Raw genomic sequence first — 57,671 nt, 5'->3', positions numbered from 1 at the left:
TGCACCTGCACTTCGTCGCTCGCGCACAAGACGAGTCCGGTCACGCCGTCGGCGATGAGTTGCGCGACGATGCGCTCGGTGCGGCCTGGTGTATAGCCGATCAGGAGCGTGTGCCCACTCGCCCGTACGGCTTCCATCCCCTGCATCCGCCGTCCCTTCGCCTGTTCGAGCCTGGAAGCGAGCTTGGTGAACACCGTGGTGAGCGTCGCGATCCCGCCGATGATGACATAGGCCCCGACGAAATGCCCCGCGGTAGTCTCCGGCGAAAAGTCGCCGTAGCCGACCGTCGCGGCCGTGACCACGAAGTACCACCAGTAGTTCCCGGGCTGGACGAGCTCACTGCCCGCGGGTTCGGCCAGCACCATCAGCGGCCAGCTGGTCGCGAAGACGAAGATGACCACGACGACAGGAAGCATCCAGCCCTGCTGCAACACCCAGCGGGCCAGCAGCCGCGCCAAGACGAACGACACCCCGCCTCCTCACCGGCCGCGCTCCACCCGACCGCGGATCCCGATACCAGACCACACCGTTCCCATCGGCGCAACGGACGTTACCGGACCGCTACGGCGGATATCACCAGGTGGAAGTATGTGTCTGCAAAGGACTGTCCAAGGGCGACCGGCTGTCGTCGAGCGCGCCGGCCACGGCCGAATGGTCACCGGCCGGAACGGAACCCCCTCGACATCGACCACGGGCGCCACAGATCGGCTGGTTGTCGATCGGAGGTCCGAGACGCGGTCAGGCCCATCCTTGCCAGGTGGTCAGGACCGGGCGCGGTCACGCTCGGCCTCGGCCGGGTTGCCGCCGGCTCGACCGGCGCCGTGTCGATCCAGGCGGGCGGCAGCGGGTGGATAGACCACGCGGAGCAACGCCCCCGTCATCGCGGTGGTCACCAGGGCCATGACGACCATGAGGGAATAGAGGTTCGCGTCCAGCACGCCGATCTGCACCCCGACGTTCAGCAGGATCAGTTCGGTGAGACCGCGAGTGTTGAGCAGAATGGACATCACGGCCGAATGACGTCGCCGGACGCCGCAGATCCGCGCCCCGACATAGCCGCCGATTCCCTTGCCACCGACGGCGGCGAGCAGGATCAGCCCGAACTCACCAAGCCCGGCTAGGTCCATAGTGGATAGATTGACGCCGATCCCCGCGCTGGCGAAGAAAACCGGGATGAGCAAGGTCTCGGTGCCCCGTTCCACCTTGGGCAGGACGCGCTCGCGCAGGAACGCCGCGCCCCCCTCAGGCATGGCGACGCCGAACATGAACGCGCCGAAGATCAGGTGCAGTCCCATCCAGTCGGTGGCCAGCGAACACGCTGTCGCACCGGCCGCCAGGAACACGAACAGGAGACATCCGGGCAGGATTCCGTCCATGGGGTGCCGTCGCAGCCATCGCTTCGTCAGCGGGCGCACCACCGTGAGAAGTACGACGACCAGTGGCACCACGAGCAGGACCCGCGTGGGATCGGTGCCCGCTCCGGCGATCGCCGCCACCACCGCCAGCAGCGACCAGATCAGGACGTCGTCGAGTGCCGCGCAGGCCAGGGCGAGCCCGCCGATGGGCGTGTCGAGCAGGTCACGGTCGCGGAGGATCCTGGCCAGCACCGGAAACGCGGTGCAGGCGAGCGCGGCCCCCATGAACAGGGTGAACACCAGGCCGCCACCGTCGGCGTGGCGGTCGGCGAGCACCGACGCCAGCAGTACACCGGCGAGGAACGGCACCACGACGGCGCTGATCGAGATGGTCGACATGATGCGGCCGTGCCCGCGCAACAGTCCGCGATCGACGTGCAGGCCGACGAAGACCATGAACACGCAGATGCCCACGTCGGCCAGTACCGTCATCGCCGGGCGCACTTCGGGCGGGAACAGGGCTCTGGTCACCGCTCCGTCGGCCAGAGTGGGACCGAGCAGGATCCCGCCCAAGATCTCCCCGATCACAGGTGGCTGGCCGAGCCGCCGGGCGAGGACGCCGAGCAGCCGCGCCGTCGTCAAGATCGTCACGAGCGCGACGGCCAGCGCCACGAAACCCGGGGCGGTCACCGTTCCCCGCGGGCACCACGAGTGCCGCGCCGTTCCTCACGCACGGGCGCTCCACTGACCGGTCAACGCGAGAATCCGGTCCACCAGCTCGGCGGGCGTCGACCGGTGCGGAAAAAGGGTGAGCTCCGGGTCGGCGGGTGTCTCGTAAGGAGCGTCGATCCCGGTGAATCCGATGATCTCGCGTGCCCGTGCACGGGCATAGAGTCCCTTCGGGTCACGCTGTTCGCACACCCACAGCGGGGTGTCCAGGAAGACTTCGGCGAAGGGCAGCCCGTCGGCCTCGTGCAGCCGCCGGGCGCGGTCCCGGTCGGCCTGGTAGGGGCTGATCAGGGAGACGATGGCGACCAGGCCGGCGTCGGCGAACAGCCGTGCGACCTCGGCGACCCGGCGCACGTTCTCGGCCCGGTCGGCGGCGCCGAACCCGAGATCCCCGGTGAGACCGTGGCGCAGGTTGTCTCCGTCGAGGCGATAGGCGGCCTGGCCCCGGGTGACGAGCCGTCGTTCCAGCTCGGCGGCGACGGTGGACTTCCCGGAGGCGGACAGGCCGGTCAGCCACACGGTTCCCCCGGTGCCCGCCCGGTCCTCCCGGCTCACCGTCGAGGGATGCCACCGGATGTCCGTCGTGCTGCCGACGCCCTCCTGGATCATCCCGGCGGCGACGGTGTTGCCGGTGCTCTCGTCGACGAGGATGAAGCTGCCCGTGTCGCGATTGCTCCGGTAGGCGTCGAAGTCCAACGGCTTCCGTGTCCGGATGGCGACCCGGCCGATGTCGTTGAGCACGAGGCCGGTCGCGGTGGTGTCGTGGTCCAGCGTGTCGATGTCCAGCCGGTAGTCCACCTCCCTCACCTCGGCACGGACCGAGCGGGTCGTATGCCGCAGCCGGTAGCGCGACCCCGGGGTCAGCTCGCCGTCGTCGGTCAGCCAGCAGACCAGTGCGTCGAGATCGTGTCCGGTCGCAGGCCGGTCGCGCGGCCCGCACAGCAGATCACCGCGGCCGACGTCCAGTTCGTCGGACAGGCGCACGGCGACGGCATGCGGCGGGAAGGCGGTGGCCAGCTCGGTCCCGCCCGGACCGTGAAGGCTCTCGACGGTGGTGCTCAAGCCGGAGGGCTGGACGACGATCTCGTCACCGGGACGCAGGACTCCCCCGGCCATGGTCCCGGTGTAGCTGCGGCGGCCGTCGGCGTCCCGGATCACGTACTGCACGGGAAGACGCACATCGGCCAGGTTGCGGTCGGAGGCGATGTGCACCTCCTCCAGGTGCTGGAGCAGCGGCACGCCCTCGTACCACGGCATCTCCGTACCGCGGTGGACGACGTTGTCCCCGCGCAGGGCGGAGACGGGGATGACGGTCAGGTCTGGGATTTCGAGCCGCTCGGCCATGCGCAGGAACTCGTCGCGGACCTCCTCGAAGCGTTTCCGGGACCAATCGACGAGGTCCATCTTGTTCACGCACAGCACCAGATGACCGACGCCGAGCAGACCGGCGATCAGCGCGTGCCGCCGGGATTGCGCGAGGACACCGTGTCGCGCGTCGACCAGGGTCAGCGCCAGGTCCGCCGTCGAGGTACCGGTCACCATGTTGCGGGTGTACTGCACGTGTCCCGGCGTATCCGCGATGATGAACTTGCGCTTGTCCGTGACGAAGTACCGGTAGGCGACGTCGATCGTGATCCCCTGTTCGCGTTCCGCGCGCAGGCCGTCGGTGAGCGCGGCGAGGTCCGGTCCGGTGTCCGTTCCGATCGCGGCGAGCTGGTCCTCCAAGACCGCCTTCGAGTCCAGGAGAAGCCTTCCGATCAAGGTGGACTTCCCGTCGTCGACGCTGCCCGCGGTGGCGATTCTCAACAAGGGAGCCATCAGAAATACCCCTCCCGTTTGCGGTCCTCCATGCCTGCCGCCGATATCCGGTCGTCCGCGCGGGTGGCACCGCGTTCGGTCACGGTGCTGGCCGCCACTTCGGCGACGACTTCCGCGGGGGTCGCGGCCACCGACTCGACGCATCCGGTGCAGGTCGCGTCGCCGATGGTGCGGAACCGGACGTACGCCTCGAACGGCTCCTCGCCCGGTAGGGGACGCACGAATTCGTTGTGTGCCATCAACATCCCGTCGCGTTCGAGCACGCTGCGCCGGTGTGCGTAGTACAGGCCGGGCAGTGCGATCCGCTGCTGGTCGATGTACTGCCAGATGTCGAGTTCGGTCCAGTTGGACAGCGGGAATATCCGGATGTGCTCCCCCGGACCGTGCTGCCCGTTGTACTGGCGCCACAGTTCCGGGCGCTGCGCACGCGGATCCCATTGTCCGTATCGGTCCCGGACGCTGAACACCCGTTCTTTCGCGCGGGACTTCTCCTCGTCCCTGCGCGCTCCACCGAACACCGCGTCGAAGCGGTGCTCGGTGATCGAGCGAAGCAGCGTGACCGTCTGCAAACGATTCCTGCTCGCTCGCGGCCCGGTTTCCTCCACGGCCCGGCCGGCGTCGATGTCGTCCTGCACTCGCGCGACCAGAAGGCGCACTCCGAACCGTTCGACCGTCCGGTCGCGGAAAGCGAGGACCTCGGCGAAGTTGTGGCCGGTGTCCACGTGCAGCACCGGGAACGGGACCGGCCCCGGCCAGAAGGCGCGTGCGGCGAGGTGCAGCAGTACCACCGAGTCTTTGCCGCCGGAGAACAACAGCACCGGCCGCTCGAGTGTCGCCACCACCTCCCGGAGGATGTGCACGGACTCGGATTCGAGGTACTGCAGGTAAGTCAGCTCATGGGTTTCGGACGTCACGGGATGACCCTCCGGTGCTCGCTCGATCGCGTCGGCGCGGTGACTTCACCGACGCCGTCAGGTACGGGGCAGCAGCGCACCACCGTTGACGTGCACGATCTGTCCGGTGATGAACCCCGCTTCGGGAGCGGCGAGGTGGCAGACCGTCGCGGCGACCTCGCCGGGGCTCGCCCCGCGGTTCATCGGTGACTGCCGCGCACGGCCGTCGTGGAATTCCTGGGACATGCGCTCGCCGTAGAATTCCGTGTCCGTCACGTACCCCGGGGCGACGACGTTGACGGTGACCTGGTCGCGGGCCAGCCGGACGGCGAGCTCGGTCGACCACGGGTACAGCGCGGCCTTCGCCCCGCCGTAAGTGGCCGGCCCCCGCTCCGCCGCGACCGACCCCACCGTGACGATCCTGCCGCCGGGCCTGCGCAGCAAAGGAAGAAGTGCCTGGGTGAGCAGGACGGCGGGAAGCACGTTGGCGCGCAGGTTCGAGTGCCAGGCTTCGGGCAGTGCGTCCAGTTCCTGCACCCGTTGTGGATCGACGTTGCCACCGGCGTTGTTCACCAGGACGTCGACGACGCGGCCGCCGACCGCGGCCAGCACCGCGCGCGCTCCCCCGGGCTCGCTCAGGTCGGCCGTCACCGGGACGACGTGCGGCCCCAGCTGCTCCGCGACGGCCGCGAGCCTGTCCGCGCGACGCCCGACGATGACGACCTCGCCGATGCCGCGGTGCTCGCCGATCCGCGCGGCGACGGCACGGCCGATCCCGGTCGCAGCGCCGGAGACGACCGCGACGCCGCCCTTCGCCGCGGCCGTCACGAGATGACGGCCCGCGCGCGTTCCACGACCCGCATCGTCAGCTCGGGTGACTCCCCGAGGTAACTCACCGGCTCGAACAGACGCTCCTGTTCGGCGTCGGTGAACCGCTCGGTGATCGCCGGATCCTCGGCCGCGAGTTTCCGGACAGGGATGCCGTCGGTCTGGGCCCGCTGGGTGAGCTTGTAGACGTATTCGTGCGCCTGCTGTTTGCCGATGTGCTCACCGAGGGCGAACATGAGCCGTTCCGACATCACCTGGCCGGTCACCGTCTCCACGTTGGCGCCGAGCCTGTCGGGGTGCACGATCAGCCCGGTGACGACCTCGGTCGCGATCTCCACCGCGGCGAGGCAGTAGTGCGACACGTCCGGGACGCACGCCCACTCCAGTCGCAGCGAGCGCGCGTCGCGCTCGTGGTCGCCCACCATCGCGGTCAGCGCGAGCCCCGACTGCGCCGCGGCGAGCCTGGCCAGGACCACGATCTGTTCACATCGCTCCGGATTGCGCTTGTGCGGCATGGTGCTGCTGCCCACCTTGCCGTCGCGCCATGCTTCCTCGACCTCACCGAACTCCGGACGGGACAACGTGCGGATCTCGTCGGCGATCCTGGCCAGCGTGCCGGTGATCATCGCCAGCGTGCTGACGAATTCGGTCACGCGGTCGCGGGCGACGTGCCACCCGAGTTCGGGGACGACGAGCCCCAGCCGCTTGGCGAACCGTTCCAGCGTCGCCCGGCCGTGTCCGCCGAAGCTCGCCATCGTCCCGGCGCCGCCGAACAGTTGCGCGGTCGGGGTGTGCGCACGGAGGTGGACGAGCCGGTCACGCTGACGGAGCAGTTCGTCGAGCCAGCCCGCCACCTTGAGCCCGAAGGACATCGGCAGGGCGGGCTGCGCGTGCGTGCGGGCGAGCCCGATCGTCCTGGCGTGCAGTTCGGCCGTGTGGGTCAGGCTGCGGATGATCCGGTCGAGCGCGGGCGCCAGGGTGTCGAGTACGTCGCGGACTTCCAACGACTGACCGGTGTCCTGGATGTCCTGGGTCGTAGCGCCGTAATGGATGAACTGTCCCGCGGTGTCCCCGCATGCGGTCTCCAGCGCACGGAGCAGGCCGATGAGCGAGTGCCCGGAGCGTGCGGTCTCGACCCGGACCTGGTCGAGGTCGATGTGATCGAGGTCGGCGACGGCGGCGATCCGCTCGGCGACGTCCGCCGGAATCACCCCGAGCTCTGCCTGGCTCAACGCCAGCGCCGCCTCGATGTCGAGCCAGCGTTGTTTGCGGCAGACATCGCAGAAGATCCCCCTGCTGGCCGCGGTGGCGTATCGGTCACCGTAGAACTGCGAGTCCGTGATGTGACCGCGTTCGTGACGACAGTCTTCTGACATGGCAAACCTCCGGTTCAGCGAGCGGTGGGCACGAAGTCCCGCAGATAAGGACAGCCGCCGTACGGCAGCGCGTCCGGGTCGGCGGTGCCTGTTGCGGCCAGCCGCAACGCGGCTTCGCGGGAACCGACCTTCCCGCGGCGCGATTCCTCGGTTATGTCGGCGAGGAGATCGCTCATCAGACGGGCGAGCGCGTCGAGTACCTGTCTCGGAGCCGGACACTCGCGCGGACCGAACAGTGCTTCCATCGACGCGGACCCGCCGATTCCGCCGATGAAGTCCGGGATGACCACCACGCCCCGCCGCTCCAGGTTCCGCTCGACGCGTTCGGTGAGCCCGCAGTTCGCGCCGACCGTCACCGCCGGGACGGCGACACGCGCGGCCTGCGCGTGGCTCATGGCGTCCGCCGGGCCGGCGAGGATGAGCAGGTCGGCGGGAACGGTGAACAACTCGGCAGGGCGGCCGCCGGACGGCATCGCGGGAACGGGGGTTCCGGCGGGACGGCCGAGCATGGCGGGAACGTCGAGACCGGCGGGCGTGGCGACGGTGCCGTGTTCGTCGCCGATCGCCACCACGCGGGCGCCGTACTCGTACAGGGCACAGGCGGCGCCGCGGGCGAGATTCCCGAAGCCCTGCAACGCCACGGTGAGCGGCCCGGTGCACCGGGCCGCCTTGGCCGCGCCGATACCGGCGTAGGCCAGGGCGTGTCCCGCCCGGCGCGCGGAAACAGGGAGCCCGTCGACAGGCGCTTCGAGCACCGCCATCCGATGCGCGAACTGGTCGGCATCGAGCCGCTGGGCGGTCTTGATCGCGTACTTGATCGACGACAGGCCGACCGCCGCCGCGTGCCGGTTGAGCTCCACCCACCCGGTCCCCATATCCGGCCCCATGCTGTAGCGAGTGGCCAGCTCGTCACGGAGGAACGCGAAGAACCGCCTGAGTATCGCGTCCTTGTCCGGCGAGGACGGGTCGAGGTCGAGCCCGCATTTGGCTCCGGCGACGTTGAGGCCGAGCACTCGTTGCTTGACTGCCATCCGTTCGGCGAGCGTGCTCAGCGTCCGCGCGTCGATCCCGGCCCGCACCCGGCATCCGCCCGCCGCGAGTCTCCGCCGGGCCCCGCGGTATGCGAGGTAGCCCTTGGTGCCGTGGACGGGGTCCACGAACTCGATCACGTTCTTCGTCACAGTGCGCTCCCTGTCCGCGGGTGATCCGGCGCGAGCGCGCTCGCGACGTCGGCGGCGGTGAGGATCGCCGCCGGGACACCGTCCCTCAGCACCACGCACGCGCCGTGTTCGGCGATGAAGGCCGCCGTGGTGTCGAGTTCCTGCCCCCAGCCGACCCGGGGCAGGGAGGTGACGACGACGTGGTCGGCGACCGGGGCGTCCCATCGGGCGCGCCCGGACGCGATGCGCACCGCGATGTCGTGTTCGGCGACGAATCCCGCGATCTCCGGGAGCCGCACCGGCGCGGCGGCGGAACTGACCGCCAGATAACCGATGCGGGTGTCCCGCATGCGTTGCCAAGCGGACGCGAGGCTCTCCTCCGGGGCTATCACGGGCAGGCCGGGCCCGAGGACCGCGGCGGCCACCGGCACCCCCTCGGCGGGGGCGGTGAACCCGTGCACGGCCAGCCAGTCCTCGTCGAAGATCGTGTTCAGGTACCCACGGCCCGAATCGGGGATCAGGACGACGATGACCGCGTCGGGACCCGAACGCTCGGCGACCCGTAACGCCGCGGCGACGGCCATTCCGCCCGAGCCGCCGGTGAGGATCCCCTCCTCCCTGGCGAGGCGCCGGGTCAGCGCGATGGCCTCCGCGTCGCCGACGGTGACGATCTCGTCCGGGACGTCCGGGTCGAAGGCCGCCGGGAGACTCGGCTGGCCGACGCCTTCCAGGTAGTACGGGCGCAACTCGTCGCCGTTGTACACCGAACCGTCCGGGTCGACGCCGACGACACGGACCGTGCCACCGGACACCTCGTGCAGATAGCGGCCGGTCCCGGTGACCGTGCCGCCGGTTCCGAGCCCGGCCACGAAATGCGTGACCCGCCCCGTCGTCTGCTCCCAGATCTCCGGTCCGGTCACGGTGTAGTGGGCCTCGGGGTTGGCGGGGTTGTTGTACTGATCGACGCAGTAGGCGCCGGGGGTCTCCGCGGCCAGCCGGGCGGCCACGTTCCGGTAGAACCGGGGGTCGGTCATGGACACGGTCGCCGGGCAGACCACCACCTCGGCCCCGTAAGCCCGCAGCGCGGCGATCTTGTTGTGCGAGACCTTGTCCGGGCAGGTGAACACGCACCGGTAGCCCCGCTGCGCGGCGACCATGGCCAGCCCGATCCCGGTGTTGCCGGACGTGGGCTCGACGATGGTCCCACCGGGACGCAGCAGGCCGTCTCGTTCGGCCGCCGTGATCATGCCGACCGCGATCCGGTCCTTGGCCGAGCCCCCGGGATTGAACTGCTCCAGTTTGGCCAGCACCAGCGCGCCGGAACGGGCGGCGACCGTTCTCAGCCGTACCAGGGGCGTCGATCCGATCAGGTCGAGCATCGAGTCGTGGAATCGCATGGCTGCCTTCTCCGAGGGTGCGGGTTGACGTCGGCTCGGGGAACGGGTCATCGCGGAACGGCCGCCGGGGTGAGGTACTCGCGACTGGTGCGCACCGCGACGAGCGACGGTCCGGGATGTTCGAGCGCCTTGGCCAGGCAGGTGCGTACCTCGGCGGGAGTGTCGGCGGAAAGCCCGAGCGCGCCGTGTGCCTGGGCGAGCAGCCGGAAGTCGGGATTGGCCAGGTCCGTGGCGATCTCCCGGTCCGGGTAACGCCGCCGCTGGTGCAGCCGGATGGTGCCGAGCGACGCGTTGTCCGACACGACGAACACCACCGGGAGACGACGTTCGCAGATGGTGGCGAGCTCTGCGCCGTTCATGCCGAACCCGCCGTCGCCGATGATCACGACGGTGGGCACCGCAGGGTCCCGCGCGGCCACCGCCAGTGCTGCGCCGGGTCCGAAACCCATGGCGCTGGAATCGATGCCCACCAGCCTGCCGTTGCCGGCGAACCGCAGGTATCGGTACGTCCAGCCGGTGAAGGTGCCGGAATCGACGACGACCGTGACGGCGCCCCCGGTCAGCTCGTCGAGCGCCGCGGCGATGTCCCCGGCCGTGACCACCTCCGGGTCCGACGGCGGATTCCAGCGGGCTCTCTCCTCCTCGATCCGGTGCAGCCGCAGGCACCATTCGTCGCGGCGCGGGCGCTGGACGTCGGTGTCGGCGAACTGCGCGAGGAAGTCCACCGGATCCATCGCGAACCCGGCGGTGACTTGGTGGTATCTGCCGATCCGGGCGGCGTCCGGATGGACGTGGACCAGTGGCTGGCCGGGCTCGGGGCCGCGGGGGAACCGCAGCTGCCTGGTCGTCGTCTGGCCGAGCCGGGTCCCGATCGCGAGGACGAGGTCGGCGCGGTCGAACTCGGCTAGTTGCCCGGGTCCGGTGGCGTTGTGCAGATGACCGGCGTAGCAGGCATGCCGGTTGTCCAGCAGATGCTGGTTCTTGTTGCTGGTGAGCACCGCGACCTCGTGCCGCTCGGCGAACTCGCGGAGCAGGGTACGCCCCCGCGGAGTGTCCAATGTGGATCCGGCCAGGAGCAGCGGACGCCGAGCCGAGCCGAGCATGCCGCGTACCGTGTCGAGCTCACGACCGTCGGCCACCACACGGCCGAGCACGCCCCGTGTCGCGGGGCCGTCCGCACCGTCCCTGTCGAACACGTCCTCCGGTACGAATACCACGACCGGCCCCGGCGTCCCCGATTCCGCGACCCGGAACGCCCGCCGCACGGTCTCCCCGGTCGACGAGGGATCGTGCAGAGTCCACACAGCTTTCGCGCGGTCGCCGAGAGGACGACCGGACTGGAACGTCTCGCGATCGAGATCCGGCAGGGGAACGTCCCCGACGAAGAGCACGAGCGGGGTGGCGTCCTCGGCGGCGGCATGTACCGCGATCGCCGCGTTGGCGGCGCCCGGGGCGCGACTGACCAGGCACACCCCGGCGCGGCGGGTGAGCTTGGCGTCCGCCAGCGCCGCGAACCCGGCCGAGCCCTCGTGACGGCAGCCCACCACGTCGATCTCGGCACAGTCGTACAGCGCGTCCAGCAACGGGAGGTAGCTCTCCCCGGCCACGCAGAAGACACGGTCCACGTCGTGGGCGCGGAGGCTGCGCAGCATGGTGTCGGCGACGGTCGTGACAGCGGGCATCAGACGGTTTCCATGGCGGCAGGCGGCAGGTACTCCGCCGTCACCTTGTCCGGTGGATAGATGATCGCCGACTCGTCGAACCCCTGGTCGCGCTTCTGATACTGCAGCAACACCAGTTCCGGACAGCAGTGGTGCCAATGGGCGGGCCCGCGCTCGTAGCGGATCGGCCCTCGCCAAGTCGGGAACTCCATCGCCTCCAGCGCGTCGATGAGGTCTTCCCGCTCGGCGGACCGTGCCGCACGACTCGCGGCCGCGATGATGGTGACGTCGGTGAAATGGGTCAACGCGGTGTCGGGCGGGAAGTCCCCGTACCGCTCCCGGTACCGTTCGGTGAACCAACGTCCGATGTCGGTCATCCCCGGCCACGACGGGCGGTACTGCATCGCGGGCCACATCGTGCCGACCCCACTGTCCCCTGTGGAGCGCCAGAAGTCTTTGGACCGCAAGGGATAACTGAAAGGGACCATCAACGGCGTACCGGGCAGAAGGCCTGCTTCCGCCGCTGCGCCGAAGATCTGGTAGTTGGTCCGGATGACACCGCCATTGATCAGCAGGTCCGGTCCGTAGTCCCGGATTCTACCGAGCAGGGCGGGGAAGTCCGTCGTGCCGTCCTGTTCGAAGTCGAACCGGCAGAACTCCATGTCGTGTTCGGTGCTGCCATAGCTTTCCAGACTGTTACCCGTGTGCAGACCGAACGCGGTGTCCGCGCACACCATCCCCACTTTGCGGATGCCCAGCTCCGCCGCGAAGTCCAGCATCAGCGGCACCCGGTCCTCCACACTGAAGTAGGACCGGAAGACGTTGCGCCGCTTCTGCGCCGTGATCTCGCTGTATCCGTTCTCGACGAAGATCGGCACGTCGTACTTCGTGGCGATGTCGACCACCCAGGGCGTGGTCCGCAGGTGCCACTGCCCCATCGCGGCCACGACCTCGTCCACCAGTGCGAGCTTGGCCATCTGGCCTGCCGCGGAACGGAACATGCCTTCCGTCCGGGCGGTCGCCTGGTCGTCGTAGAGGACCAGTTCGATCTGCCGGTTGTCACGCGCGCCACCGTGCTCGCGCACGTACTCCACCCCGAGACAGGCGCCGCGAGTGACCAGTTCCCCGGCCGTCGCGTCTCCCGGCTCGCTCAGTGGTGTGATGATGCCGATCCGCAGCGGATCCGTACCCGCGTCCTTGTTCACATCACGCACGAGCGCTTGTGCACGTTCCAGGTGAGTAGGCTCCGGCACCCTGTTGCTCCCCTTCTGTCAGGCTTCCTTCGGGACGGCGAATTCCTCGATGTAGCCAGAGAATCGTCCGGCCAAGGCACCGGCCGACAGCCCGAACCGTTCCGCGCGGTAGGAGTGCCCGCCGGAAGTGCGGTTCGCGGCCAGATAGCGGTCCATGCGCGCACGCACGTCCTTGGTGAGCGGAAGATCCGCGGCCTCGCAGATACGGGTGACGACCTTCATGGGATCGCCGATCAGATCCGCGTAGCGCACATCCAGCAACGGCTGCCGGAACGGCCCGTCCTCCCGGCGAAGACCGTCCAGGACGGGCGCGACCCGGTTCAGCCAGTAGTCCCCGATCTCACGGTCGTCCACGTCCGCGGAGCTGGCCCCACGCACGGCGGACGTCAGGCTGCAGACACTCGCCACCGCCACCGCCGGGGACCGGTGCAGGCGGATGACCAGCGCGTCCGGGTACACCTTGGCGAGGTCGTCCAGATACCACAGGTGAGACGGCCCTTTCAGGAGAATCCGGTCGCCGGGCACGCGGTCCAGCAGGACCGACAGCTGGGTGCGGTGATACCGGTACACCGGGACCATCGACCGGCCGTCCAGCCATTCCGAGTACCGGGGAACGTGGTATCTCAGCGCGAAAATCGGGTCGTGGAAAGTGTTGGCCGTCAACCGATGACACTCTTCGGGCAGCCCGGCACGCAACGGATGGATGCGCTCGAACTCCGGCGCCAGCCGGTGGTACTCCGCGACGTAGGCCTCGCACTGCGCGATCAGGTCATCCGGCGGATCGCGCCGGGCGGGCGCCATCATTTCCCACAGTGCCGGCGCACGAAGCAGAGGGTGTTGCGCGAGCAAGTGCTGCAGGAAGGTGGTTCCCGTACGCAGGAGCCCGGTGATGACGACCGGCCGGATCCGTCTCCGTTCCAGCTCCGGTTTCTCCGCGACCCGGCGAGCCGTCTCGATACGTTCGACGAGCGAGCGCACAAGTGACTTCCTCGCTCTACTGTGTCCCGCGGGACTCAGTCGTCCTTCTTCATCGAGCGAACGCACGAGCTGTTCCAGCGCCGTCGAATGCGGGAGTTCGGCTTCGTCATCACCGGAGACACGCCGCGCGGAATTCGCCAGACCCACTGGATCCAATGATTCCCGCTTGACCGAGACGTCCTGGTTCGACTTCACGCGACCTCCCCGCTCACGGTACGAAGAAATGACGACAGCGTTCACCGGTGCGACTGTGGCAATTCAGTCGACTATGCTGTTTCGGCCGACTGAAGAGGGTTCATCGGCGCATGACAGGCACTCGCTCCACAGTGAAGGCATGAACGAATCACGCCTTCCATTCCCGTGTCATCCGGAACCCCCAGAAGATCCATTGCCTGCGAGTGTAGCAGACAACGGTGCTATTTCGTGAAATTCTGACGCCATCACACCTTGAGCCGAACGAACAAGATCAATATGATGATTTCGCAGTCACGACGTCCGATCACCATTGATTCTATTGCGCTCAACGCAGGCTTGCCATTCCGGAGGAAGCCATGATCGCAATGAGTCATAATCACACCCTCGGCGCATTGGCAAAAAGGTGAACACGGCAAAGCGGGAGCCAGCGACGAACACACTCGGCGATCGGATTTATTTCAGCCGCTCGCGCGCAATGTCGATGACGGGATTCCACCATGACGAGCCACTCGCCACATTAAGAGCAAGCGACAGAAAGATGCCCGAGCCAAAGCCTTTGCCGTAACGGCGAGAACATCAGAGCGACAGCTCTGAACTCATCTTCCGCGCAACTCGAGCGCGACCGCGCCCAGCACCAAAGAGCCGCCGACGAAAGCGCCGATCCACAGCGGTTCGTCAAGCACGGTCGCACCGATCGCGGCGCCGACAAGCGGCGTGATGTAGGCATAGGTACTCACCAGCGGCGCCGGTGCGCTCTCCAGCAGGCGCGTGTAAAGCATGAAGCCGACAAGCGAATCGAAAACGAGGAGGAAGACCGCCGCACCCGCCGACGTCCAGCTGATATCCGCCCAGCGACCCGGATCGAGCTGACCGAGTGCCAGCGCGACCAGCAACAACACCGTCCCACCGGCCAGCAATTGAACCGCACTCGCGACGACTCGATCGAGCGGACGCTCGACATTGGCCGTCAGAAGACTTCCCGCCGCCCACAGGATCGGTGCGACACAGAACGCCGCCACCGCCCAGGGAGCGCCGCCGATGGCACTGCCCGGTGCCGTCAGCACGACGATCACGATCCCACCGAAGCCTGCCACGAGGCGGATCCAGGACGCGATTGTCGACCGGACCCCGGTCAAACCGCTGAGAAGCACCACCCACAGCGGGATCGCCGCGGCGAGGATCGCACCGAGGCTGGCGGTCACCGCGGTCAGCGCCACGGTGGCGAGCCCCTGCCCGCCCACCAGCAACAGCACCCCGGCGATTGTCAGCGTCCGCACTTGCCGGCGCGTGGGCCGCGGACGCTTGCGTGCCACACCGGCGAGCACGATCCCGGCCAGCAGGAAGACCAGCGCCGCTCCGCCGACCGGCGGGATCGTGTCGACCATCAGCTTCATCGCCGGGATCGCCGAACCCCAGCACACGTAGAGCGCGAGCAGCAGAAGCACGGTCCGATCGGAAGGCACTGCCGCCCTCCGATCGCCGCCCGGACGCCGGGTCGTTCTGCCGGTGATCATCGTGGGATCCTCGTACTCTCTCGATCCGCATCGCCCGCTCGCGCGCGCGACGTCAGGTCATCTCCACCAGCAAGAGGGCGTATTTCACGGACGGTTCCTCGTAGGATTCCATGATACGCATTCCCACCGCATCCAGCAGTTCGTCGAGTTCGTCCTCCTTGAACTTGTGCGAAGTGTCGACGGTGACACGCTCGTCCGCCTTGATCACACCGCGCAGATTCAACTCGGAAAGAGTGAACGTGACGTCCACCTTCGGCCATATCTGCGCTTCCATACGGCAGGCGTCCGTGTTGTAGTTCAGCCTGCTCTGGAAGACGGACGGGTCGAAGTCGCCACCGAAAAGCCGGTTCAAGCAGGCCAGCCTGTTGGTCAGGAAGTGGTGCCACAGGTCGTGACCGGGAGGGTCGTTGTACGCGGTTTCGAGAGCCGGACGCGACTTGTCGAAATCGACGCCGACCATCAGGACGTCGCCGCGGCTGCCTGCCGACCTTATTCCGGTCAGCAGTTCGTGCCGCTTCTGTTCACTCATATTGCCCAGCGAACTGCCCATGAACATGAACAACCGAGATGCTTCAGGCCGCTGCTCCACGACCTTCAAGCCACTGTGGTAGTCGCCGGCCACCGGCCAGACCTCGAGGCCGTCGATGGAACCGGCGAGCCGGGCGGACGTCCTCATCAACATTTCTTCCGAAACGTCGATCGGCACGTACCTCAGCGACTCGGACGGCATGGAAGACATTCGGCGCAGCAGCAATTCGGATTTCGTGGCGGTACCACAACCCAGTTCGACTATCTCGTCTCGTTTCACGAGACCGCAGATCGAGTCGATGTTGCCCGCCAGCAACTCCCACTCGGTGCGATACGGGTAGTAGGTTTCCAGATCACAGATCCGCGCGTACAGGTCGGAGCCTCGCTCGTCATACCCGTACACGGTGGGGATCACGCGCGGAGCTTCCGAAAGGCCCGCTATCAGCTCCTGAATCTCGCTCGTGGCATCGTCGACGCGCACGTCGATCAGATCGTTCACCGCACCCATTCCGCCATCCAATACGTAGATTTTCAAGAACGGACAAGCTTTGTCGATCTCACCGGAGAGCAGCACGGGCCGGCGCCGTCGAACGCCGCATGCCCGCGTCAGCGGGCCGAAGCCAGGCCCGCGGCAGCTATATGCGCGTTTTCGATCGCTTGCCTTCCCGCCACCGAGGCGGCTCGCGCCTGCTCGACCCAAAGCTGCATCGTGGCCAGGGCTTGTGCGGGCTCTCCCGCAAAGGGACCGTCGGCCACTTCGAGCGCGTCCGCCCCGGCTCGTCGCTCCAGTTCCCGGACAAGGACTTCGAGCATTCCGTCGATGGCGCCGAGCGTGTGCCCCAGAAGCCCCAGTTCCTCGACGAGCATCGCCGTGGCGACCCCGTTCGCCGGCATAGCCGCAGCCCGGCGCGTCGCCGTGCGGGCCACCCTGAGCAAATCCCCGTGGTTGCACTGATCCAGAGACTCGGTGCGAAACGGCATAGTCACGGCTCGACCTGTCGCTTCACGGAGCAAGAGCTCTGAAATCGGCAGGTACCCGACCTGTTCACCTCCCCACGACAGTATACTGCCATCGGCGACAACATGCTGTCAACGCGAAAGACAAGGTGACGTGACGGTGAGCGGAGCAGTGGAGGCGTACCGGCTGCTGATCGCCGACGTGTACGAACTGGCCGGGCTGAGCCGCAGGATCGGTGAGCGTGAGGCCGCCGGCGAAGGAACCACCGTCGCGCGCTGGCACGTCCTGAGCGTGGTGTCGGAGACACCGTCCGCCGTGCCGGAAATCGCGCGTCGGCTCGGACAGGTACGCCAGGGTGTGCAGCGCGTTGTCGACGACCTCGTCGAGTCGGGACACCTGACTCGGCATCCGAACCCGGGTAACCCCCGGTCGCCCAAGGTCGGCGTCACGCCGGCAGGTCACGCCCTGCTCGAGAAACTCTGGGAAGTCAGCGAACGCTCACGTCAGCGGGTCACCTCGACTGCCGACCTCGACGAGCACACGCTCCAGGAGACGCGCGGCGTCCTGCGCCGGTTGACGCTTTCCCTGAAGGAACTCGAAAGCCTCCAGAACGATGGCCGGACCACCGGACCGTCGTGAGTCATGCCCATACGTTCCGGATGACAGCGTGACCACGCGTCTGGTGCTCGAACACGTCACCAGCCGCTGGGGCACACTCGTCCTGATCGCACTGCTGGATCGCCCGTACCGCTTCAACGAGCTGCGATGGCAGATCGGCAAGGTCAGCGAGAAGATGCTCGCCCAGACACTCCAAACGCTGGAACGTGACGGACTGGTTCACCGCGACGCCAAGCCGGTGATCCCGCCCAGGGCGGACTACTCCGTCACCGAACTCGGCAAGGAAGCCGCGGACCAGGTGAACGGCTTCGCTCACTGGACGGAGCGCCGGATGACGGCCGTGCAGAAGGCGCGAGCGGATTACGTCGCGGCGATTCGTCGAAGCCGTCCGCGTTCGAGCCTGCCGCCGCTAGGGTACGTGCATGGCGGAGTTACCGGTCGGCTCAGTCTTGGTCCGCACTTGGTTCGGTGACGACCGTGCCTGGGATTCTCTGGTCCACGAGGTACGGACACCCAGCGATGAGGAATTCCAGGCGAGTGTCGCAGTGGTGAACGATCCAGCTTTCGCGGGTTTGAGCGCCGAAGCGTTGAAGGCAAAGCAGACGGCTGGAACGATCGTTTCGTTCCTCGCGGACAAGACGACCCTCACGAACGCCGAACATCCCATCCTTGCCGTCTGGGTTCTTCCGCTCCGGGGCGTTGATCATCAGCCGTTCCGGGTGGTGTCCGCCGAGCTGCCGAGCGTGGAGAACAACATCAACCTGGGAAACATGGACTGGGAGGACTTCACGGGTTCGGTGAGCGCCGACGGTGTGTTCCGTGGATTCTGACACCGAGGTGGCGATCACCCGTGTCGACGACTCCGTGTTCGAGGGCACGGGAACCGGGTCGAGCGAGTGCTACACCTGGGTCATCCAGTTCATCCGTCTCGACTGGCGAGGACTGCTGGACCAGCTGGAATCCCTGCCCTGACCCGATCCGTACTCCGTCCAGGCCCTCGTCCCGGGCGATCATCGGAGCAGCACCCCAACGGCCGTCCCGAGCGCGAGGCTCCGCCGGTCGAACGGGGTCGTCATGACCCGGTACCGGCGACCTCCGCCGTGCGGACGGTGAGCGGAGTGCCTTGCATACACGTTGTCGGCGTTCCGGGCCGGAGCGAGCCCCGCACGACGGCCTCCACGCCCGGCTTCAGCTCGGGCACCGGACGCACCAGGAGATACTCGCGGTCAGGTGCGGCGAGTACCAGGCACCCGGGTTCCACGCCGTTTCGCACGGTGCCTCGTACGGTCACTTCCGTTCCCGAAGGCGCAGGCGCTGTGGGTGTTGCCGACACTCCGCCGGGCGGCACCGGAGAGGGCCGGTCCGAAGGCGCACATCCGGTGGCCACGGCCAAGACCACGGCCATCGCCACCACACCGATACGCATTTTTCCTCCTCTGGAAGAGATCGCGGACTCCGCGGGATCAGAGTCCGGTCGTCGCACACCGTCGAGGGGAAGTCGAGGTGTCGTTGCACCGCCCAGATGTCGTCGTGGCGCTCCGGAGGCAGGATCCCGTGCCGGATCGCCCACTGCCACCCATCCGATGGGCACGACCGTGTCGGCGGCGAGCACCGTGTTCGCGTGCACCACGGCGTTGTCGCGCACTTCGACGTGCCCGCCCAAGCGCGCCCCGGGGAAAACCGCGCAACCGGTGGCCGGGAAACAACCGTCGTCGCCGATCCGCGCCGGATACGCGGCCCGTCCCCGCACGAGGGCGTTCTCCCTCACCACCCAGCGCCTGCCGACGCGGACCTCACCGTCCTCCGCCGTGAGCACGGCCCCGAAGAGCACTCTCGCGTCCGCCCCGACCCGCACATTCCCGCACAGCACTGCGGTCGGCGCCACGTAGGCGCTCTGATGGGCCTCCGGGCGACGCCCTCGATGTTCGTACAGCGGCATCGTCGCCTCTTCCTGGTCGCACTTCGAACGTGACGCGTACCCGGCCAGGACGAGCGGGAAACACGGCCGTCACCCCGATCGGCGGTTTGTCCGCCGAGGTGCCGGGTAGCCGACAAGTTCGGAGAACCGACGCGGAGGTGAACGAGCATGACGATCCGGACCACCACACGCCAGACCGCGCAGGACCCCGCACGGACACAGGAAGGGGCCGTCGGATCCACCGGCTCCTCCGAGGTCTCGATCGGGCTTGTCCTGCTGGCGGATGTGTACTTGATCTTGTCACCCTGGGTGATCGAGTTCACCGGCACCTTCGGCATGGCCGCGACCAACATGATCAGCGGTATCGTGCTGGCGCTCTTCGCCGCCGGATGCGCCCGCTCCGTCGGCCTGCGCACCGTGGCCTGGGTGATTCCGGTCCTCGGCGTCTGGGTGATCGCCTCGCCATGGGTGATTTCCCGGGGCCGTGGCCTGGTGCCGCTCGACTATCCGGGTATGCCGGAACTGAACACGGCGACCTGGCTGAGCAACGTGATCGCCGGCGTGACCGTGCTGGTCGCCGGAATCGCGCTCGCGCTGTCGGCGCGGCGACGCCCGACCCACCGGTGACGACGGCAAGCACGCATATCCGAAAGCGGATCGGGTACCCCGAAGCCATGGTCCCCGCTGATTCGAATCGGAAAGGGACAGGAAGGAAGCCATCATGGGCCGGCTCGTCCGCGATCTCATGACCACCGACCCGGTCGCCCTGCCCGCCGACACACCGGTCCGCCGGGCGGCGCAAGCGATGCGCGACAAGGACATCGGCGACGTCCTCGTCCTCGACGGAGACCGGCTCGCCGGGATCGTCACCGACCGCGACATCGTCATCCGTGCCGTCGCCGGCCAGGACGACCTCGCCGATTGCCGCCTCCGGGACGTATGCAGCTCACAGGTCGTCACCGTCTCCCCCGACGAGGACGCCGACACCGCCATCTCCCGGATGGCCGGCAACGCGGTGAGACGCATCCCCGTCGTCGACAACGGCCGCCCGGTCGGCGTGTTGTCCCTCGGCGACGCCGCAATGGAATACGACCCGAACTCCGTGCTCAGCGAAATCAGCGCCGCCGAAGGCAACCGGTGACACCCGGCTTCGCCGAGTCAGCCCGTTCACCGCCCCGGGCTTCCCGCGTCCGCGACGCGGTTCGTCCTGTCTCGCGAACCGCGGAGTACCTGGTGCCCGCTCACACCGCCTGCACGCCTGCGCACAGGCCGCCGTACACGCCTCGAGGGTGTAGCGGATGGTGGCGTACCCTGTGTGCCGGGACAACAGACGTCCGGTGGTGTCGCGGAGATCGGCGCTCCTTCCGGCGATTCGCAGGCACTGGTCTTCAGGTGCCCCTGGCCGCTGAGGGCGGTCTGACGTCTCAGTGGCGGCCGCGGAGTCGATACGCCACCGCGAAACCCAAGGCGACCCCACCGAAAACGTCGGTCGGCCAATGAACATGCGTCCTGACCCGGCCGTAGCAGACCACGAACGCGAGCGGAGCGACGGCCACGCCTGCCTTCGGCGAGCGAAGGGCGACCGCGGTGGTGAACGCGGCAGCCGTCACCGCGTGCTTCGACGGGAACGAGGACGAAGTCGGCCGTTCCGGCAGGGATTCGCGGGCGGGCAGGCGACGCGTGGCGGGACGAGGACGGCGGATCAGCGCGCTGAGCAGATGCCCGCTCAACATGCCCGCACCGGCGGCCACCAGCCCGCATACCCCGGCCCGGCGGGAAGATCCCCGGCGCACCGCGAGCAATCCCGCGACGACGAACCACAGCAGGCCCCCTCGCGCCGCGGTCGTCGTCGCGACCACGACCGGATGCGCCCGCGAGGTCGGCAGGCCATGGTCGTCCAGTTTCCGTAGCGCTTCTTCACCTACCGGCCACATCGGTTGTGGACACCTCCTGCCGATGACTTACCCCGAATGGGCGAAGATCATTCGGGGTAAGTCCTAAGGCAGAGACGCCCGTTTGCTGTCGAGATCGGCGAGCAGGTCACCGTATTCGACGGCGCGGTCGCGCACGTCGTCCGCGGTGAACACCAGCTGTGTCGCGCGGCGGCAGGCGCGGACCTCGTCCCAGTTCACCGGGGTCGAGTCGGTGGGACGGTCGCGGCCGCGCAGCGAGTACGGCGCCACCGTGGTCTTGGCGGGGTTGTTCTGGGACCGGTCGATGAACACCCGCCCGGCCCGCTGGGCTTTGGCCATCACGGCGGTCACCCGGTCCGGTGTCTCGCGGGCCAGGCGCTGGGCGAGTTTCTTGGCGTAGGCCGACGGGGGCCGCGGGGTCGTCTGTGGTGATGGCGCAGTAGAGCTGCATGCCTTTCGAACCAGATGTCTTCGCCAGCGGGGAAAGTCCGTCTTCGGCCAGTGCGTCGTGCAGTCGTTCCGCGACGCGACAGCAGTGCACGATCGAGGTTCCCGGACCGGGGTCGAGATCGAACACCAGCCGGTCCGGCGGACGGCGGCCGAGCGCCGCGCCGTTCCGCCGAACTGAGACCGTGCCGGCTACCGATCAACTATGGAGGTCCTTGTGCGAGGGCAAGGACCATCACGCGGTCGGGCGCCCCGAGTGTCCGCCCGCACTCGATCTTCACGCCGCCGCCGCGGCCCGGCGCGATCACGCCGGTAACAGGACCGGGCCAACCGGCTCGTATCGAGAATGTTCGTCAGCGGATTCCTCGCCACGATTCCGCCGGTGAGGCACGTCAGTGTCACCTCAAGACGTACTCCGGTACAAGCGAGCCGCGAGATCGGCCAGCGTGCGGTGGCAGGTCTTACCGGTGCGGCCCAGCGGAAGTTCGGGAAGGGTGACCAGGAACTCCGGCAACTTGCGCACGGCGAGGCCTTGGGCGGTGAGGAACGCCGCGAGTTCGGGCAGCGTCGGCGTGTGGCCGTTCCGGGTCGCCACACAGGCGCAGAGCCGTTCGCCCAGTTCGGTGTCCGGTACCGCGACACAGGCGACCTCCCTGATCGCGGGATGGTCGCCGAGCGTGCGCTCCACCTCCGCCGGGCTGATCGTGTACCCACCGCGGATCACCACGCGTTTGCTCCTGCCGGTGACGTGGAGCCCGCCGCGCTCGTCGAAACGGCCGTTGTCGCCGGTTCGCACCCAGCCACCGTCCGGCCGGTATGCGGCGTCCAGCTCCGGCGCGGCGACGTGGCACAGCGGTGTCATCGGGCCTCGGGCGTGGATTTCGCCGTCGGTGATCCGGATCTCGCACACCGCGGGATCCGGTACGCCCACACCGTTCTCCGGTCGCGTCGTATGACAGTTGACACCGTCCGACGAGCCGTAGACGTCGATCATCTCGACGCCGAACCGTTCACGGCACGCGGCCAACGTCGACGGAGGCAACATGTCGCCGCTCGACACGATGGCCGCGAGCCCGGCGGTGTCCACGGTCGCGGGATGGTCGGCCATGCGCCGCCACATCGCGGGTACGGCGAACACGTGGGTCGGGCGGTGCTCGGTGATCAGGCGCAGCGCCGCGCCCGCCTCGAACCGGCGCGTCGAGATCAGCGTGCCACCGAGGCGGCACAGCGTCACCGGCGCCCCGAACGAGCCGAATCCCGACGTCGGCGAGACCAGGACGAGATCGCGGGGAACCTCCGTCCCGCCGTGGACGGCACGGAGGTAGTTCGCCCGTCCGCCGGCGAAGGCGTTGTGCGAGTAAGCGACCATCTTCGGCGCCGACTCCGAACCGGAGGACACCAGAATCCGTGCCGGGGCCTCCGGATTCGGACGGACGATACGCGTCGCACGGCTGGATTCACCCACCACCCGCCCGTTCTCGACGACGAACCGCACACGCGCGCGTTCGAGGAGATCGCCCGAGCCCGGCGGCAACGGCAGCACGACGGCGCCGAGCGCGAACACGGCCAGTTCCGCGACCACCGCCGCTCGTCCGGCTGGTTCCCGCACCCCGACGATGTCGGTCGAGCCGCATCCGGCGGCAGCCAATCGGGCTGCCAGCTCGCGTACGGCGGCGTCCAAGCGCGCGTAATCGAGCGATCCCTCGTCGTCGATCACCGCCGTGCGAAGCGGATGTTCGCGCACCCGGTCGCCGAAGAGCGAGTACAGATCCCTGTCCGGGCAGTGTCCACATCGGACCCATTCGCGGCGGAGCCCGGCCGGCACGAGGTCGCGCAGCACCACCCCGGTCGCGGACACCCAAGTCATGACGTGAATTCCCACGGCGACGCGACGAGTACGCAGTCATCGTGGATCAGCGCGCGGGAAAACCGGGGGTCCGCGGCGAGCGCGGCGAGGTCGTCACACACCGGCACGCTCACCGGACGGGCGCAGCGCCGCCGGGCGCCCGCGTTGAGCCTGCTCGCCGCGGACAGGAGCGACGAGTCGGCCCGCGTGGCGCCGCGGGCCAGGGCCGTCACGATGCCGTGCGCGCAGACGACCCCGCCGAACACGTCGACGATCGTCATCAGCGTCGGCGGAACGCCCGCGTAGGCCTGCACGACGAAATCCGTGCCCACCGGCGGTTCCGGCCCCAGCTCGGCACCCCACCCCGACGCGTGCGCGTACAGGATTCCGGGCCGGGCACGCGCCAGGTCGAGTGCGCTCAACGCCCACTGCCCTGCCTTTCCGGGCGCCCAGTTGTGCAGGAAGACGTCGGCGCCGACGGCGAGGTCGAGCAAATGGCCTCTGCCGTCCCGGGTGCTCAAGTCGATCTCGATGACTTCCTTGCCGTCGTTGAGCGCACGGAACCTGGCCGACGCGTCGCCGGCGATCGGCGGGACCCACCGCAGCGGGTCGCCACCCGGCGGCTCGATCCGCAGCACCGTGGCACCGAGCAGCCGCAGCAGGTGACCGGCCAGCGGGCCCTGTACCCGGCGGCATGATTCGAGGACCACCAAACCGGACAACGGGAGCGGCACCGACGGCCGGGCCTGCCGGTGCCCGCGGCCCAGCCCGCTCACCGCGAAGGCGGGCAGCCGGTCGAGCCTCCGATCCGCCACCCTCACCAGCGTCATCCCGGTACGGACCGCGATCCGCTCCGCCTCCGCGACCGGCCGTGCCGCGAGAGCTTTCACCAGCCCCGGTGGCAGCGGGCAGGTCGCGGTGGCGAACCGGAGCAGGAACGGCCGCCAGGCATTCGAGATCACCCGCCCGTCGATGCCGAGTGTCCTCCAGAACCGTTGCCACACCGCCGGATCGAGTGTCTCGATCTCGTACGCGACACCGTCGGACGAACGGAACGGCGGCCCGCCGGGGAAGAAGTCCTCGGCATGGTCGTCTTCGGCCGTCGCCGCGGCCAGATACTGGGAGACGGCCAGCAAAGCCGCCTGCGCCATCGAGGTGGACACGCCGCGCAGCGGGATCCCGCGATCACGAGCGAGCCCCAATGCGACGCCGCCCAACTCGGCGAGTTCGGCCGCGAGGATGGACGCGTAGTCCAGTCCGAGCGGGGTCGGTTCGCCGAAGCGCCGGCCATGTACGTGCATGATCCCGCAGGCGGCCTGCACGTCGAGCTCACCGGCCAGCGGCAGGTCGATCGGACCCGCGACGGTCACGGTGTCCACCTCGGTGATCATGCGGGGCGCCTCCCGTGCACGGAGTACAGCACACACGACGAGGCCCGGAACCTCGGATCCGCCATGACCGAACGCACCTCGGCGAGTTCCTCGTCGGTCATCCCCGCGGCGATCAGCCGGTCCCGCAGATGATGGGTGTGGTGGATCAGCAGCCGCAGGCCGGGCGATCCCGCCCGCCACGGGAAGACCAGCGGTACCGGGTCGACGTCGACCAGGCCCGCGTCGGCCATCGACGCGGCGACCCTGCGGCCCCACGTGCCGTCTCCGCCCGCGGTCCTGAACGTCTTTTCCTTGGCCGCCAGGAAAGCCTCGTAGACACCCGCCGCACGGGCGTCGGGTGCGAGCAGCACCGGACCGTAGGAGATGTCGAACTCGTCGATCTGCATCCAGCCACCCGGCTTCAGTGCCTGCGCCAGCTTCCGGAGGACGGCCTCCCGCTCCGGCAGATGCTGCAGGACCAGCCGGGCGTGGACGAGGTCGAACTCGCCACCCGGCAACGGATCGTGGACGACGTCGTGCCGGAGGACGGTCAGCCCCGGCCCGGTTCCGATGTGGTCGGGTTTGATGTCGGTCGCCAGCACCGATCCGGTCGGTGCCACCCTGGCGGCGAGCCACCGCGCGACGCCGCTGCCGCCCGCGCCGACTTCGAGGCAGGACCAGCCCTCCCGCACGCCGGTCCGCTCCAGCCGCGCGAAGGTGGCCGGGTCGTACGCCTCGGAGAGGCACCGATGCTGCTCGGTCGCGTGGTCACTGTGGTTGTCGAAGACGTAGGCCGTCGTCACGTCCACCTTCCCGATCCGTTCGTGGCGGCCGTCCCGGTCAGCCGCTCCAGCAGTTCCAGCCGCCGCACCTTCCCGGTGCCGGTGCGCGGTACCTCGTCCCACGTGAGCGTCACCGGCTCCCCCATCGGCGGCAGATCGGCCACGGCCGCCCGCCACCGCGCCGGCTCCAGTCCGGTGTCGGTCACGACGACCGGGATCGGCGCCCGTCCCGCCGCGGAAAGCACGACGCATTCGGCGATGGCCGGAAGCCGGTCCTCGATCGCGTCCTCCACCGAGAGACAGCTCAGCCCGGGGACGCTGTCGACCTCCCGGTCCAGCAACGTCACCGCGCCGGTCCGGCTCACCACGCCGAGATCGCCGGTGTTCCACCACGATCCGTGTGCCTTGTCCTCCCAGCGGTCCTGTTCGCCCACGTAGGCCACACAGCGAGCACGGGTGCGTGCCAGGAGGAGTCCCGGAGTGCCGCGCGGGACCGGTTCGGCGGTCTCCGGGTCGACGACCCGCAGTCTGGCGAGGCCGGGCAGTGGCCTGCCGATGTCCCGCGTCGCCCGCACGGAGCGCCTGGTGAAGAACCGGAACGAGAGGGGGCCGGTCTCCGATTGACCCCAGCCTTCCATCCACAGTGGACGTTTGCGGCGGGTGGCGTTCAGCATCGTCCTGATCACCGGTGGGTGCACGGCGTCGTAGGTGCTGACGAACCGCCGGACCCGGCGAAACGGGTTCTCCGGCGAGTGCGCGAGTGGCCGCCAGCGCACGAACGTCGACGGGAGGGCTTCGATGACCGTCGGCCGATGCCGTCCGAACACCCGCTCCGCCGCGGTGGGCTCGCTCAGGATCACGATCTCCTGTGGCGCGAGGCACAGCGCCGACGCCGTCCAACAGAAGGTCCGGCCGTGCGCGTAGGCGCTGGCGTTGCCCAGCACGTCGTCGCGCCGGACGCCGAGGACAGGCCAGCGGACCGCCTCCGGCCGGGCCAGCCGGTCGATGATCGTCCGCGTCGTGTGGACCACCAGTTTCGGTGTCCCGGTCGTCCCCGACGTATGGCAGATGAGCAGCGGTTCGTCGGCGTTCCTTCGGTTCGGCTCCGGCGATGGGGCGGCGGCGAAACCGTCGATGGGCAAGACCCGGTCTCCGCGCAGGGAAGGCCGATCGGTGACCACGACCGCGGCGTCCAGCCGTTTCAGCAGCACTTCCAGCGTGTCGTCCGGCAGGTGACCGGACAGCTTCGCCGCGACGGCACCGATCCGCACCGCGGCACACGCCAGCAGGTCGTAGTCCCAGTGGTTCCGCTTGACGATGGCGACCCGGTCCCCCGGCCGCACACCGGCTTCGGAGAGCCATCCCGCCACGTCCCGCACCAGCTCGGCGAGCCCGGCGACCGGGTACACGGTTCCGCGCTCGGGCGCGATGTCGAAGGGCCGGTCGAGGCGCACCGTCGTCCGCGTATGCGCGCATTCGTCGAACAACTTTCCCATGTCGTGCGGTTTCATCCGGCTCGTTCCTCCTTCACGGGGCACGCGATCCGATCGGTCAAGCGCCGCGCGGCCCGCACGCCGGAGCGGACGGCCGCTTCGCTGCACGGGCTCAGGAAAACCCAGTCGCCCGCGTAGTCGACAGCGCTCCGGCCGAGGCCTGCCTCGAAGGAAGCACGCAAGGCGAGCGCGCGGGGCGTCACCTCGGGCGCAGCGTGCCGCACCCGCCGGACCAGTGCGCGGCGGGTCGCCGCCCGCAGGCCGGGGACGAGACGCTCGGCCGCGCCGGTCAAGCGGGTCACCGCGTCCTCGTCGGTGGCGGTCAGCAGCTCCGGCACCGCGTCCGGATGGGCCATGACCGTGACCAGGCCGCGGCCCGCGGGCGCGCGGCCAGGGTGCTTCAGGTGGTCGAAGATGATCGTGGCCACCGTGCCGTTCTCCGCCGTCGGCACGATCAAGGCGTAGTCGGGACCGCCGAGCGGACGATCGAGCAGCAGATGGGCCTTGACCACCGGCGTGAACGAGCAGGCGGCGAGGAAAGCCGACCCGTGCCGCGGATTCAGCTCGGCCGCGGCAGGGGCGGGCACGGCCAGCACCACGGCTTTCGCGCTGATTTCGCGCGTACCACCGATGATCCGCGCCACGGAGCCGTCGTCGACGACCTGATCGACACGAAAGCCGGTGCTGACGTCGACCCTCTCGGCGAGGGCGCGGGCGAAGGTGTCCATTCCGTCGCGGTACGCCCGCCACGTCGGCGGCGGGCCGACCGAGGTGAGCAGGGCGAGCAAGGGCGCGGCCGCCGAACGCGCCGGATCCCAGCCGAAGAACCCGGAGACGACCGGTTGCAGCAGGTAGTCCAGCAGATCCCGGTGGTGGGGCGCGGCGAACTCGGCGACGGTGCGCCCGCCCAGCCGGGAGACCTCCGGCCGCTCGGTGTCGAACTCACCCCGCATCGCCCGTACCCCGGCCAGCCGTGCCCGGAGGGACAACCCCGCTCCGGTGAGCAGCCCCCTCGTCTCCGCGACGCCGGACCTGGGTCTGCCCCGCCACATCGCGATGCCGCGGCCGATCCGGGGAGCGGCGGCGTCGTCGATGCCCAGCTCCGCCAGCAGCCGCCAGGTCTCGCGATAGCCCTGCTCGGCCATCTGTTCGGCGCAGGTGTCGATCAGGAAGCCGTCCTCGCGCAGCGTCGTCATCCGGCCACCGACCACGTCGGCCGCTTCGAACACCCGTACTTCGCGCCCGGACTTGCCGAGCTGGTACGCGGTGGTGAGCCCGGCGACGCCGGCGCCGACCACCGCCACCTCGACATCGGTCACGCGATCACCACCAGGTTCACCACGACCAGGCTCAGCACGGTGATCCGGTGGATGCGGATGCCGAGCAGCCGGGCCCGCATGATGTCGCCCAGCGCGAACCCGAGCCAGAGTTGCCAGACCCGCGACACGAGGGTCGGGAGCAACGCGAGGGGGAACCACCACGGGCCACCGAGCGCGGGCACGGCGAAGATCAGGGCGAACTCCGCGGCCGACACGGCGATCACGAAGAACATGTTGCCTCGCGGCGAGGTCAGCGCCGCGACCGTCGGCCTGCCGACCCGCCGGTCACCGTCGACGTCGTTGGTGTTGGAGTACACGCCGAACAGCAGCGGCCCCAGCCCGAAGAGCAACGCCTGGGCGAGCGCGAAACCGGTGAACTCGCCGGACGCGAGGCCGTACGGCGCCAGTACGAGCGCCCAGCCGAGCGCGGCGATGAAGAACTCCTGGAAGCCATGGTAGCTGAGCTTCACGCCCCAGGAGTACTGCAGCGAGAAGAAATAGGTGACCACGATCAGCACGACAGTCCACACAGGACGGTGCGGCGCGATCGCGATGGCCGTCAGCCAGAGCAGGGCGCCGACGACGGCCGTCGCCCACGCGAACCGCAGCACCTGGCCCTCGTCCAGGGTTCCCGCCACCAGCGGTTTGCGGTACCGCTTGCGCTGGGGGTCGTCCGGTGAGTAGTTCGTGATGTCGCTGCCGTCCCGGTATCCCGTGAGATCGTCGAGGGCGACCATCGCCGCGATCACGAAGACCTCGCCGAGCAGGAACACGCCGACAGAGGCCAGGACTCCGCTGTCGAACCTCACCGCCGGCGCGAGCAGCGTCCACACCACGACCACGCCGAGGTAGTAGTCGACGATGTCGAGTTTCGCGAGCCGGAAATACGCCTTGCCGCGAGTGGCGGCCAGTGTCGTCATCGCCGGTCGTCCAACGCGATCAACGCGGCGAAGGACCGGTCACCGCCGTAATGCAGGTCGTGCCGTTCGAGCAGGCGGGAGCCCGGGAGCAGGGCCAGGTACTCCTCGACGGTCCGCAACCGCGAGAACCTGCCGACAGGGATGTCCGCTTCCTCGTATTCCACGAGAACGAGGTGACGGGCCGCCGCGGCGATCGCCCGGCACGCTTCGACGATCTCGTCGTCGTCCAGTACATGCATCAGCACCCAGACGCAGACGGCGACGTCGAACCGCTTGTCCTGCCACGGCAGCCGCTGGACCGTCGTCCGCACGAATTCCACAGTGGACAGATGTGCGCAGTTCTCCCTTGCCAGCGCGAGCATGCGCGGGGTCATGTCGATCGCCGTCACCGTACGGGCCCGCGCCGCGATCGCCGGGGTGATCCGGCCCATCCCGCAGCCGATCTCCAGCGCGGCCCCGACATCGCCCAGTGAACGCAGAAGGCCGGTGACGAGCCGGATGGTGCGGGTGGTCGTCTCGGCCGCGAGTTCGGCGGGCTGCGAAGCGCGCATGACGCGGGACAGCCCGGCGCGTTCCGCACGCCTGTGCCACTCCTCGGCGACCTCGCTCGGTGCGGGCGTCCGGGTGATCTGCTGCATCACGACTCCTTCGCGAACTCGCACACCGCGTCCGCGATGCGTTCCACCTGTTCGTCCGTCAGATGGGGGTAGATGGGTATGGCGAGAGTGCGCCGCGCGGCCAGGTCCGCCGCGGGCCAGGTGTCCGACGGGCGGGTGTACCGCGCGAACGCGGGTTGCCGCGGCAGCGGGGCCGGGTAGTAGACGTGCGAGCCGATCCCCCGCGCCGCCAGATGGGCACGGAGTTCGTCCCTGCGCTCGGCGAGCAGCGAATAGACGTAGTAGCACCGCCCGTCCTTCGCCGGGGGCGGCGCCAGCACCCCGCAGCCCGCCAGGTCGGCGAAGCGCTCGGTGTAGTACTCCCCGATCCGTGCCCGGCGTGCGAGCCGCCCGGGAAGACCCGGGAACCGGTACAGCTGGAACGCGGCCATGATCTCGTCGAACCGGCTGTTGTAGCCGACCCGGTGGTACAGGAACCGGTTCTTGCCGTCCTGGCCGTGATTGCGCAGCATCCGCACCGCCGAGGCGAGTTCCGGATCGTCGGTCACGACCATGCCGCCCTCACCCGGCATACCGAACGTCTTCACCTGGACGAACGAGTACACACCCGCGTCGCCCCATCTCCCGGCGGGCGTGCCCGCGAGGGTTCCTCCTTGCGCGACCGCGGAATCCTCCAGCAGCCGCACGCCCGCGCCGGACGCGATCCGGCGCAGCGCGGGCATGTCCGCCATGACCGAGAACATATGCGCCGGCATGATCACTTTGGTCCGCGCGGCGACCAGCCGGGCGACCGCTTCGGGATCGACGACCATGGACCACGGGTCGATGTCGGCGAACACCGGCGTCGCGCCGAGCGAGGCGGGCGCGGCCGCGAGCGGTGCGCAGCCGAACGCGGGCACGATCACCTCGTCGCCGTCGCCGACGCCCATCGCGCGCAGCACCAGCGTCAGCGCCGAAGTTCCGCTGCCGCAAGCGATCGCGTCCGCCGCGCCGACCGAGTCACGGATCGCCGCTTCGAAACGGGCCGTCTGGTCGCCGAGGATGAACTTCTGCTCCGCCGCGAGGCCGACGCGGCGGACGATGTCCAGCAGTTCGGCACGGTCCTCGTCGAAGAGATCGGGCGGGAAGAACGGCAGTGTCATCCACGCCGCCCGCGGTAGAACGCGCGGATCGAGTCGCAGACACGGTCACAGTCCCCGGTGGACATGTCCGGATACAGCGGCAGCGCGAGGGTACGACGACAGGCGTTCTCGGCGTTCGGGAAATCGCCCTTCCGGTGGCCGAGCCCGGCGAAGCAGGGTTGCAGAGGCAGCGGCGACGGGTAATAGACCTCGGTCCGCACACCGTCGGCCGACAGATGCGCCGCCAAGTCGTCGCGCGACTCGACCTCCACCACGTAGACGTAGAACACGCTGTCCGGACGCGCCGACGGTAGCTTGCGCACCCCCTCGACGTCCGCGAGCGCCGCCGTGTACCGGGCGGCCAGTTCCGCGCGGCGAACGATGTCGAGATCCAGCCTGGTGAGCTTCGCGAGGAGGACGGCGGCCTGGATGTCGTCCATCTTGCTGTTCACGCCGGGCAGGCCGGTCGCCGTGGCGATGGCGGGGAAATCGGCGATCGTGCCGCCGAACCGGCCGTGGTGGCGGAGCGCGTCGGCGGTCTCGGCGATCCGCCGGTCGTCGGTGAGGACCGCGCCCGCGTCACCGAGCGCGCCCAGCGTCTTGGTCGGGAAGAACGACAGCACCCCGCCCGCCCCGAAAAGCCCGGCGTGCTTGCCACGATGGCGCATGCCGATGGCCTCCGCGCTGTCCTCCACCACGGTGAGCCCGAGCCGCTGAGCCACGGCGAGGACGCCGTCGATGTCCGCGAGCCGCGAGAACAGATGCGTCGGCATGACGAACCGGGAGCGCTCCCCCGCGGCGTCCGCCACCGCGGCGGGGTCGATGCCGTACCCGTCCGGCTCGATGTCGGCGAAGACCGGCCGGCCGCCCGCGAGCACGACCGAGGTGGCCGACGCACCGAAGGAGAAGGCGGGGACGACCACTTCGTCACCCGGCCGCAGACCCGCCGCCCGCAACAGCAGGACCAACGCGTCCGTGCCACTGTTGACCCCGATGACGAACTTCGCGCCGGTGTAGCCGGCCAGCGCGGATTCCAGCTCGGCCACCTTGCGGCCGTGCGAATACTTGCCATTTTCGATGACATCGAGAATATGTCGTCTGGCACTGGGCCACGTTCGCTCGAATGTGCTCGATTGGTTGAAAAATGACACCGACAGCGTACCCACCTCCGATGGCGTTGAGACCCGTTCCCGAGCGTAGGTCAGGAAAACCGGTCACTCGGCAGGTTCGCACTTCCTGGTCAACTCACGCGGAAAGTATTGACACTCGATCATCGCGGATGTCAGTTTTGCGATGTATTCCGAATGGGAAACTCCGAGGAGCAGGCTCACCAGTGCGTTCACTCATTGTGGGACTCGGCCGGGCAGGCGCGGGTCTGCATCTGCCGGTCTTGGCCAAACTCCGTACCCGAACCCCGCAGCTCTTCGACGACGCTCCCATCACCGCGTGCGAATTGCGACCGAACGTCGCCGCACGGGCAGGTCTCGAGGTCATGTCGACCATCGAGGCCGCGGCCGCCGGGCTCGACCCCTCCCGCACCGTCGCGCACGTCTGCACACCGCCGACCGAACGTCTCACCGTGCTCTCCGAACTGGCCACGCTGGGCTTCCGCAAGGTGATCGTCGAGAAGCCGCTCGCCGCCGACATCGACGACCTCGCGCGGATCATCCGCTTGCGCCGCAAGTACAAACTGCATATCGAGGTCGTCGAGCCCTGGCTCGCCAGCACGCTCACCGCGCGGTTGGCCGAGCTGATCCGCAGCGGCCGCTTCGGCGCTCCGAAGTCCATCGGCATCGTGCAGAACAAACCGCGCTTCCGCCGGTCGCTCGTGACGCCGGGACATCCGACCGCCTTCGACGTCGAGCTGCCGCACGGAGTCGCGCTCGCGCTGCGGCTCGCGGGCGCCGCGCGGGTCACCCACGCGTCCGGGACCGATCTCGAGGTCGCCGGGAACGTCGGCCCCCGGATGGGCGGGGCCACCGTCGGTCTCCGGCACAATTCGGGGATCCACACGGAGATTTGTTCGGATCTCACCTCACCGGTACGTGAGCGGCGGGTCACCGTCGACTTCGAAACGGGTACCGCGGTCGGGCATTTCGCGGTGAGCGGCGACGACCACCATTCGCAGCTGACCCTGCGGTCGAGCGGCCGGTCCGAGCACGTCGTGCTGCGCGACGACGCCATGACGGAGTGGATGTCCGTGGCCTACCGGAAGTTCCAGGTGGACGGGGAGCAGACGCAGGGGTTCACCTTCGCCACCGAGGTGGTGCAACTGCTGTCGGTGGCCAAGAACATCTGCGCGGAACCGGTCTCGCGCCCCGAACCCGGCGCGGTGGCGGCCCATGCCGACTGACCCGGTGTTCGCCGGCATCACCGATGAGGCGGCCGACGACCTCGGCGGCCAGATCGCGGCGCTCGACGCACTGGGCTGGCGGATGATGGAGCTGCGCACCCTCGATCGGATCCCCGTCGCCGACCTCACCGACGAGCGGTTCGACGAGGTCGCGACGACGCTGGCGGACAAGGCGATGAGCGTGGTCTGCCTGGCGTCCCGGATCGGTGGCTGGGGCAGGCCGATCACCGGCGACTTCCGGCACGACCTCACGGAACTGGACGTCCTCGCCAGGCGAGCCCGGTCGATCGGCACCCGCTACCTCCGGATCATGTCGTATCCCGATGACGGCCTGAGTGAGCACGACTGGCGTCGCCGGGCCATCGCGAGGATCACCGTTCTCGCCGAACGCGCCGAACACCACGGCGTGACGCTGCTGCACGAGAACTGCTCGGGCTGGGCGGGCACGAGTGCCGAGCGGATGCTCGAACTGCTGGACGAGGTCGCGAGCCCGGCACTGAAGTTGTTGTTCGACACCGGAAACGGCGTAGCCCACGGCTACGATGGATTCGACCTGCTCGCCGATATCGCCGACCATGTCGAGCACGTGCACGTCAAGGACGCGGACGAGCACGGCTTCACCGTCCCCGGCGAGGGTGAAGCACTCGTGGCGGACTGTGTGAAGTTTTTACAGGCCAACGGATACAGCGGCGCGTGGTCGCTGGAGCCGCATCTCGCGATCAAACCCCACGAGCCGGGTGTGCTCGCCAGGGACGCCGCGGCCACGTTCGTCGCCGCGGGCCGGGCGATGGCCGGGCTGTTCCGGTGATCCGCGAGGACCGGGATCTGCTGCTACGGCTGCTCGCCCTGCCGACGGCCGGTCCGCTCGAAACGTCCGGCGAAATCCGCCTCTGGGAGGCGATGCGGGACTACGCCGACGCGGCGGCCGGGATCGGTTTCGAGACGCTGTACCTCGGCAGCCCGGAACCCTCGGTGCTGGACCGGCCCGGTGTCCCGGTCGCGGTCCGCGAAGCCGGACCGGAATTCCTCCCCTGTCAGCCGAGCCTGGTCCTCCGGCTCGGCCCGGCCACTCCCGCCGTGATGTTCAACGTCCACCTCGACACCGTGGCGCCGTTCGAACCGGCGGGTTTCGACGGGGTCCGGTTCACCGGCCGTGGCGCGATCGACGCCAAGGGGCCCGCGGTGGCGCTGCTGGCCGGGGTCCGGGCCGCCGTGGCGGCGGATCCGGCGGTGGGCAGGGACGCCGGCGTGCTCATCCAGGCCGTGTCCGGTGAAGAGGGCGGCGCGATGGGCACGTTCGGCACGCGGCCGCTCGTCGAGGCCGGATTCCACGGCGAGCTCAACATCTTCTGCGAGCCGACCGGCCTGCGCTACCTGCCCCGCTGCTCGGCGTCGATGACCGCGTGCGTGCGAGTGCGCGGGGACGACGCGATCGACGACGAACCGCACCGGGGACACAACGCCACCGTCCTGCTCGGCTTCCTCGCTCAGCATCTGGCGCTCGACCTGGCGGAACACGGTCGAGTCTGCCTAGCGGGGCTGCACACCGGCCGCCTGCACAACAGGGTGTACGGCAGCGGAGAGCTTCTGCTCAACATTCCTTACGACAGCCGGGAAGCGGCGTCGAAGATGACCTCCGCGCTGGAGGACGGCCTGCGGTCGGGGCTCGCCGAGTTCGGCACCCGGTTCCGCGAAACACCCGCCTTCGCCCGTACCGCGGCCGACGCCGTGGCGATCACCGAGGTCCGCTGGCTCAAACGCGACCTGCCCGTCCTGACCGCGCGGGACATCCCGCTGCTGGACGGGCTGGCTCCCCGCTGGCCCGACGACGAGCCCGGCTTCACCTGCGACGCCCTCTGGCTCGCCGACGTCCCCGGCACCCGGACGGCCGTCCTCGGCCCCGGTTCCCTGGGCGGCAACAACGCGCACTCCGCCGGGGAGTACGCCGGCGTCGAAGAACTCGACAGGTTCAGTGATCTCGTCCGCGAGATCGTCGTGCGATTCAGCCGGAACGAAGGAGCTTGACCGTGCTGATGCCCTATCCGGAGCTTCTCTCCCTGGTCACCAGGATCTTCGTGGACCGTGGCGTTCCCGGGGACCGGGCGGCGATCGCGGCCACCGCGTTGTGTCATGGTGACCTGACCGGGGTGACCTCACACGGACTGGTCAACCTGAGGCGGCTGTACCTGCCACTGCTCGACGACGGACGCGCCGATCCGGCGGCGGATATGGTGATCCAGACCGATCTCGGGGCCTGCGTCCTCGCCGACGCCCGGCGCACACTGGGGTTGTGGTCGGCGTCGCAGGCCATGGAACTGGCGTGTGCCAGGGCGTCACGGTACGGCATCGGGATGGTGTCCCTGCGGGGCGCCACGCATATCGGCTGCGCCGGTCACCACGCCGCGCGCGCCGTCACCCACGGCATGATCGGCCTCGTCGCGTCGAACTGCGGCGGGCAGCGCATCGCCCCGCCCCCGGGCGGCGAGGCTACGATGCTCGGCACGAACCCGCTCGCGCTGGCCTGCCCCGCCGGTGACGCGCACCCGTTCGTCCTCGACATGAGCACCACCGTCGTGCCGACCGGGCGCGTGCGGGCCGCGGCGAGGGAAGGCCGGGCGATCCCGCCGGGGTGGCTCGCCACCGACGACGGCGCACCGGTGACCGACGCCGCCGCGTTCGACCGAGGGGACGCCCACCTGCTGTGGCTGGGCGGCGACCCTGAAACGGGCGCCTACAAGGGATTCGGGCTGGGCCTGCTCGTCGAAGTGCTCGGCGCGCTGGTCTCCGGCGCCGCGCTCGGCGCGCTGTCCGCCGACGGGAACCGTGACGACGACATCGGCGTCCTGACGCTGGCGATCGCACCGGAACTCCTGCGCGGCGGATTCGCCGCCGACGCGACCGCGCTCTTCGCCGCCGTGCGTGGCTGGCCCGCCCGTGACGCCGCCGTCCCGGTCGTCTATCCCGGCTGGCACGAGGGTGAACGCGCGGCCCGCTTCCGTGCGCACGGAGTGCCGGTGCCCGACGAGGTCTACGCGGAACTGCACGCGGTGCGGGAAAAGGCGGCCGGATGATCCGGGTCGGTGTCGTGGGGCTCGGTGTCATCTCGCGCTTCTACCTCGCCGCGGTGGAAAGGTCCCGGGCGTTCGAGCTCGCCGCGGTCTGCGATCTCGATCCGGCGGCGCTCGCCGGAATCACCGTGCCCGGCTACCGGGATCACCGGGAGATGCTCGCCGCCGGAAGGCTCGACGCGGTGATCGTGACCGCGCCCAACGACGTCCACGCGTCCGTGTGCCGGGAGGTGCTGGACGCCGGCCTGCCGGTGTGTGTGGAGAAACCGCTCGCCACCGGGCTCCTCGACGGCGAGGATCTCGTGGCGAGAGCGGCGCGGCGGGATGTCGCCCTGTTCACCGCGTTCCACCGCAGGTACAACGCCAACGTGCGGACGCTGCACGAGGCCCTGGCGGGCCGGGCACCGATCGCTTCGCTGACGGTGCGCTATCTGGAGCGGATCGAAGAACACGTCGGCGGTGATCGCTGGTACCTCGACACCGCGCGCTGCGGTGGCGGCTGCGTGGCGGACAACGGCCCGAACGCGCTCGATCTCGTCCAGCTGTTCCTCGGATCGGTGGCGCTGCGGAGCGCGCGGATCACGCGGGACGTCAACGGCGTCGACAGGCAGGCGACACTCGTGCTCGAGAACGCGGTCGTGGAACTCGACTGGTCGTTTCCCGGAGAAGTCAAGGACATCGAAGTGACCCTGACCGATGGCACCGTCCTGCGGGCCGACATGCTCGACGGCTTCCCGGAGTTCAAGGAATCGCTCTGGCACGAGTACGACGGGTTGCTGCGGGACTTCGAGGAAGCCGTGCGCAAGGGCGGGGCCTGGCGCGACAGCGGTCTCACCACTCTGTCCATAGTGGACGAGTGCTACCGGAAGGAATGCGATGCGCGAGGACGGGCCGAAGCGGGAGATCACCGGCACGGTGGTGAAGGTGCTGGTGCATCACCGTGACGATCGGGGAATGAGCCTCGAGCCGTTCGCCAGCCGATGCGTTCGCGCCGGTGAGATCCACGAACTCGTCACGACCAGCCACGACGACACGGAGCCCGGAGCGCCGATCGATCGTGTCGGTTTCCTCGGCTTCGCCGAAATAGACCGGGCAGGCGTGCTCGACCGAGGCGACGAGCTGTGGATCGGCGGCGAACTCGTCGGCACCGTGCTCGGCTTCGACGGATGCCATTTTCCCAATCACTACAACATTCTCATCAGCGTCACGCGGCCCGTCACCGGCGAAGAGCTCGGCTTGAAGCCGGAACTGGAAGTGCGTTTCCGCGGCAGGTGGTGAGCGGCCCGGAGCCGGGCCGCTCACCATATCGCCGCTACGTCACCGTCACTTGCCCAGCAAGGGCACGTCCGATTTGCCGAGATGGTAGTCGCGTACCGCGTGCACGAGTTCGTCGACGGTCAGTTTTCCGTTGCCGTTCACGTCGATGGCCCGGAACGCGGGGGCCACGGCCGAGGACTCGACACCGATGGCCGCCAGCCACTTGGCGAACTCCTGCTGGCTGACCTCGCCGTCGCCGTCGGTGTCGCACAAGCCGACGATCGCCGCGATGGTGGGACGGACCACACGATCGAATCCCGAGTCGCCCTCCTGGAAGATCTGCGCCTCGATCACCTCGGTGAACTGCCTCTCGCTCAGAGCGCCGTTCGGGCCGGCACCCGCCTTACCGGCCAGGTACTCGTACATCGCCACGAAAGAGTCTTTCACCGCACGAGCTTGGGGCGACGCCGGGTCTTCGCCGAACGCGGTGATGATCCGGCCGGCTTCGGCCTCGAGATCGGACTTCTCGATCTTGCCGTTACCGTTGACATCCCACTTCTCGAAACGCTTCTTGAGCCTGTCGTTCTTGACCGCCGTGGTCATTCGTGCACACTCCTTTTCGCGTGGACTCGGAAGAATCTGCGGTACGCGTGTGTCGGCCGGCTCTCGACCCGGCGGACACGGTCAAAGACGGACGACCTCCTCTCCGGGAACCTGTCCCGTCACGTCGAACAGCAGCCTGGCCGTCGAGGTCAGCCGGCTGAGGTCGTAGGCGCGGTGCGCCACCAGCAGGACGGTGACGTCCGCGGCGAGAAGCACCTCGTCGAGGTCGGCGGCCGGTGGCCCCAGTTCGGGTACGGCGCCGGCCACCGGATCGTGGTAAGACACGTCCGCGCCGAGCGCGCGCAACCGGACGGCGATCCGGATGGCGGCGGACTCGCGGGTGTCCGCCACATCGGCCTTGTACGCGACGCCGAGCAGCAGGACTTTCGCTCCCCGCAACGCTTTCCGCTGTCCGGCGAGCAGGCGCGTCACCCGGTCGACCACGTGCTCCGGCATCCGGTCGTCCACGAGGCGGGCGGCGTGCACGACGCCGAGCGAGGTTCCCTCCCGATCCGCCTTGTCCAGCAGGTATTTGGGGTCGACCGGGATGCAGTGCCCGCCGACACCCGGCCCCGGCACGAAGGGCATGAACCCGAAAGGTTTGGTCGCGGCGCAGTGCACCACGTCCCACACGTCGACCCCGATCCGGTCGCAGAAGATGGAGATCTCGTTGACGAGAGCGATGTTCACGTAGCGATAGGTGTTCTCCAGAAGCTTGGCCATCTCCGCTTCCCTGGTGCCGCGCGCCACCACGACCGTGTCGACGAAGCGCCCGTAGAACGCCGCGCAGTATTTGGCGCACAACGGGGTGTGCCCGCTGATCACTTTCGGCGTGTTCCGGACGCCGAAGCGGCGGTTGCCCGGGTCGACGCGCTCGGGCGAGTAGGCGAGCGCGAAGTCCTCGCCCGCGGTCAGGCCGTACTTCTCCAGGATCGGCCGGACGATTTCGTCGGTGGTGCCGGGAAAACTCGTCGACTCGAGCACCACCAGCGTCCCTGGCCGCAGGTGTTCGGCCACCGTCTCCGCCGCGGAGCGGACCGCGGCGAGATCCGGCCCGCCCGCCGGGTCCAGACCGGTCGGGACGCAGAGCACGATCGTTTCCGCGGTGCCGACTACCTCGGGATCGGTCGTCACCGTGAAACCGCTCGCCCGCATGGCCCGCAAACGGCTCGCGGTCACGTCGGGCACATGCGAACGCCCCTCGGCCACGGCGGCCGCGACCCTCGGCGAGGTGTCGTAGCCGGCGACCGACAACCCCGCCCCGCAGGCGGCCTCGGCCAATGGTAACCCGACGTATCCGACTCCGATTACGACAAGATCGACGGACACGGGACCCCCTCAAGTCTCGATGTCGTGCGAACCGATCAGCTGACCGAGAACGAACCGGTTCCCGCCGGGACGTGAGAACCGAACCCTGCTTGGACCCGTATCCCGGGCATCAAGCAGAGCGGATCGCCGTAGATGACCACTTCGGCCGAGGTCAGATTGGCCAGGACATGGGCAGCGATGGGGAGTTTGTGGCAACCCTCGGGGTTCCGGTAGGTGTCCAGACGCTGGAACTCCGTCGAGAAGACCACCACTTCCCCCGCCGCGGCCTGGGCAGGCGGACTCGCGACGATCAGCAGGGCACCGGCGGACGCCGCGCTCAACGCGGCGATGACAAGACGGTTCATCGAATGCCTCCACATCCAAGATCACGACTTCACTCCGCACGCTAACAGTCACGCTTGGCAAAACCGGTGCCCCGCCGGAACTTCACGCGCGCAGGTTGCGGTCCGTTCGGCCGGATCATTCGGATGGCGGCTTCAAGCACTCTGCGCGTGTTCTTCGAGCGCGGGCGGTTCACATGAACGAGTGGTGCGAGCAATGAAGTCAGGGATGATCGGCGGAGATTCGAGACGCTGAGTGTCCCGGGCCCGTTCGGCCGGAAAGGGCTTGTGCGGCCGGGCGTTCTCGAGTCCGGTCGGGTCGCCGACCGAGTCGGCAGCGCGAGCCACCCCCCGACCGTCCACAAAGGACTATACCGGCGATCGAAGTGCCGGCTCGGTTGCTTTTCGTGACGAGGGGTCGTGAGTGATAAGGACGGTTAGAACCGTCCTTATCACTCACGACCTCAACACAGAACCGTACATACATGCATCAATCGGATATTTCGCCAGGATTCACGGACCGACCGCATCCGGGGACCACTCGGCGAGCGCCCCCGGAAGGTGACCGCGTACCGGGGCGGACCGTTCCAGAAGCCGTCGTCGAACGGGGCCCGATGTCCGCGGACCCGGCCATGCGCGACTCGCACGCGAACACGCCCTGGTCCAGTTCGGCCAGCCGGTCCGCGATCGTCCTGTTCGCGGCCGAGGAGAGCGACCCCGGCATCCTCGCCGCCTGGAAAGCCGAGGCCGAACGGGTCATGGCGGGGCACGGCCAGGTCCTGATCATCACTCGCGGCCATCTGCCGACGAGTCCCACGGACGGCGTCATCGCCGACATACGGAGCGAGGCGCACAACCGCTACGGCGTGCGCCGGCGGGAGAACCCGGACACAGCACCGCGAGTGCGGTCGTCGGCGCCGGCTGACGACCCCGGTCGCCATGGTGCGGCCGACCGCCCGCTCCGTTGGGTAAGCCGACAATGGTCCGGTACTGCTGGAAATGTTCCCTGTCCGCAATCATGATGGAGTTTTGTACGCGTTTACCAGCGCGTCCGGACGCTCAGGGAAATGGGCAAAGAAGGCCTTTCTTTTCGGACCGTCCAGCAGCGGCGGCGGTCATGTTTTGTGGTTCGAATGACCCCTGCGCTCGGTACCAGGCCCTCGTTGGCATCGGTCTGCGGCAGCAGGTTACCGCAGACCGATCCGAAGGGAACGCAATGCGCCGTTTTTCGCGCCTTCTTGCGCCAGTCTCGGCGACAGCGCTGGTTTTCTGTCGCAGGTGTTCGCCACGAACAATATCGCCGCGGCCGACTACACGAGTATCGATGTAGGACCTGTCAGCATGGCCACATCGATGGACTGCCTGGGTGAACGGAAGTCCGTGGGTGACGCCTGGGTCACTCTCGACGGGGACCGAATCACCGTGCGAGACCACTGCGCCGACGGGAATCCGGTCATGGCACGGGTGCAGATGACGGTCAACGGCGCCACCCGGTATTGGATGTGCTACAACAACGCCGGCGCCGGAACCACAAAAGTGTGCAACAACGATTGGCCCGAAGGATTCGCCGGATTCAAGACCGTGGTCTTCTTCGCCTGGGACGGTATCCGCGAATACAGAATAGGGACGCTGAGGAACTGGCGGGACGGATAAGCGGTCGACCATCGCCACAACGACACGTGCGGGCCGATGATACCGGGAAAACTTCATGTTCCGCACCGTGAACCCTCCTGACTGCGAACGCGTGGTGCCCCGGTCGAGTGACTCCCGGGACACCACTCTCAGCTCGAGTTCCATCTGGGCCTGACCGTCGCCGACGTCTCGGCCGTATCCGATCCCATGGAGACAGGCGGGCAATGCTCCCACGCCTGCGCAAACGGTGGCACCGCCGGTGTAGATGTGCTCGTAGTTCGAAGTTCGGGCACGGCGAACTCGCTCCTCCCGTCGGATGAGCGGCAGTTTCCCCTTTACGACTTCCCCTGGCGCCCATCACGTCCGTAGCGTCGTGCACTGGCTGATTCGCCGCATTCAAGGAGAAAGGGAACGTCGTTGAGAAGATTGATGGTCGCACTACTCGGCGCGGCACTGGCATTGGGCAGCACTCTCCTGGCCGCCCCCTCGGCGCAGGCCGCGACGGCACGGAACGGCGTCTGCGAGGACGGCGAGTTCTGCTTGTACTACAACAGCAATCAGCAGGGGTCGGTCAGCGATTTCGACGCGTCGGTCGGTAACTACGGCACGGGTTCCGACTGCTATCACTTCCTCGGCGCGGGTGCGGGGAAGGGCCTGTGCGTGAAGAACAACGCGGCCTCGGTGTGGAACCGGAGGGACGCGGTGGTCACCGTGTTCTTCAAGGGCGGCTGGACCGGCCCGATCGACTCGTTCACGCACGGCGCCAAAGGCAACTTGACCTCGACGTACAACGACAACGTCGGGCACCTGCTCGGCCTGGTGGGGAACGACTGGCTGGAAACCGGGCTGTACCACAGCGACTCCGGCCGCATCACCTCCTATTTCGACGGCTACGTGAACACGTCGGGCAGGCACGAGGGGATCGACTTCGCGCGCGGCTTCGGCGTTCCCGTGTACTCCATGACCCAGGGGTCCGTGATCAGGAAGACCGAGGGCAGCAACGGCAGCGGCGGCCTGTCCACGTTGGCGATCTACAACCGGGATCAGGATTTCACCATCATCTACCTGCATCTCAACCCGTCGAACGGGCTCGCGGTCGGTGAGTTCGTCAGCCGCGGCCGGCAGATCGGCACCGAGGAGTATCGCGGCGCCAGCGCCACGCACACGCATGTCGAGTACCGGCCGGGCAGGCACGAGAGCGCGTCGGACAGCACCGGCGACCCGGTTCTCGACAACCCGAGCCCGTCACTGTTCTGGCGGAACCACGGCTACAACATCTGCTGCGGATAAACGTCGTCAAGCCCGCTCTGCTCGCCCGAGCCGAGCGGGCACCCGACGTCCTGACGTCGAACCGGCACTTCTTCGCGGAAGTTTCCGGTTGTCCGCGCCCAGCCGCTTTCCGACCATGATGCGGCATCGGTGACGCGAGTCGCTGAGCGAACGCGGAGGACGCCAGTGACTCAAGGTGTTCACACCATCCTGCCCGGCAGGCAAGCGACCGTGCCGTACGCGCTGGAGGCGACGATCCCGGCGGATGAGAGCCCGGCCCGCTTCGGCAAGTTGCTGCGAAGCCACCGGCACAGTCTCGGCACGACCCAGCGGCTTCTCGCCGCCCGCTCCACCGTCAGCGTCCGAGCGATCAGAGACCTCGAGCACGGCCGGGTCGGCAGGCCCCGCCGCGACACGGTCCGGCTCATCGCGGCCGGGCTCGGCCTGTCCGGCCAGGCTCGCGCCGAATTCGAACGAGCAGCGGTTTCGTATCGACCGACCACCCACCGCAAGAGGAGACCCGTATGAAGCATCCGTTGAGAGCGGCGATGGCCGCCACGCTCGCCGCTCTCGCCGCCTTCGCCATCGGCGGCGCGCCCGCCGGTGCCGACGTGACCCCGCAGGCCGACGACCTGCCACCGCTCGCGATCGAGGACTTCAACTACCCGCAGGCCGCGCAAATCCAGGCGGAGCGCGGATTTCTGCTCAAACGCGGTGACGGCCACATCGTGCTGCTCGCTACCTGCCCGGCCGACACGACGGATCCGGATCTGCTGCGGATCGCCGAACGGGGTCAGCCCGGCTCCGGTTACGTGTGCTTCCGCGTCTCCGGGAAGACCGGGCACCTGACCGTCGAGATGCCGTCCGTTTACGGCGTGAGCACCGGGAACTTCACCAGCGACGTCGTGCTGACTCCCGACGACGGGGCGACGAAGAAGACGTACAAGGTGCCGCCGAACAGCTACGCGGGCGTCGGCGAGACCGACCCGGAGGGCACCGGCGGCGAGTACATGCTCCTGGAGATCAAGGTTTCCCGTTGACCGGCCCCCGCATCCAGCACCGTGTGAGGAACTCAGTCATGACAAGACCCGTCCGGGCCCGTTCGAGAAGGCTGGCCCTGTTGTCCGGCTTGGCCCTTGCCGCCACCGCGGTGACGACCGCACCCGCGGCGGCCGTCGTCGGAGGCGACGCCGACCACGCGTTCGTCGTGCGGCTGGACATCGGCGGCGGCGGCCGCGCCTGCACGGGCGCGCTGGTCGCGCCTGGCTGGGTGCTCACCGCCGCGAGCTGCTTCGCGGCCACCCCCGGCACGGGCCTTCCGCCGTCGGGCACCCCGCCCCAGCCCGTCACCGCGACCATCGGCCGCCCCGATCTCACGACCACCGCCGGCGTGGTGCGGAACGTGCTCCGCCTGGTCCCGCACGAGTCGCGGGACCTGATGATGGCCCAGCTCAACCTTTCCGTCCCGGGCGTCACGCCGGTCGCGGTCAGTGCGACCGCACCGACGGCAGGCGAGCAACTGACACTCCCAGCCTACGGCCGGACCGCCACCGAGTGGGCGCCGCTGCGCCAGCACGCGGGCACCTTCACGGTCGACGCGGTCACCGGCGGGAACCTCGCGCTCACCGGGCAGAACGGCGCCGCCGTCTGCGCCGGTGACACCGGCGGTCCCGCGCTGCGCACCACCGGCTCCGGCGTCGAGGTGGCCGCGGTGAACAGCCGCTCCTGGCAAGGCGGCTGTTTCGGCACGCCGTCGACCGAGACCCGGACCGGGGCCGTCGACACCCGCGTCGACGACGTGCGGCCGTGGATCGCGAACGTCGCGCTGGGCGTCCACTGGACCGACGCGGCCACGGTCTCCGGCGACAACCAGACCGACTCGGCGGTCGCGACCTCGCGCAACGGCGCGATGACCGCGGTGGTCTGGGAGGACGACCGGCTGGGCACCAATCCCGCCGACACCGTCGGCACCAACGTCTACCTGCGGCTGTACCAGAACGGACAGCCCAAGTTCACCCGCGCGGTCACCTCGACCGGAGCGGCGAACTGGAAGCACATCCAGCCGGACGTCGCGGTCCGTGACGACGGCACGACCATCGTCACCTACGCGGACGACCACGACGGCAACGGGTACTACGACATCAAGGTGAAGACGTTCGACTCCACCGCACGCGAGACCGGCGCGGCCACGGTCAACGCGAACGCGGCCGGACAGCAGCAGAACCCCCGGATCGCCGCCGACCCGGACGGCACGGGCTTCGCCATCGCCTTCGAAACCTGGAACGGTGCCCCGAAACAGGTGTACCTGGCGTTCTATTCCGCCATCACCCTCAAGAAGTGGGAAAAGATCATCAGCCCCGGTGCCGGTCCCAGCCAGAACCCCGACGTGGCGATGGGCGCGAACGGAAACGCGGTCGTGGTCTGGGAAATGGACACCGGCAGCGGCGCGTTCGCCATCCGCATTCGCGGCTTCGCCCCGGACGGCACGGAGTCACTGGGCTACCGCGCTCCCGGCGGTACCGGGGATCAGCGAGACGCGAGCATCGCCGCCGACTTCGCGGGCAACTTCGTCGTCGGCTGGCAGAACGACAGCACGGGCAACAGGCAGGTCGCGGTCCGGTCGTACACCGCGGCGGGTACCGGGGGCGCCACCAGCTACGGCCCGAACGGGGCGGAACCGAAGGTCGGCATCGACGGCCAGCGGCGCGCCGTCGTCGCCTGGCGGTACGGCGGCGAGGTGTACGTGCGAGGCGTCAACGCGGACGGCACCACCACCGGCAGGCTGCCGACGCTGCGGACCACCACCGTGGCCAACTCCAACCCCGACGTCGAGCCCGCGGTGGCCGTCGATCCGGCCGGTGCGATCACGCTGACCCACACGAAGACGGTCAACACGGCCGGGTTCAACCAGATCCAGTACGGCACCGGCCTGAGCAATTTCGGCTGGTAAGGCCCCGCCTCCGCTCTGAAGCAAGCTCCGCTCTGGAAAGGAATCCGTGATGTCCTCGAACGAATGGTCCAGACGCCAGGCGCTTCACGCGCTAGGTGGTGCCGCCGCCCTGACCGTATTGCCTGCCGGGCTCTCACTCGCCACGGCACCTCCGGCACTCGCCGCCGCCGACCCGACTGCGACGGGGCTGCCGGACACCATCCGGGGGCGGGCCGTGTGGCAGTACAAAATCGGCGGCAAGGCGGTGCGCCGCGAGGCGATGGCCGCGCTGGCCGGTTCCGACGCGGACATCACGGATTTCCTGAACAACCGGCTCCAGCCGGCCATCCACGAAGACAACCAGTTCGCCCTGTTCGCCGCGCTGCCCTTCGCGGGCCGCGCGGCCACCAGCGCGATCGGCAACGCCCTGGACGGCGGCGGCGCCGCGATGTCGGGCTTCATGCAGGACGGCTACGCCGCCGCGGTCACCGAGGACAAGCGGGTCGAGGTACTGACCATCAAGAACACGGGTGGGACCTCGGTGCAGCGGGCGGCCACCGAAGCGCTGAACACCAACACCCTCGCCGCGTTCACCGCGTTCATCGACGACGGCCAGTACCCGGCCCACGACGAGGACAACCGGGTCCTTGTCTTCAAAATGCTCGCCACGGCTTCACCGCAGGTGAAGCTCTACGCCCAGCGGGCACTCGACGCCGGTACCCCGGGAGCGATCAACTGGTTCCTGCGCACCGGCCAGTACATCGCGCGTGCCCGCGACGAAGAGGCCGCCACCATCGAGCAGCTGGTCGGGATCGTCGAGCGGGAAGGCCGGATCGCGCAACGGTGCACCGACCAGGCCGTTGCCCTGTCCAACGCCGCGAAAGAGGCGGCGCTCAAAGCGAAACAGGCCGCACTCGCCGCACTGGCCGAGGCCCGCGCCGCGCAGAACGACGTGCGCCGCTCGGCGAAGGCGGCCAACGCCGCCGCCCGCGCGGCGAAGGGCGCGGCCTCCTGCGCGGCCACCGCGATCAGCGCGTCCCGTGCCGCACAGCAAGCCGCGCGCCGCGCCGCTTACGCCTCCCAGGCCGCCGCGCACGCCACGGCCGCGGCGGGCCGGGCGGCCGCTCGCGCGTACAACGCCGCCATCTCCGCGTCCCAGAACGCGAGCGCCGCGGCAGCCGCACGGCAGGCCGCCGTCACCGCCCGCAACGCCGCCGGCCAGGCGCGTAACGCCGCGCGCGCCGCCGAGCAGGCACGAATCGCCAGCTGGAGCGCGGTCTCGGCCGGTACCTCGGCCGCGGCCGCCGCGACCGACGCGGCATCGGCGGCGAACGCGTCGGCCGACGCCGCGGCGGCCGCCGGGGTGGCACAGGCCGAGGCCGCGGAAGCCCGTCAAGCCGCTGCCGTGGCCAACGCCGCGGCGGCGCGCGCCAACCGTGCGGCGGCCGCCGCGCGAGCGTTCGCCAACCAGGCCTCATCGGCGGCCGCCGCCGCGCGCGACGCCGCGAACAGCGCCGCCGACCACGCGGACGCCGCGGCGGCCGCCGCGGAGGAGGCCGCCGACCACGCTGGTCAGGCGATCGACTACGCCAACGGGTCGACGGCCGCCGCCCAGCGCGCCGTCGCGGCCGCCACCCTGGCCATGGACACGGTCAATCAGGCACGAGCCGTCGAGCAGGCGGCCAGGGACGCCGAGACCGCCTCGTTGGCCGAGGAGACGGAACTCGGCGTCGAACTCGCCCAGCGGGACGCACGGGCCGAGGCGGACGGGCGAGCCAGAATCACCCGGCAGCAAACGCAGAGCGCACTGACCGACGAAGCGACCCGCACCTTGATCGCAAGCGCCGAAACCGCGTTGCGGGAGGGCGACACCGGCCGAGCGGTCACGCTGGGACGGCAGGCCGCACTCAAACTGATCACCAACGGTGTCACCAGGAGCTGGACGAGATCGGCGGCGGAATTCGCCGTCGCGGGCGGCGACGAGGACGTGCTCGCCTGGCTCCGCGCCGACCGGGTGCTGTCACAACGCCAGGACGACAGCGAATCCGTCGCCGCCGTCGCCGCTGTGGCGACCGTCGCGGTCGCCGACGCCGCCACCCGGGCACTGCAGAACGACGATCCCGCCGCGGTCACCGAATTCCTCACGACCGGCGCCATCGAGGCCGCGGCGGAGGACAACAGGGTGGCGATCTTCGACATCCTCGCCGGCAATCCCGGGACGTCGACGCGCACCGCCGCGCAGGCGGCACTGGACGACGGATCGGCCGCGGCGTTGCACCACTTCCTCAAGGTGGCCATCGTCGACGCGGCCGCCGAGGACGACCAGGTCGAGGCTTATCGGCTGCTCAACGAGGGCGGCCCGTACACAAAGGCGGCGGCGCAGATCGCGCTCGCGGGCACCACCAACATGCGCCACAACTTCGTCGTCGGCACCCAGTTCGACACCATTCAGCTCGACCAGGACCGGGCCGCCCACGTCGCCGCGATCCGGGCGGCCATCGCGCACGCGGCCAGGATCGCGTCGAACGCGCTGGCGGACGCGGCGCTGGCGTCCAAGGCCGCGGCGGAGGCGAGGAAGGCCGCCGCCGAAGCGGTCACCTGGGCGAACCGGGCGGCCGGGTACGCGGCGGACGCCCAGCGGTCCGCCACCGAAGCCGCGAACAACGCCGCGGCCGCCGAGCAGTCCGCCGCGGACGCCCGGCGCTCCGCCGAGCAGGCGGCGGCCGCGGCGGCCGTCGCGAACCGGGCACGGCGGGCGGCGAACTACTCGATGTTGCGCGCCATCGACTCCGCCGACCGGGCGGTCGGGTACGCCGGCAGCGCCCAGGTCTCGGCGAACAATGCCCGCGCATCCGCACTCCAGGCAGGCCAGGACGCTGCCACGGCGGCGGAAGCGGCGAGCCGGGCACGGTTCATCGCCACCGAGGCCGCGAAAGCCGAGGCCGCGCTCGCCGCGCAGCGGGCATGGATGAAGGCCCGGGAACACAAGGACGCCGGCAGTGACCTCTGCACCGACGATCCCCACGCGCGCGGCGACTGCTCGATCTTCGCCGTGTGGCCGTTCGAATCCTGGAACAGCAGGGACATCGCCGCACTCATGTCCCGCTATTACAACGGACTTTCCGACATAACCGGCTTGATCGACGGCATCATCGCGGTCGCCACGTTCGGCATGAGCAGGAAGCCCTGGCAGTTGTACGTCGTCAGCGGCGCACTCAAGATCATGTCCATCAACGCCGGATATCTCGCAGCAGGCACGTCCGGCTACGCGTACGGCTGGGAAAGCAAGGAGTTCCACACGGCCCTCGGCAAGGCGATGGTGAACCACGGCCTCACCCTGATCGGATCGATCGAGATCTACGGCCGCAGCCTCCGGGTCGGCACGTCGCCCATCGGGAAGAATTTGCTCGAGCACCGTTACGAAGAGATCGGCGCTTGGGGGGATCACAAGGTGGAGGACGCCATCGGCTGGGTGCACAGGCTCTTCGACTGACCTGGCCTGACCGCGGCCTGGTAGACCACCTCACGCCGGGCGAGCAGGCGCCACCGGGACTCAAGTTGATCTTGAATGCCTCGGGTTGGTCGCGAGTGGCGATCACCACGGTAGTGAAGGCCTCCTTACCAACCCTCAGGGTAGGCAAGGAGGCCTTCACGGACCGGGCCTGGGATCAAGCGCAGCCGGAATCCACATAGGTACCCAAGACACCGTTCGGGTTCTGACCCGAATCGCCACTCACGACCCACGCCACCTTTGCATCACCCCTCCGAAGGGGACTTTCCCATCAGCGTCATGCGATGTGGGGAAAGCTCCCTTCGCCGCATGAGACGAGGGGAAGGTCCCCTTCAGCCCCGACTACCTCACCCTAAAATCAGGCATATCGCCATCAACCGGACATTCCATCTGGCGGAAGTGTCTCCTGTGGACAGTCAGGCAGAATGCACCTCAGCTCCGCCGACCCCCCTCATGGTGTTCCGGTGTGGACTGAGCGTGAGCAGGATCCGGCGTTTTCGACCAATTTCGATCAAAGTCGTCGGCGAACCACGGCTTTTCGTCGTCGCACCCGCTCTAACATCCGCAAAATGGACCGTCGTCCGAGTTCGTTGCTGGGTGAGTCGAGGCGGGAAGCCGGGCTCACCCAGGAGGAGTTGGCGGAACGCACCGGGCTGACGGTGCGCAGCATCAGCAACATCGAGCGCGGCCGGGTCGCCCGGCCGCGGCGCCATTCGGTGGAGGCGCTGGCGGTGGGGCTGGGTCTCCAGGGCGAGCAAGCGAGCCGGTTCGTCCGGCACTACTGCCCGGACGCGGTGTCGCCCCCGAGAACGCCGGTCGCTTCGGTGCCCGCGCAACTGCCCTCGGGTATCACGTCGTTCGTCGGGCGGCAGCGGGAGATCGACGCGCTCGACGCCCTCCTCGGCGAGGGGGACGGCGGGGGTGTCGTCGTGGCGGTACTGGAGGGCATGGCCGGGGTCGGCAAGACCTCCTTGGCCGTGCAGTGGGCGCAGCGGGTCAAACACGACTTCCCCGACGGGCAGTTGTTCGCGAACCTGCGCGGGTACGGGCCGGGGGCGCCCGCCGACCCGGGCGAGGTGCTGCGGTCGTTCCTGCGGGCGCTCGGCGTGCCCGTGGCGGACGTGCCCGCCGACCTCGACGACCGGGCCGCGTCGCTGCGCAGTGAGCTGGCAGGCCGCTCGGTCCTCATCGTGCTGGACAACGCCCGCTCGGCGGACCAGGTCCGGCCGCTGCTGCCCGGCCACGCGGGCTGCGCGGTGGTGGTGACGAGCCGCGCGGCACTGCACGGGCTGACGATCAGCGCCGACGCGCACCGGGTGCCGGTGCCGCTGCTGACCGAGCAGGAGTCGTTCTCCCTGCTCGACCGGCTGGCGGGTCCCGGACGGAGGTTCGCCGACCGCACCGCGCTCGCCGACATGGTGTCGGGGTGCGGCGGCCTGCCACTCGCCCTGCGCATCGTCGGTGAGCGGCTCGCGCACCACCGGAGCCTGGCGAACGTGGCGTCCTCGATGCGTCCGGCCGGGGACCGGCTCGCAGCGCTGACCACCGAAGAGAAGACGACCTCACTGCCCTCCGTGCTGTCCTGGTCCTACGACGCGCTGCCCGGCGACGTGGCCTCGGCCCTGCGTCTGCTCGGCCTCCATCCCGGCCCGCACTGGGACATCGCCGCGGCGGCGGCGCTGCTGGGCACGGACCCGCCGGAGACCCACCGGCTCCTCGACGCGCTCGTCGACAGCCACCTGCTGCTCGCGCACCGCGCGGACGGACGGTTCGAGTTCCACGACCTGGTCCGCGACTACGCGCGCGGCCGCGCCGACGAGGAACCGGCGCAGCGGCGATCGGCCGCCCTGCGCCGCCTCGCCGAGCACTGCGTGGCCGGGGCGGCCGACGCGGCCGGGTCGATGACGGCGGGCGACCCCAACCGAAGACCGCTGCTCACCCCGATCACCGGGAACGTCATGTTCACCGGTGCGGAGGACGCGGCGACCTGGCTGGCGGCGGAACTGCCCACCTTGATCGCCATCGCGGAACAGTCGTCGGCCACCGGCGACACGTACGCCCGCGACCTCTCGACCGTGCTGTGGCAGGCGTTGCGGGTGCACGGTCACTACGGCGCCCTGCGCACACTGCACCGGCTCGCGCTCGCCGAGGCACAGCGGGCGGGCGACGCCATCGGCACCCAGCAGGCGCTCGTCGATCTGGCCGCGATCTGCGCCAGGCTCGGCCATTTCGACGAGGCGGTGACGCACCTGACCCGCTGCCTCGACGTCGACGGGAGCCCGGTCGTCACCGGCCGCGCGCTGAACACCCTCGGCACCGTGTACGCGCAGCTGGGCCGGTACGCCGACGCGGCGGATCACCTGAGCAAGGCGGTCACGGTTTCCCAGGAGACCGGCGACCGCCTCAACGAAGGACGCTCGCTGTCCAACCTCGGCTTCGTCCACGAACGCCGGGGCGAACTGGTCGCCGCTCTCGACTGCTATCGGCAGTGCCTGACCAATGCCCAAAGCATCGGTGACCGGCTGAGCGAGGCGATCTCGCTGCACAATCTCGGGGACGTGTACCGCGCGCTGGGCCGGTGGTCGGAAGCCCACGACCACCTCGACCGATCGCTGACGGTCAGCAGGGCCGAAGGTCACCGGGAGGCCGAAGGGTACGCACTGGCCTATCTCGGGCTGGTGCATCTCCGGCAGGGCGACGCGGCAGCGGCCCGCCTGCATCAGGAAGCGGCGCTCGACATCGCGATGACAACCGGCATCCGGCCGCTGGAGACCCTCGTGCACAACGGGCTCGCGGACAGCGCGCTGGCGTGCGGCGACCGGTCGGCCGCGCTGGCGCACTACACACGGGCCGCCGAACTCGCCCGGCTCACCCGCGAACCGCACGAGGAGGCCCGCGCGCTGACCGGTATCGCCGCGACCCACGACGACGTAGGGGCTCCGGACAAGGCCAGGCCGTACCGCGAACGCGCGCGGTCGCTTTACGACGCGATGGGCATCGCGATGGTGGCTTCGTGACCGGAACTTGCCGTCCGCATTGTTCCGGTCGGAATTCCTGGACCGGGCGCCGAACCGGAAGTTCAATCTGCCGAGGCCTGTGAAGTCCGGCCGGGTCACGAGGGGGTTCAGCGGGTTGCGGGTAGATCTGGGTGTGTTCGAACGGGTACACGAGGCGTTCGAGGAGCAGGCGAGAAGGACACCCCACCGCTGTGCGCTCGTCGCGGGCGACGAGCGGCTGAGCTACGCCCGGCTGGACGAGGTCGCGAACACGGTCGCGCACGCCCTGCTCCGCCGTGGGGTTGCTCGCGGAGACCTGGTCGGCGTGTGCCTGCGCCGCGGCCGGTGGCTGATGCCCACACTGCTGGGGGTGCTGAAGGCGGGCTGCGCGTACGTCCCGCTGGACCCGTCCGCTCCCCCGGCGCACGGCGCGTCGGTCGTCGCGGACTCCGGACTGTCACTGGTGGTGGCGGACGAACCGGATCCGGTCGCGCTCGCGGACGCCGGCGTGCCGGTGCTGGCCGTCGGGGACGTCGCCGCATCGCCCACGACCTCCCCCGGTGTCCCGGGTTCCGGCACGGACCTCGCGTACGTGATCTACACGTCCGGCTCCACCGGCAGGCCGAAAGGTGTCCAGGTCGAGCATCGCAACGTGCTCGCGTTGCTGGCGTGGGCGGCCGCGACCTACGGCGACGACGAACTGCGTGGCGTGCTCGGCGCCGCGTCGGTCTGCTTCGACGCGTCCGTCGCCGAGGTGTTCCCGCCCCTGGTGACCGGCGGGAGCCTGGTGCTCGCCGAGAACCTGCTCGCGCTGCCCGGACTGGCCGCACGGGACGAGGTGACGTTCGTCCAGGGCGTGCCGTCCGTGCTGGCGGTGCTGGCGCGCACACCGCTGCCGCGTTCGGTGCGGACCGTCGCGATCGCGGGCGAGGCACTGCACCGGTCGCTCGTCGACCGCCTCTACGCCAACGAGGGCGTGCGGCGGATCGTGAACTGCTACGGCCCGACCGAGGCGACCGTGAACTGCTCGTGCCACGAGGTCGCCCGGGACGGGATGGACGACCCGCCGATCGGAACCCCGCTTCCCGGCGCCGCGTTCTCGGTGCGGGACGCCGACGGTCGCGCGCTCGGCGACGACGAGGTCGGTGAACTGTGGGTCAGCGGGACGCTCGTGACCCGCGGGTACCTGGGGCAGCCGGAGCTGACGGCCGAGAAGTTCGTGGCCGACTCCCGCGGCGTCCGGCACTACCGCACCGGTGACCTGGTCCGGCGCCGCGACGGCGTGCACCACTTCGTCGGCCGCGCCGACGACCAGGTGAAGGTGCGTGGCTTCCGGATCGAACCGGGACAGGTCCAGGCGGCGCTCCTCACCCATCCGGCCGTCGGCAACGCCGTGGTGCTCGCGCCTGCCGACGAACACGGGGAGCGCAGGCTCGTCGGGTTCGTCGAACCGGCCGGTGACGGGGTGTCCGAGCCGGAGTTGTCGCGGTGGCTGCGGTCGCGGCTGCCCGCGCACCTGGTGCCGTCACGGATCGCCGTGCTCGACGCGATCCCGCTCGGCACGACCGGAAAGGCGGACCGGACCGCGCTGGCGGCGTGGGTGTTCGACCGCGGGGACACCGAGTACGCCGCCCCGGGCACCGAGGCCGAGCGGCTGGTCGCCGAGGTGGTCGCGACCGCGTTCGGGCTGCCGGGAATCGGTGTGCACGACCGGTTCTCCGAGTCGGGCGGGCACTCCCTCGCCGCGGCTCGTGCGGTCACGCGGCTGCGGGAGAGCACCGGCCGGGTGGTGACGCTGGCGGAATTCCTCTCCGACGGCACGGTGGCGGCGGTCGCGCGGCGGCTCGCCGACGCCCCGGCCGCGGCGTCCTCGGTGGCGCTGGAGGCACACCCGGACCGGGAGTACTACCCACTGACCGGCACGCAACGGGATCTGTGGACCCTCGCCCAGCTCGGCTCGACCGGCACGGCAACGACCGTCGCGTGGCGGCTGCGGTTGCGTGGGCGGGTTTCGGTGCCCGCGCTGCGGGCCGCCGCGGACGGAATCGTCGCGCGGCACGAGGTGCTGCGCGGCACGATCAGCGACCACGACGGCGAACCGGTCATGGTGGTGGGCCCGCCGGTGCCGGTGCCGGTGGACGTGCACGACCTGCGCGGGCTCGCCGACGCGAACCGCCGTGCCGGGGAACTGGCCGCGGCCGCCGCCCGGCACGCGTTCGACCTCACCCGGGACACGCCGCTCCTGCGGATCACGCTGCTCCGCCTCGCCGACGACGTGGCCGACCTGATCGTCGTGTCCGACCACATCGCCACCGACGGCGCGTCCATCGGCGTGCTCATGGCGGAACTGGCCGGCGCGCCCCTTGCTTCCTTCGCACAGGTCGGTGCGGTGGCGTTGCGGGAACGCGCGCTCGCGGAAGTGCCCGGTGAACGAGACCGGGTGGCGGCGTACTGGTCGGGCGAGCTGGCGGGAGCGATCCCGCCGGACGCCCTGTTCGACCGCGTCGTGCACGGACGGCGGCGTTTCGCCGGGGAGCGGATCAGCACGCCACTGCCCGAGTCGCTGGGGTCGGCGGTGCGCGCGCTCGCCGAAGCGACCGGGGTGACGCCGTTCGCGGTGTACCTGTCGGCGCTGGGGGTGCTGGTCGGCGAGCTGGTACGCGGCCAGGACGTGCTGCTGGGGATGGCGGCCGCGCACCGGGACCGGCCCGAGCTCGAACACACCGTCGGGCCGCTGGTCGACGTCCTGCCGGTCCGGTTACGGATCGAGGCGGGCACGTCGTTCCGCGACCTGCTGCGCGCGGCCATGACCACGGCGGCGCACGCCATCGACCATCAGGGCCTGCCCAGCGGTGAACTCGCCGGACTGTGGGGCGGCGACCGGCCGGCCGGGGTACCGCTCACGCCGGTGTCGATCGCGGTGCAGCCGGACGGCATCCCGCTGTCGGCGCACGGGCCGGACACGCGGCTGGACCTGCTCGGCGAGCTGCCGACCGGCGGCAGCCACACTCCGCTGACGGTGTTCGTGAACGCCACCGTGGGCGGCGCCGAGCTGATCGTCGAGCACGACCCGTCGTGGCTCGCCCCCGACCGCGCCCGCTGGTTCACCCGTTCCCTGCTGCACCTTCTGCACGCCGCGGTGTCCACACCGGACATCGCCCTGTCCGCGCTGTCACTGGCGGCGGACGGGGAACTCGCTGAGCTGACGTGGTGGGGCACCGGCCCCGCGCTGCCCGCCGACGACGCGGGTGGTGTGCCGGACGCGGTGTGGCGCAACGCTTCGAGGACACCGGACGCGGTCGCGGTGTCCGCTGAGGGCGGGCAGCTGACGTACGCGGAACTGGTAGGCCACGCCGACCGGATCGCGCGCGTCCTCGCCGCGGCCGGGGTGGCGGCCGGGGACACGATCGGAGTGTGCCTGCCGCGCGACGAGTTCCTGCCCGCCGCGCTGCTCGCCGTCTGGCGGGCAGGTGCTGGGTATCTGCCGCTCGACACCGAGCAACCCGTCGCGCGGCTGGCCCGGCTCGCGAGTGAGGCCCGCCTGCAGGTCGTGCTCACTCGTGGCGACGCCCAGCCGGTGGCGTCGGAGATCGCCGACGCCGTGCCGGGCCTGTGCGTGGTCAGCGCCGACCGGGCCGACGGAGTGCCCTTCGAGCCGGTGCTGCCGGACGGCGACGCACTCGCCTACGTGCTGTACACGTCGGGGTCGACCGGGCGGCCCAAGGGTGTCGAGATCAGTCACGCGAACCTGCACGCGTTCGTCCGGTCCCGCGGGCTCCGCCCCGGCATGACGCGGGACGACGCGATGCTCGCGCTCGCGCCGCTCGCCTTCGACGTGTCCGCCGAGGAACTGTGGTGGCCGCTCGCCACCGGCGCGCGCTGCGTCGTCGCCGATCGCGACAGCGCCGTCGACGGCCACCTACTCGCGCGGCGGATCGCCGAGGGCGGCGTCACGGTCGTCGATCTGACCCCCACGAGCCTGCGGATGCTGCTCGCCGCGGGCTGGACGGGTGACCCCGCGCTGCGGCTGCTGCTCGGCGGCGAGGTACTCGACCCGGACCTCGCCGCGAGGGCCCTGCCGCTGGTCGGCGAGCTGTGGAACGGCTACGGCCCGACGGAGACCACGGTCGCGGCGACCGCGCACCGGGTCACCGGCCACGACCGGGACCGGGTCCCGATCGGTTCGCCGACGCCGGGCGCCCGGCTGTACGTCATGGACGAGGCGGGCAGGCTCGCTCCGCCCGGCGCGATCGGTGAGCTGTGGATCGGTGGCGCCGGTGTCGCGACCGGCTACCGGGCACGGCCCGAGCTGACCGCGTCCGCGTTCGTCGCCGACCCGGTGCGGCCAGGCGAGCGCTGCTACCGCACCGGCGACCTGGTCCGGTGGCGGCCGGACGCGACACCAGTGTCGCGTGACCCTGCTTGCCTTACGCCGCTGCGGCCCACGCGGCCCCTGGCTGCGTCGGAGAAAAGCCCAAGTACGTCCAGTACGAGCGACTTTTCTCCGTCTTGCCAGGAACCACGTGGATCCACAGCGGACGCAAGGCAACAGGATCACGCGACACTGGAGTTCCTCGGCCGCGCCGACGACCAGGTGAAGGTGCGGGGCAACCGGTTCGAGCTCGACGAGATCGAGTCGGTACTGCGTGGACTGTCCGATGTGGACGACGCGGCGGTGACGGTGGCCGCGGACGGCGTGGACGCGCACGTGATCGGCTACCTCACCCCCGCGACCGTCGACGCGGCGGCCGTCGAGCGACAGGCGCGGCGGCTGCTGCCCACGTACATGGTGCCGAGTTCGTGGCGCACCCTGGACACGCTCCCCTTGCTGCCCAACGGAAAGCTCGACCGGCGCGCACTCCCGCCGGTGACCGTCGCCCCACCGGCCGCGGCCGCGCCGCTGTCGGAGGCCGAGGCGGTGGTCGCGCAGGTGTGGCGGGAATGCCTCGAACTCGACGAGAGGATCGGCCCGGACAGCGACTTCTTCGCGCTCGGCGGCCGGTCGCTCGCGGCGACCCGGGTGGTCGGCCTCCTGCACACCCGGCTGAGACGCCGGGTCACCGTCCGCATGGTGTTCGACCACCCGGTGCTCGCCGACTTCACCGCACGGCTCGACGAGGAAGCCGCTTGCGACGACCGCCCGCTCGTCGTCCGCACGGACCCGGACGCACCCGCGCCGCTGTCTTCGACGCAGCGCATGCTGTGGTTCGCGGCGAAGCTCGACCCGGGCAGCGCCGCCTACAACTCCCCCACCGTGCTGCGGATCCGGGGCGTGCTGGACGAGTCGCGGCTGTACCGCGCGATCCGTGCGCTCGCGGCGCGCCATCACGTGCTGCGCAGCCGGTTCACCGAGATCGACGGGGAGCCGGTCGCGCTCCTCGGACCGGTCGATGCCAT

49 protein-coding genes and 1 pseudogene (2 of these 50 running past the window's edge) are annotated in these 57,671 nt (G+C 69.5%); 22 read left to right on the top strand and 28 right to left on the bottom strand.

Annotated elements, in window-relative coordinates; all coding sequences use genetic code 11:
- From AC069I_RS30730 to AC069I_RS30665, 14 genes are all read right to left on the bottom strand, one after another.
- Positions 1–470, bottom strand: partial view of an ion channel gene (locus tag AC069I_RS30730; RefSeq protein ID WP_478266996.1) — the 5' end (the start) only. The gene continues 568 nt to the left of window position 1, outside the view; 470 of the gene's 1,038 nt are visible here — the first part of the coding sequence; its start codon is at positions 468–470; its stop codon lies beyond the left edge, outside the window.
- A 291-nt stretch (positions 471–761) separates the two neighbouring features.
- The gene (locus tag AC069I_RS30725; protein ID WP_478266995.1) at positions 762–2,045 is read right to left on the bottom strand and encodes a cation:proton antiporter; all 1,284 of its coding nucleotides are present in this window, start codon (positions 2,043–2,045) and stop codon (positions 762–764) included.
- Between the two features lie 36 nt (positions 2,046–2,081).
- Positions 2,082–3,902, bottom strand: coding sequence for an adenylyl-sulfate kinase (cysC, locus tag AC069I_RS30720; RefSeq protein ID WP_478266994.1), 1,821 nt, complete (start codon positions 3,900–3,902; stop codon positions 2,082–2,084).
- Positions 3,902–4,843 (bottom strand): sulfate adenylyltransferase subunit CysD, encoded by a 942-nt coding sequence (gene cysD / locus AC069I_RS30715; protein ID WP_478267034.1) that lies wholly within the window; start codon positions 4,841–4,843, stop codon positions 3,902–3,904. The genes cysC and cysD overlap by 1 nt, the downstream gene beginning before the upstream one ends.
- Positions 4,844–4,873: 30 nt before the next feature.
- Positions 4,874–5,623 (bottom strand): SDR family NAD(P)-dependent oxidoreductase, encoded by a 750-nt coding sequence (locus AC069I_RS30710; protein WP_478228012.1) that lies wholly within the window; start codon positions 5,621–5,623, stop codon positions 4,874–4,876.
- Positions 5,620–6,999 (bottom strand): class-II fumarase/aspartase family protein, encoded by a 1,380-nt coding sequence (locus tag AC069I_RS30705; RefSeq protein ID WP_478266993.1) that lies wholly within the window; start codon positions 6,997–6,999, stop codon positions 5,620–5,622. Before AC069I_RS30705 ends, AC069I_RS30710 begins: the two co-directional genes overlap by 4 nt.
- Before the next feature lie 14 nt (positions 7,000–7,013).
- The gene (locus AC069I_RS30700) at positions 7,014–8,180 is read right to left on the bottom strand and encodes a Glu/Leu/Phe/Val dehydrogenase dimerization domain-containing protein (RefSeq protein WP_478228014.1); all 1,167 of its coding nucleotides are present in this window, start codon (positions 8,178–8,180) and stop codon (positions 7,014–7,016) included.
- Positions 8,177–9,556, bottom strand: coding sequence for a pyridoxal-phosphate dependent enzyme (locus tag AC069I_RS30695; protein ID WP_478228015.1), 1,380 nt, complete (start codon positions 9,554–9,556; stop codon positions 8,177–8,179). The genes AC069I_RS30700 and AC069I_RS30695 overlap by 4 nt, the downstream gene beginning before the upstream one ends.
- Positions 9,557–9,603: 47 nt before the next feature.
- Positions 9,604–11,238, bottom strand: a complete 1,635-nt coding sequence (locus AC069I_RS30690) for a thiamine pyrophosphate-binding protein (RefSeq protein WP_478228016.1) — start codon at positions 11,236–11,238, stop codon at positions 9,604–9,606.
- On the bottom strand, positions 11,238–12,431 hold the full coding sequence (locus AC069I_RS30685; protein ID WP_478228017.1) for an ABC transporter substrate-binding protein: 1,194 nt from the start codon (positions 12,429–12,431) through the stop codon (positions 11,238–11,240). The genes AC069I_RS30690 and AC069I_RS30685 overlap by 1 nt, the downstream gene beginning before the upstream one ends.
- A gap of 57 nt (positions 12,432–12,488) precedes the next feature.
- On the bottom strand, positions 12,489–13,643 hold the full coding sequence (locus tag AC069I_RS30680) for a sulfotransferase family protein (RefSeq protein ID WP_478228018.1): 1,155 nt from the start codon (positions 13,641–13,643) through the stop codon (positions 12,489–12,491).
- Between the two features lie 596 nt (positions 13,644–14,239).
- Positions 14,240–15,157 carry an EamA family transporter gene (locus tag AC069I_RS30675; protein WP_478228019.1) on the bottom strand — a complete coding sequence of 306 codons (918 nt, stop codon included), beginning with the start codon at positions 15,155–15,157 and terminating at the stop codon, positions 14,240–14,242.
- A 52-nt stretch (positions 15,158–15,209) separates the two neighbouring features.
- Positions 15,210–16,259, bottom strand: coding sequence for an L-histidine N(alpha)-methyltransferase (locus AC069I_RS30670; protein ID WP_478228020.1), 1,050 nt, complete (start codon positions 16,257–16,259; stop codon positions 15,210–15,212).
- A 32-nt stretch (positions 16,260–16,291) separates the two neighbouring features.
- Positions 16,292–16,579, bottom strand: coding sequence for a hypothetical protein (locus AC069I_RS30665; protein ID WP_478228021.1), 288 nt, complete (start codon positions 16,577–16,579; stop codon positions 16,292–16,294).
- 223 nt (positions 16,580–16,802) lie between these two features.
- Between AC069I_RS30665 and AC069I_RS30660 the strand changes: the two genes are divergently transcribed.
- The 7 genes from AC069I_RS30660 to AC069I_RS30630 all read left to right on the top strand — a co-directional run bounded on the left by AC069I_RS30660 (position 16,803) and on the right by AC069I_RS30630 (position 20,320).
- On the top strand, positions 16,803–17,282 hold the full coding sequence (locus AC069I_RS30660; RefSeq protein ID WP_478266992.1) for a MarR family winged helix-turn-helix transcriptional regulator: 480 nt from the start codon (positions 16,803–16,805) through the stop codon (positions 17,280–17,282).
- 28 nt (positions 17,283–17,310) lie between these two features.
- Positions 17,311–17,733: a winged helix-turn-helix transcriptional regulator gene (locus tag AC069I_RS30655; protein WP_478266991.1), complete on the top strand. Its 423-nt coding sequence runs from the start codon at positions 17,311–17,313 to the stop codon at positions 17,731–17,733.
- Positions 17,684–18,091 (top strand): DUF6924 domain-containing protein, encoded by a 408-nt coding sequence (locus tag AC069I_RS30650; protein ID WP_478266990.1) that lies wholly within the window; start codon positions 17,684–17,686, stop codon positions 18,089–18,091. Before AC069I_RS30655 ends, AC069I_RS30650 begins: the two co-directional genes overlap by 50 nt.
- On the top strand, positions 18,081–18,233 hold the full coding sequence (locus AC069I_RS30645; protein WP_478266989.1) for a hypothetical protein: 153 nt from the start codon (positions 18,081–18,083) through the stop codon (positions 18,231–18,233). The genes AC069I_RS30650 and AC069I_RS30645 overlap by 11 nt, the downstream gene beginning before the upstream one ends.
- A gap of 611 nt (positions 18,234–18,844) precedes the next feature.
- Positions 18,845–19,150: a hypothetical protein gene (locus AC069I_RS30640; protein WP_478228026.1), complete on the top strand. Its 306-nt coding sequence runs from the start codon at positions 18,845–18,847 to the stop codon at positions 19,148–19,150.
- Positions 19,151–19,347: 197 nt separating this feature from the next.
- Positions 19,348–19,806 (top strand): SPW repeat protein, encoded by a 459-nt coding sequence (locus AC069I_RS30635; RefSeq protein WP_478266988.1) that lies wholly within the window; start codon positions 19,348–19,350, stop codon positions 19,804–19,806.
- Positions 19,807–19,900: 94 nt separating this feature from the next.
- On the top strand, positions 19,901–20,320 hold the full coding sequence (locus AC069I_RS30630; protein ID WP_478266987.1) for a CBS domain-containing protein: 420 nt from the start codon (positions 19,901–19,903) through the stop codon (positions 20,318–20,320).
- 283 nt (positions 20,321–20,603) lie between these two features.
- Here AC069I_RS30630 and AC069I_RS30625 read toward each other — a convergent pair whose 3' ends face one another.
- The 11 genes and pseudogenes from AC069I_RS30625 to AC069I_RS30575 form a co-directional block, all read right to left on the bottom strand.
- On the bottom strand, positions 20,604–21,113 hold the full coding sequence (locus AC069I_RS30625; protein ID WP_478228029.1) for a phosphatase PAP2 family protein: 510 nt from the start codon (positions 21,111–21,113) through the stop codon (positions 20,604–20,606).
- 63 nt (positions 21,114–21,176) lie between these two features.
- Positions 21,177–21,690 (bottom strand): annotated as a pseudogene (ligD, locus tag AC069I_RS30620) (non-homologous end-joining DNA ligase LigD); the annotation flags it as partial.
- A gap of 252 nt (positions 21,691–21,942) precedes the next feature.
- Positions 21,943–23,406 (bottom strand): class I adenylate-forming enzyme family protein, encoded by a 1,464-nt coding sequence (locus tag AC069I_RS30615; protein WP_478228030.1) that lies wholly within the window; start codon positions 23,404–23,406, stop codon positions 21,943–21,945.
- Positions 23,403–24,776 (bottom strand): CoA transferase, encoded by a 1,374-nt coding sequence (locus AC069I_RS30610; protein WP_478228031.1) that lies wholly within the window; start codon positions 24,774–24,776, stop codon positions 23,403–23,405. Before AC069I_RS30610 ends, AC069I_RS30615 begins: the two co-directional genes overlap by 4 nt.
- On the bottom strand, positions 24,773–25,564 hold the full coding sequence (locus AC069I_RS30605; RefSeq protein ID WP_478228032.1) for a class I SAM-dependent methyltransferase: 792 nt from the start codon (positions 25,562–25,564) through the stop codon (positions 24,773–24,775). The genes AC069I_RS30610 and AC069I_RS30605 overlap by 4 nt, the downstream gene beginning before the upstream one ends.
- Positions 25,555–27,048, bottom strand: coding sequence for a class I adenylate-forming enzyme family protein (locus AC069I_RS30600; protein ID WP_478266986.1), 1,494 nt, complete (start codon positions 27,046–27,048; stop codon positions 25,555–25,557). Before AC069I_RS30600 ends, AC069I_RS30605 begins: the two co-directional genes overlap by 10 nt.
- The gene (locus AC069I_RS30595; protein ID WP_478266985.1) at positions 27,045–28,349 is read right to left on the bottom strand and encodes an FAD-dependent oxidoreductase; all 1,305 of its coding nucleotides are present in this window, start codon (positions 28,347–28,349) and stop codon (positions 27,045–27,047) included. The genes AC069I_RS30600 and AC069I_RS30595 overlap by 4 nt, the downstream gene beginning before the upstream one ends.
- Positions 28,346–29,269 carry a UbiA family prenyltransferase gene (locus AC069I_RS30590; RefSeq protein WP_478228035.1) on the bottom strand — a complete coding sequence of 308 codons (924 nt, stop codon included), beginning with the start codon at positions 29,267–29,269 and terminating at the stop codon, positions 28,346–28,348. Before AC069I_RS30590 ends, AC069I_RS30595 begins: the two co-directional genes overlap by 4 nt.
- Complete coding sequence (locus AC069I_RS30585; protein ID WP_478228036.1) at positions 29,266–29,907, bottom strand: class I SAM-dependent methyltransferase; 642 nt, start codon at positions 29,905–29,907, stop codon at positions 29,266–29,268. The genes AC069I_RS30590 and AC069I_RS30585 overlap by 4 nt, the downstream gene beginning before the upstream one ends.
- A complete protein-coding gene (locus AC069I_RS30580) occupies positions 29,907–31,028 on the bottom strand; it encodes a DegT/DnrJ/EryC1/StrS family aminotransferase (RefSeq protein WP_478228037.1) in 1,122 nt (373 codons plus the stop codon). Before AC069I_RS30580 ends, AC069I_RS30585 begins: the two co-directional genes overlap by 1 nt.
- Complete coding sequence (locus AC069I_RS30575; RefSeq protein ID WP_478266984.1) at positions 31,025–32,158, bottom strand: DegT/DnrJ/EryC1/StrS family aminotransferase; 1,134 nt, start codon at positions 32,156–32,158, stop codon at positions 31,025–31,027. Before AC069I_RS30575 ends, AC069I_RS30580 begins: the two co-directional genes overlap by 4 nt.
- Before the next feature lie 182 nt (positions 32,159–32,340).
- Between AC069I_RS30575 and AC069I_RS30570 the strand changes: the two genes are divergently transcribed.
- Genes AC069I_RS30570 through AC069I_RS30545 form a run of 6 tightly spaced genes read left to right on the top strand, consistent with a single transcriptional unit; the run spans position 32,341 to position 37,706 of the window.
- Positions 32,341–33,360, top strand: coding sequence for a Gfo/Idh/MocA family oxidoreductase (locus AC069I_RS30570; RefSeq protein WP_478266983.1), 1,020 nt, complete (start codon positions 32,341–32,343; stop codon positions 33,358–33,360).
- Positions 33,350–34,168, top strand: a complete 819-nt coding sequence (locus AC069I_RS30565) for a sugar phosphate isomerase/epimerase family protein (RefSeq protein WP_478228040.1) — start codon at positions 33,350–33,352, stop codon at positions 34,166–34,168. The genes AC069I_RS30570 and AC069I_RS30565 overlap by 11 nt, the downstream gene beginning before the upstream one ends.
- Positions 34,165–35,385: a M20/M25/M40 family metallo-hydrolase gene (locus AC069I_RS30560; RefSeq protein ID WP_478266982.1), complete on the top strand. Its 1,221-nt coding sequence runs from the start codon at positions 34,165–34,167 to the stop codon at positions 35,383–35,385. The genes AC069I_RS30565 and AC069I_RS30560 overlap by 4 nt, the downstream gene beginning before the upstream one ends.
- Positions 35,382–36,431: an Ldh family oxidoreductase gene (locus AC069I_RS30555; protein ID WP_478266981.1), complete on the top strand. Its 1,050-nt coding sequence runs from the start codon at positions 35,382–35,384 to the stop codon at positions 36,429–36,431. The genes AC069I_RS30560 and AC069I_RS30555 overlap by 4 nt, the downstream gene beginning before the upstream one ends.
- On the top strand, positions 36,428–37,372 hold the full coding sequence (locus tag AC069I_RS30550) for a Gfo/Idh/MocA family protein (RefSeq protein ID WP_478228043.1): 945 nt from the start codon (positions 36,428–36,430) through the stop codon (positions 37,370–37,372). Before AC069I_RS30555 ends, AC069I_RS30550 begins: the two co-directional genes overlap by 4 nt.
- Positions 37,305–37,706 (top strand): DUF6917 domain-containing protein, encoded by a 402-nt coding sequence (locus AC069I_RS30545; RefSeq protein ID WP_478228044.1) that lies wholly within the window; start codon positions 37,305–37,307, stop codon positions 37,704–37,706. The genes AC069I_RS30550 and AC069I_RS30545 overlap by 68 nt, the downstream gene beginning before the upstream one ends.
- A gap of 45 nt (positions 37,707–37,751) precedes the next feature.
- Here AC069I_RS30545 and AC069I_RS30540 read toward each other — a convergent pair whose 3' ends face one another.
- The 3 genes from AC069I_RS30540 to AC069I_RS30530 all read right to left on the bottom strand — a co-directional run bounded on the left by AC069I_RS30540 (position 37,752) and on the right by AC069I_RS30530 (position 39,961).
- Positions 37,752–38,288, bottom strand: coding sequence for an EF-hand domain-containing protein (locus tag AC069I_RS30540; RefSeq protein WP_478228045.1), 537 nt, complete (start codon positions 38,286–38,288; stop codon positions 37,752–37,754).
- Positions 38,289–38,369: 81 nt separating this feature from the next.
- Positions 38,370–39,617, bottom strand: coding sequence for a nucleotide sugar dehydrogenase (locus AC069I_RS30535; protein WP_478228046.1), 1,248 nt, complete (start codon positions 39,615–39,617; stop codon positions 38,370–38,372).
- A 35-nt stretch (positions 39,618–39,652) separates the two neighbouring features.
- Positions 39,653–39,961 carry a hypothetical protein gene (locus tag AC069I_RS30530; protein ID WP_478228047.1) on the bottom strand — a complete coding sequence of 103 codons (309 nt, stop codon included), beginning with the start codon at positions 39,959–39,961 and terminating at the stop codon, positions 39,653–39,655.
- Positions 39,962–40,551: 590 nt separating this feature from the next.
- Between AC069I_RS30530 and AC069I_RS30525 the strand changes: the two genes are divergently transcribed.
- From AC069I_RS30525 to AC069I_RS30485, 9 genes are all read left to right on the top strand, one after another.
- Positions 40,552–40,959, top strand: coding sequence for a hypothetical protein (locus AC069I_RS30525; RefSeq protein WP_478228048.1), 408 nt, complete (start codon positions 40,552–40,554; stop codon positions 40,957–40,959).
- 319 nt (positions 40,960–41,278) lie between these two features.
- Positions 41,279–41,590 (top strand): hypothetical protein, encoded by a 312-nt coding sequence (locus AC069I_RS30520; protein WP_478266980.1) that lies wholly within the window; start codon positions 41,279–41,281, stop codon positions 41,588–41,590.
- A 408-nt stretch (positions 41,591–41,998) separates the two neighbouring features.
- Positions 41,999–42,859, top strand: a complete 861-nt coding sequence (locus AC069I_RS30515) for a peptidase inhibitor family I36 protein (protein WP_478266979.1) — start codon at positions 41,999–42,001, stop codon at positions 42,857–42,859.
- A gap of 165 nt (positions 42,860–43,024) precedes the next feature.
- Entirely contained in the window at positions 43,025–43,366 is a 342-nt protein-coding gene (locus AC069I_RS30510; protein ID WP_478228051.1) for a helix-turn-helix domain-containing protein, read from the top strand.
- Positions 43,363–43,878, top strand: coding sequence for a hypothetical protein (locus AC069I_RS30505; RefSeq protein ID WP_478266978.1), 516 nt, complete (start codon positions 43,363–43,365; stop codon positions 43,876–43,878). Before AC069I_RS30510 ends, AC069I_RS30505 begins: the two co-directional genes overlap by 4 nt.
- A gap of 38 nt (positions 43,879–43,916) precedes the next feature.
- Positions 43,917–45,788, top strand: coding sequence for a trypsin-like serine protease (locus AC069I_RS30500; protein WP_478266977.1), 1,872 nt, complete (start codon positions 43,917–43,919; stop codon positions 45,786–45,788).
- 49 nt (positions 45,789–45,837) lie between these two features.
- Positions 45,838–49,260 carry an ALF repeat-containing protein gene (locus AC069I_RS30495; RefSeq protein ID WP_478266976.1) on the top strand — a complete coding sequence of 1,141 codons (3,423 nt, stop codon included), beginning with the start codon at positions 45,838–45,840 and terminating at the stop codon, positions 49,258–49,260.
- Positions 49,261–49,847: 587 nt separating this feature from the next.
- Positions 49,848–52,295 (top strand): ATP-binding protein, encoded by a 2,448-nt coding sequence (locus AC069I_RS30490; RefSeq protein WP_478266975.1) that lies wholly within the window; start codon positions 49,848–49,850, stop codon positions 52,293–52,295.
- A gap of 133 nt (positions 52,296–52,428) precedes the next feature.
- Positions 52,429–57,671, top strand: the 5' portion of a protein-coding gene (locus AC069I_RS30485; protein ID WP_478266974.1) for an amino acid adenylation domain-containing protein. Its footprint extends 2,857 nt past the window's final position; 5,243 of the gene's 8,100 nt are visible here — the first part of the coding sequence; it begins with the start codon at positions 52,429–52,431; its stop codon lies beyond the right edge, outside the window.

The sequence above is a fragment of the Amycolatopsis sp. NPDC043885 genome (assembly GCF_056435685.1).
The sequence above is the reverse complement of the archived record's forward strand: the minus strand, read 5'-3'. Positions and strand labels throughout refer to the sequence as shown.

What these genes read in the sequence shown, in the direction of transcription:
- cysC (WP_478266994.1), bottom strand. Translation starts at nt 3,902, where the DNA reads ATGGCTCCCTTGTTGAGAATCGCCACCGCGGGCAGCGTCGACGACGGG.
- AC069I_RS30705 (WP_478266993.1), bottom strand. Translation starts at nt 6,999, where the DNA reads ATGTCAGAAGACTGTCGTCACGAACGCGGTCACATCACGGACTCGCAG.
- AC069I_RS30695 (WP_478228015.1), bottom strand. Translation starts at nt 9,556, where the DNA reads ATGCGATTCCACGACTCGATGCTCGACCTGATCGGATCGACGCCCCTG.
- AC069I_RS30690 (WP_478228016.1), bottom strand. Translation starts at nt 11,238, where the DNA reads ATGCCCGCTGTCACGACCGTCGCCGACACCATGCTGCGCAGCCTCCGC.
- AC069I_RS30675 (WP_478228019.1), bottom strand. Translation starts at nt 15,157, where the DNA reads ATGATCACCGGCAGAACGACCCGGCGTCCGGGCGGCGATCGGAGGGCG.
- AC069I_RS30665 (WP_478228021.1), bottom strand. Translation starts at nt 16,579, where the DNA reads ATGCCGGCGAACGGGGTCGCCACGGCGATGCTCGTCGAGGAACTGGGG.
- AC069I_RS30650 (WP_478266990.1), top strand. Translation starts at nt 17,684, where the DNA reads ATGGCGGAGTTACCGGTCGGCTCAGTCTTGGTCCGCACTTGGTTCGGT.
- AC069I_RS30640 (WP_478228026.1), top strand. Translation starts at nt 18,845, where the DNA reads ATGGGCACGACCGTGTCGGCGGCGAGCACCGTGTTCGCGTGCACCACG.
- AC069I_RS30635 (WP_478266988.1), top strand. Translation starts at nt 19,348, where the DNA reads ATGACGATCCGGACCACCACACGCCAGACCGCGCAGGACCCCGCACGG.
- AC069I_RS30630 (WP_478266987.1), top strand. Translation starts at nt 19,901, where the DNA reads ATGGGCCGGCTCGTCCGCGATCTCATGACCACCGACCCGGTCGCCCTG.
- AC069I_RS30625 (WP_478228029.1), bottom strand. Translation starts at nt 21,113, where the DNA reads ATGTGGCCGGTAGGTGAAGAAGCGCTACGGAAACTGGACGACCATGGC.
- AC069I_RS30615 (WP_478228030.1), bottom strand. Translation starts at nt 23,406, where the DNA reads ATGACTTGGGTGTCCGCGACCGGGGTGGTGCTGCGCGACCTCGTGCCG.
- AC069I_RS30610 (WP_478228031.1), bottom strand. Translation starts at nt 24,776, where the DNA reads ATGATCACCGAGGTGGACACCGTGACCGTCGCGGGTCCGATCGACCTG.
- AC069I_RS30600 (WP_478266986.1), bottom strand. Translation starts at nt 27,048, where the DNA reads ATGAAACCGCACGACATGGGAAAGTTGTTCGACGAATGCGCGCATACG.
- AC069I_RS30590 (WP_478228035.1), bottom strand. Translation starts at nt 29,269, where the DNA reads ATGACGACACTGGCCGCCACTCGCGGCAAGGCGTATTTCCGGCTCGCG.
- AC069I_RS30585 (WP_478228036.1), bottom strand. Translation starts at nt 29,907, where the DNA reads ATGCAGCAGATCACCCGGACGCCCGCACCGAGCGAGGTCGCCGAGGAG.
- AC069I_RS30580 (WP_478228037.1), bottom strand. Translation starts at nt 31,028, where the DNA reads ATGACACTGCCGTTCTTCCCGCCCGATCTCTTCGACGAGGACCGTGCC.
- AC069I_RS30565 (WP_478228040.1), top strand. Translation starts at nt 33,350, where the DNA reads ATGCCGACTGACCCGGTGTTCGCCGGCATCACCGATGAGGCGGCCGAC.
- AC069I_RS30550 (WP_478228043.1), top strand. Translation starts at nt 36,428, where the DNA reads ATGATCCGGGTCGGTGTCGTGGGGCTCGGTGTCATCTCGCGCTTCTAC.
- AC069I_RS30545 (WP_478228044.1), top strand. Translation starts at nt 37,305, where the DNA reads ATGCGCGAGGACGGGCCGAAGCGGGAGATCACCGGCACGGTGGTGAAG.
- AC069I_RS30540 (WP_478228045.1), bottom strand. Translation starts at nt 38,288, where the DNA reads ATGACCACGGCGGTCAAGAACGACAGGCTCAAGAAGCGTTTCGAGAAG.
- AC069I_RS30530 (WP_478228047.1), bottom strand. Translation starts at nt 39,961, where the DNA reads ATGAACCGTCTTGTCATCGCCGCGTTGAGCGCGGCGTCCGCCGGTGCC.
- AC069I_RS30525 (WP_478228048.1), top strand. Translation starts at nt 40,552, where the DNA reads ATGTCCGCGGACCCGGCCATGCGCGACTCGCACGCGAACACGCCCTGG.
- AC069I_RS30520 (WP_478266980.1), top strand. Translation starts at nt 41,279, where the DNA reads ATGGCCACATCGATGGACTGCCTGGGTGAACGGAAGTCCGTGGGTGAC.
- AC069I_RS30515 (WP_478266979.1), top strand. Translation starts at nt 41,999, where the DNA reads ATGGTCGCACTACTCGGCGCGGCACTGGCATTGGGCAGCACTCTCCTG.
- AC069I_RS30505 (WP_478266978.1), top strand. Translation starts at nt 43,363, where the DNA reads ATGAAGCATCCGTTGAGAGCGGCGATGGCCGCCACGCTCGCCGCTCTC.
- AC069I_RS30500 (WP_478266977.1), top strand. Translation starts at nt 43,917, where the DNA reads ATGACAAGACCCGTCCGGGCCCGTTCGAGAAGGCTGGCCCTGTTGTCC.
- AC069I_RS30495 (WP_478266976.1), top strand. Translation starts at nt 45,838, where the DNA reads ATGTCCTCGAACGAATGGTCCAGACGCCAGGCGCTTCACGCGCTAGGT.
- AC069I_RS30490 (WP_478266975.1), top strand. Translation starts at nt 49,848, where the DNA reads ATGGACCGTCGTCCGAGTTCGTTGCTGGGTGAGTCGAGGCGGGAAGCC.